At 62.5% G+C, this 57671-nt stretch carries 45 protein-coding genes, 2 tRNA genes and 1 pseudogene (2 of these 48 cut by a window edge); 17 read left to right on the top strand and 31 right to left on the bottom strand.

The features are described 5' to 3' along the window. From ASF04_RS00535 to ASF04_RS00575, 9 genes are all read right to left on the bottom strand, one after another. A protein-coding gene (locus ASF04_RS00535) for a TonB-dependent receptor (RefSeq protein WP_056137431.1) crosses the window boundary here: on the bottom strand, positions 1-508 show its 5' portion. Its footprint begins 2489 nt before the window's first position; the window shows 508 of its 2997 coding nt (coding positions 1-508); its start codon is at positions 506-508; its stop codon lies off the left edge, out of view. A gap of 418 nt (positions 509-926) precedes the next feature. Beyond that, positions 927-2069, bottom strand: coding sequence for a sugar ABC transporter permease (locus ASF04_RS00540; protein ID WP_056138348.1), 1143 nt, complete (start codon positions 2067-2069; stop codon positions 927-929). A 20-nt stretch (positions 2070-2089) separates the two neighbouring features. Continuing rightward, positions 2090-3610: a D-xylose ABC transporter ATP-binding protein gene (gene xylG, locus ASF04_RS00545; RefSeq protein WP_056137433.1), complete on the bottom strand. Its 1521-nt coding sequence runs from the start codon at positions 3608-3610 to the stop codon at positions 2090-2092. Between the two features lie 82 nt (positions 3611-3692). After that, positions 3693-4697 (bottom strand): D-xylose ABC transporter substrate-binding protein, encoded by a 1005-nt coding sequence (gene xylF, locus ASF04_RS00550; protein ID WP_056137435.1) that lies wholly within the window; start codon positions 4695-4697, stop codon positions 3693-3695. Between the two features lie 57 nt (positions 4698-4754). After that, a complete protein-coding gene (locus ASF04_RS00555; protein ID WP_056138349.1) occupies positions 4755-6545 on the bottom strand; it encodes an IlvD/Edd family dehydratase in 1791 nt (596 codons plus the stop codon). A gap of 49 nt (positions 6546-6594) precedes the next feature. Then, positions 6595-8550, bottom strand: coding sequence for an SDR family oxidoreductase (locus ASF04_RS28645; protein WP_156368498.1), 1956 nt, complete (start codon positions 8548-8550; stop codon positions 6595-6597). 98 nt (positions 8551-8648) lie between these two features. After that, a complete protein-coding gene (locus ASF04_RS00565; protein ID WP_056137439.1) occupies positions 8649-9863 on the bottom strand; it encodes a DNA-binding transcriptional regulator in 1215 nt (404 codons plus the stop codon). A 143-nt stretch (positions 9864-10006) separates the two neighbouring features. Next, on the bottom strand, positions 10007-13558 hold the full coding sequence (locus tag ASF04_RS00570; protein ID WP_056137441.1) for a GDSL-type esterase/lipase family protein: 3552 nt from the start codon (positions 13556-13558) through the stop codon (positions 10007-10009). Between the two features lie 130 nt (positions 13559-13688). Next, a complete protein-coding gene (locus tag ASF04_RS00575; RefSeq protein ID WP_019921643.1) occupies positions 13689-14126 on the bottom strand; it encodes a hypothetical protein in 438 nt (145 codons plus the stop codon). 118 nt (positions 14127-14244) lie between these two features. Between ASF04_RS00575 and ASF04_RS00580 the strand changes: the two are divergent. The 6 genes and pseudogenes from ASF04_RS00580 to soxR form a co-directional block, all read left to right on the top strand. Continuing rightward, positions 14245-14646: pseudogene (locus ASF04_RS00580) on the top strand (nitric oxide dioxygenase); the annotation flags it as partial. A 113-nt stretch (positions 14647-14759) separates the two neighbouring features. Continuing rightward, entirely contained in the window at positions 14760-16334 is a 1575-nt protein-coding gene (locus ASF04_RS00585; RefSeq protein ID WP_056137444.1) for a glycoside hydrolase, read from the top strand. 213 nt (positions 16335-16547) lie between these two features. Then, positions 16548-18263, top strand: a complete 1716-nt coding sequence (locus ASF04_RS00590) for a methyl-accepting chemotaxis protein (protein ID WP_056137446.1) — start codon at positions 16548-16550, stop codon at positions 18261-18263. A gap of 124 nt (positions 18264-18387) precedes the next feature. After that, a complete protein-coding gene (locus tag ASF04_RS00595; protein WP_056137448.1) occupies positions 18388-18831 on the top strand; it encodes a YeeE/YedE family protein in 444 nt (147 codons plus the stop codon). Between the two features lie 9 nt (positions 18832-18840). Then, positions 18841-19257 (top strand): DUF6691 family protein, encoded by a 417-nt coding sequence (locus ASF04_RS00600; protein ID WP_056137452.1) that lies wholly within the window; start codon positions 18841-18843, stop codon positions 19255-19257. Further along, positions 19254-19718 (top strand): redox-sensitive transcriptional activator SoxR, encoded by a 465-nt coding sequence (soxR, locus tag ASF04_RS00605; protein WP_056138350.1) that lies wholly within the window; start codon positions 19254-19256, stop codon positions 19716-19718. Before ASF04_RS00600 ends, soxR begins: the two co-directional genes overlap by 4 nt. Before the next feature lie 11 nt (positions 19719-19729). Here the strand turns inward: soxR and ASF04_RS00610 are convergent, their stop codons facing one another. After that, positions 19730-20536, bottom strand: a complete 807-nt coding sequence (locus ASF04_RS00610; protein ID WP_056137455.1) for an oxidoreductase — start codon at positions 20534-20536, stop codon at positions 19730-19732. A 164-nt stretch (positions 20537-20700) separates the two neighbouring features. Next, a complete protein-coding gene (locus tag ASF04_RS00615; RefSeq protein WP_056137457.1) occupies positions 20701-22626 on the bottom strand; it encodes an ATP-binding protein in 1926 nt (641 codons plus the stop codon). Between the two features lie 247 nt (positions 22627-22873). Here ASF04_RS00615 and ASF04_RS00620 point away from each other — a divergent pair, with 247 nt between their 5' ends. Continuing rightward, positions 22874-24175: a PQQ-dependent sugar dehydrogenase gene (locus ASF04_RS00620; RefSeq protein ID WP_229204873.1), complete on the top strand. Its 1302-nt coding sequence runs from the start codon at positions 22874-22876 to the stop codon at positions 24173-24175. A 229-nt stretch (positions 24176-24404) separates the two neighbouring features. Here the strand turns inward: ASF04_RS00620 and ASF04_RS00625 are convergent. Next, a tRNA-Ser gene (locus ASF04_RS00625) sits at positions 24405-24494 on the bottom strand. Positions 24495-24800: 306 nt separating this feature from the next. Between ASF04_RS00625 and ASF04_RS00630 the strand changes: the two genes are divergently transcribed. Next, complete coding sequence (locus ASF04_RS00630) at positions 24801-26849, top strand: PAS domain-containing sensor histidine kinase (protein WP_056137459.1); 2049 nt, start codon at positions 24801-24803, stop codon at positions 26847-26849. Positions 26850-26914: 65 nt separating this feature from the next. On the opposite strand, the gene acs is transcribed toward ASF04_RS00630, so the two are convergent. Further along, the gene (gene acs, locus ASF04_RS00635; protein ID WP_056137461.1) at positions 26915-28903 is read right to left on the bottom strand and encodes an acetate--CoA ligase; all 1989 of its coding nucleotides are present in this window, start codon (positions 28901-28903) and stop codon (positions 26915-26917) included. 239 nt (positions 28904-29142) lie between these two features. Between acs and ASF04_RS00640 the strand changes: the two genes are divergently transcribed. The 6 genes from ASF04_RS00640 to ASF04_RS28435 all read left to right on the top strand — a co-directional run bounded on the left by ASF04_RS00640 (position 29143) and on the right by ASF04_RS28435 (position 33349). Then, entirely contained in the window at positions 29143-29742 is a 600-nt protein-coding gene (locus ASF04_RS00640; protein WP_056137462.1) for a YqhA family protein, read from the top strand. Between the two features lie 45 nt (positions 29743-29787). After that, a complete protein-coding gene (locus tag ASF04_RS00645; protein ID WP_056137463.1) occupies positions 29788-31317 on the top strand; it encodes a fumarate hydratase in 1530 nt (509 codons plus the stop codon). Beyond that, positions 31317-32156, top strand: a complete 840-nt coding sequence (murI, locus tag ASF04_RS00650) for a glutamate racemase (RefSeq protein WP_056137464.1) — start codon at positions 31317-31319, stop codon at positions 32154-32156. Before ASF04_RS00645 ends, murI begins: the two co-directional genes overlap by 1 nt. A 117-nt stretch (positions 32157-32273) precedes the next feature. Continuing rightward, a tRNA-His gene (locus ASF04_RS00655) sits at positions 32274-32349 on the top strand. A gap of 276 nt (positions 32350-32625) precedes the next feature. Next, a complete protein-coding gene (locus ASF04_RS00660) occupies positions 32626-33075 on the top strand; it encodes a hypothetical protein (RefSeq protein WP_056137465.1) in 450 nt (149 codons plus the stop codon). A 148-nt stretch (positions 33076-33223) separates the two neighbouring features. After that, positions 33224-33349, top strand: coding sequence for a hypothetical protein (locus tag ASF04_RS28435; protein WP_019921624.1), 126 nt, complete (start codon positions 33224-33226; stop codon positions 33347-33349). 79 nt (positions 33350-33428) lie between these two features. On the opposite strand, the gene ASF04_RS00665 is transcribed toward ASF04_RS28435, so the two are convergent. The 5 genes from ASF04_RS00665 to dusA form a co-directional block, all read right to left on the bottom strand. Beyond that, positions 33429-33845: a hypothetical protein gene (locus ASF04_RS00665; RefSeq protein ID WP_056137466.1), complete on the bottom strand. Its 417-nt coding sequence runs from the start codon at positions 33843-33845 to the stop codon at positions 33429-33431. A 141-nt stretch (positions 33846-33986) separates the two neighbouring features. After that, positions 33987-34316, bottom strand: a complete 330-nt coding sequence (locus ASF04_RS00670; protein ID WP_082488529.1) for an energy transducer TonB — start codon at positions 34314-34316, stop codon at positions 33987-33989. Between the two features lie 54 nt (positions 34317-34370). Next, positions 34371-34709: an energy transducer TonB gene (locus ASF04_RS00675; RefSeq protein ID WP_056137467.1), complete on the bottom strand. Its 339-nt coding sequence runs from the start codon at positions 34707-34709 to the stop codon at positions 34371-34373. Between the two features lie 112 nt (positions 34710-34821). Next, positions 34822-36588, bottom strand: coding sequence for a methyl-accepting chemotaxis protein (locus ASF04_RS00680; RefSeq protein WP_200931053.1), 1767 nt, complete (start codon positions 36586-36588; stop codon positions 34822-34824). A 439-nt stretch (positions 36589-37027) separates the two neighbouring features. Then, positions 37028-38059 carry a tRNA dihydrouridine(20/20a) synthase DusA gene (dusA, locus tag ASF04_RS00685; RefSeq protein ID WP_056137469.1) on the bottom strand — a complete coding sequence of 344 codons (1032 nt, stop codon included), beginning with the start codon at positions 38057-38059 and terminating at the stop codon, positions 37028-37030. A 194-nt stretch (positions 38060-38253) separates the two neighbouring features. Here dusA and ASF04_RS00690 point away from each other — a divergent pair, with 194 nt between their 5' ends. From ASF04_RS00690 to ASF04_RS00700, 3 genes are read left to right on the top strand one after another with little or no spacing between them, the layout of a single operon-like run. Next, entirely contained in the window at positions 38254-39012 is a 759-nt protein-coding gene (locus ASF04_RS00690) for a helix-turn-helix domain-containing protein (RefSeq protein ID WP_056137470.1), read from the top strand. Positions 39013-39034: 22 nt separating this feature from the next. Continuing rightward, on the top strand, positions 39035-39769 hold the full coding sequence (locus tag ASF04_RS00695; protein ID WP_056137471.1) for a hypothetical protein: 735 nt from the start codon (positions 39035-39037) through the stop codon (positions 39767-39769). Between the two features lie 49 nt (positions 39770-39818). Further along, positions 39819-40271 (top strand): GNAT family N-acetyltransferase, encoded by a 453-nt coding sequence (locus ASF04_RS00700; RefSeq protein WP_056137472.1) that lies wholly within the window; start codon positions 39819-39821, stop codon positions 40269-40271. Positions 40272-40423: 152 nt separating this feature from the next. On the opposite strand, the gene ASF04_RS00705 is transcribed toward ASF04_RS00700, so the two are convergent. The 13 genes from ASF04_RS00705 to ASF04_RS00765 form a co-directional block, all read right to left on the bottom strand. Beyond that, positions 40424-42673, bottom strand: a complete 2250-nt coding sequence (locus tag ASF04_RS00705) for a DUF3141 domain-containing protein (protein ID WP_056137473.1) — start codon at positions 42671-42673, stop codon at positions 40424-40426. 170 nt (positions 42674-42843) lie between these two features. Beyond that, positions 42844-44676, bottom strand: coding sequence for a translational GTPase TypA (gene typA, locus ASF04_RS00710; RefSeq protein WP_019921614.1), 1833 nt, complete (start codon positions 44674-44676; stop codon positions 42844-42846). Positions 44677-44805: 129 nt separating this feature from the next. Continuing rightward, complete coding sequence (locus ASF04_RS00715) at positions 44806-45336, bottom strand: DUF6036 family nucleotidyltransferase (protein WP_056137474.1); 531 nt, start codon at positions 45334-45336, stop codon at positions 44806-44808. Further along, on the bottom strand, positions 45317-45700 hold the full coding sequence (locus ASF04_RS00720; protein WP_056137475.1) for a hypothetical protein: 384 nt from the start codon (positions 45698-45700) through the stop codon (positions 45317-45319). The genes ASF04_RS00715 and ASF04_RS00720 overlap by 20 nt, the downstream gene beginning before the upstream one ends. A 52-nt stretch (positions 45701-45752) precedes the next feature. Continuing rightward, positions 45753-46676 carry a tRNA pseudouridine(55) synthase TruB gene (gene truB / locus ASF04_RS00725; protein ID WP_056137476.1) on the bottom strand — a complete coding sequence of 308 codons (924 nt, stop codon included), beginning with the start codon at positions 46674-46676 and terminating at the stop codon, positions 45753-45755. Then, positions 46673-47089, bottom strand: coding sequence for a 30S ribosome-binding factor RbfA (rbfA, locus tag ASF04_RS00730; protein WP_019921612.1), 417 nt, complete (start codon positions 47087-47089; stop codon positions 46673-46675). The genes truB and rbfA overlap by 4 nt, the downstream gene beginning before the upstream one ends. Before the next feature lie 85 nt (positions 47090-47174). Continuing rightward, on the bottom strand, positions 47175-50090 hold the full coding sequence (infB, locus tag ASF04_RS00735) for a translation initiation factor IF-2 (protein WP_056137477.1): 2916 nt from the start codon (positions 50088-50090) through the stop codon (positions 47175-47177). 46 nt (positions 50091-50136) lie between these two features. Continuing rightward, on the bottom strand, positions 50137-51702 hold the full coding sequence (gene nusA, locus ASF04_RS00740; RefSeq protein ID WP_019921610.1) for a transcription termination factor NusA: 1566 nt from the start codon (positions 51700-51702) through the stop codon (positions 50137-50139). Then, positions 51699-52187 carry a ribosome maturation factor RimP gene (gene rimP / locus ASF04_RS00745; protein WP_019921609.1) on the bottom strand — a complete coding sequence of 163 codons (489 nt, stop codon included), beginning with the start codon at positions 52185-52187 and terminating at the stop codon, positions 51699-51701. The genes nusA and rimP overlap by 4 nt, the downstream gene beginning before the upstream one ends. Before the next feature lie 259 nt (positions 52188-52446). Next, complete coding sequence (locus tag ASF04_RS00750; protein WP_056137478.1) at positions 52447-54888, bottom strand: pseudouridine synthase; 2442 nt, start codon at positions 54886-54888, stop codon at positions 52447-52449. Then, on the bottom strand, positions 54875-55654 hold the full coding sequence (gene scpB, locus ASF04_RS00755; RefSeq protein WP_019921607.1) for an SMC-Scp complex subunit ScpB: 780 nt from the start codon (positions 55652-55654) through the stop codon (positions 54875-54877). The genes ASF04_RS00750 and scpB overlap by 14 nt, the downstream gene beginning before the upstream one ends. 323 nt (positions 55655-55977) lie before the next feature. Next, positions 55978-57006 carry a glucokinase gene (locus ASF04_RS00760; protein ID WP_056137479.1) on the bottom strand — a complete coding sequence of 343 codons (1029 nt, stop codon included), beginning with the start codon at positions 57004-57006 and terminating at the stop codon, positions 55978-55980. 143 nt (positions 57007-57149) lie between these two features. Next, positions 57150-57671, bottom strand: the 3' portion of a protein-coding gene (locus ASF04_RS00765) for a VTT domain-containing protein (protein ID WP_056137480.1). Its footprint extends 435 nt past the window's final position; 522 of the gene's 957 nt are visible here — the last part of the coding sequence; its start codon lies off the right edge, out of view; the stop codon is at positions 57150-57152.

Raw genomic sequence — 57671 nt, forward strand, 5'->3', positions numbered from 1 at the left:
TCTTGTAGATGTCCACGCCGGCCATCAGCTCCGGCGGCACGTCTTCGAAGTTGAGCGACCGGCCGCCGTTGGCCGAGAACGAATCGCGGCCATTGAGTTCGGAGCGCACATAGCTCAGGCCACGCACGGACACGCCGGAGCCTTCGACCGAGAAGTGATCGGGATCGCTGCGCGCCATGGCGCGGTCGATGGTCACGCCCGAGACGCGCTGCAGTACCTCGGTCACCGAGCGGTCCGGCAGCTTGCCGATATCGTCGGCGGCGATCGAGTCGACCACCTCGTCGGCGTTCTGCTTGATTTTCTGTGCCGACTGCAGCGCCGCGCGCTGGCCGGTCACGATCACGGCCACCGGCGCGCCCGCCGGCGCGGCGGCCGTGTTGACGGTCGCCTCGTTGCCGGCAGGTTGGGCCTGGGTTTGGGCCTGCTCCTGGGCCTGTGCGGCGCCCAGCATCAGTGCCATCTGGGCCAGGCCCATGGCAATAGCGGTCTTTTTAAAATTGCGGTTCATCTGTGCTCTCCAAGGTTATACGGTTTGATCAAGGCTCTGCGGCCTCATTGGTGCTGCTGCAGCACTGTGGCAGTGCTGGACTACGACAGGTGGTATGCAGCAATGCTGCGCGTGAAATCGTTTGCAAAGCAGTGCACAAGGGCGCTGGCGCTCGATGGCGCAGCAGGCTTGATCGTCATTGGGTGTGTCTCGCTCGTCGTTATTTTTTATCGTCCGGTGACTCGGGCCGGGGATGCCGCGGACCTGACGAATCTATACAAAGATTTTGCAAGTTACCCAATCGTGCGGCAATTGCGAAAATCACCAAGCGGACGAATGATAATGAGCAAGCGTCGCATAGTTCCGACAACAACAACGCAAACGGCCCACTGTTGCGGGCCGTCTACTAAACAAGCGGCTTATTTACGCGACAAATGAACTATCTGCGCGCTGAACGTGTGGCCACGTCCACCCACACCGCCAGCGTCAGAATCGCGCCCTTGACGATCATCTGCCAGTAGCTGTCCACGTCCAGCATCGACATGCCGTTGTCCAGGCTGGCCATCACCAGCGCGCCGATCAGCGCCCCGTACACGGTGCCGGAGCCGCCGCGCATCGAGGTGCCGCCGATGAAGCAGGCGGCGATTGCATCGAGCTCGCCCGACGTGCCGGCCGACGGCGAGCCGGCGGCCAGGCGCGCGGTGTTGATCAGGCCCGCCAGCGCGCACATCAACCCCATCAAGCCGAAGATCCAGAGCTTGACCGCCTGCACGTTCACACCGGACAGCCGGGTCGCCTCCATGTTGCTGCCCACCGCGTAGATGCGGCGGCCGAACACGGTCTGGGTGGCCACGTAGCTGAAGATGCCCAGCAGCGCCAGCAACAGCAGCACCGGCAACGGAATGCCCTCGTAGCTGTTCAGGGTGCGTACGAACGCGAACAGCACGGCACCAATCGCGGCCAGGCGCAGCGCGTCCTGCCATACCGGGTGTACCGGCAAACCGTGGCGCGCCAGGCTGGCGCGCTGGCGCAGCGTGAGCACCGCCGCCAGCGCAAACAGCGCGACACCGAGCACCACGCCCATCTGCGGCGACAGGTAGCCCTGCCCCAGGTGTACCAGCGGTTCCGACACCGGCGCCACGGTCGAACCGCCGGTCACACCGAGCACGATGCCGCGATAGGCCAGCATGCCGCCCAGCCCCACGATGAACGACGGTATGCCCTTGTAGGCCGTGAGGTAGCCGTTGAACAGGCCCAGTACCAGGCCGCACGCCAGCACCACGGCGATGGTGGCCGGCAGCGGCATGCCGTGCGTGACATCGAGCACCGCCGCGATGCCGCCCAGCAGGCCAAGCAGCGAGCCGACCGACAGGTCGATCTCGCCGGCGATGATGACGAACGCCATGCCGCAGGCGACGATGCCGGTCACCGCCATCTGCCGCATCAGGTTCGAGAGATTGCGCGGCGAGGTAAAACCGCCCTCGGTCTTCCAGCTGAAGAAGGCCCAGATGATGGCGATCGCGATCAAGAGCGCCAGGATTTTATACTGCGTGAACAGTTGTTTGAGATTGGTGGTTTGCATGGGTTCTTTGTACTCGGGGTTCAATGCGTAAGTGCTGCCGCCAGCACGGTTTCCTGGCTCAGGTTGTCGTTGACGAAATCGCCGCGCAGCTTTCCTTCTCCCATCACCAGCACGCGGTCGGACACGCCGAGCACCTCGGCCAGTTCCGACGACACCATGATGATGGACATGCCCTGCGCGGCCAGTTCCAGCATCAGCTTGTAGATTTCGAACTTGGCGCCCACGTCCACGCCGCGCGTCGGTTCATCGAGGATCAGCACCTTCGGGCGGGTCAGCAGCATCTTGGACAGCACGGCCTTTTGCTGGTTGCCGCCCGAGAGCGACGTGATCGACAGGAACGGGCTGGCCGTCTTCAGTCCCAGGCGGGCGATTTCCTCGCTCACCACCGCCAGTTCGGCCTCGCGGTCGATGCGCGTGAAGCGCGCAAAGCGCCCCAGCACCGACAAGGTGATGTTCTGGCCCACGTCCATGTCGCGCACGATGCCGTGGTGCTTGCGGTCTTCGGGCACCAGCGCCAGCCCGCAGCGGATCGCCTTCAATGGCGTGCGGCTGTCGATGCGCCGGCCGTCGAGCCACACCTCGGCCTCGCAGCGGCCCGGGTAGGCGCCGAACAGCGCCGTCACCAGCTCGGTACGGCCCGCGCCCACCAGGCCGGCGATGCCGAGGATCTCGCCCCGGCGCAGCGAGAACGAGACGTTATCGACCTTCCGGCGCTCGGGACGATCGACGTCCCAGCAGGTGACGTTGCGCGCTTCGAACACCACCTCGCCCGGCGTGCGTTCGAGCGACGGATACATCTGGCTCATCTCGCGGCCCACCATCTGGGCGATGATCTGGTTGACGTCCATCTTGTCCATCGGCGTGGTGGCGATGTGCTTGCCGTCGCGGATCACCACGATGGTGTCGCAGATCGCTTCCACTTCGTCGAGCTTGTGCGAGATGTACACGCACGCCACGCCCTTGGCTTTCAGGCCGCGCACGATGTCGAGCAATACCGCGATTTCGTTGGCGGTGAGCGACGACGACGGCTCGTCGAGGATCAGCACGCGGGCGTTCTTGTTGAGCGCCTTGGCAATCTCGATCAGCTGCTGGTGGCCGCCGCCGTAGGTCGATACCGGCAGCACCACGTTGACGTCGTTCAGATTGAGTTCCTTGAGCAGCGCTTCGGCGCGCTGGTTCATGGCCGGATAATCCATGCGCCCGCCGGGCAGCGTGATCTCGTTGCCGAGGAAGAGATTTTCAGTGACCGACAGCTCGGGCACCAGCATCAGTTCCTGGTGGATGATGACGATGCCGGCCGCCTCGCTCTCGCGGATCGAGTGCGCTTCGAGCGGCTTGCCGTCCATTAAAATCTGGCCGTCCCAGGTGCCATGCGGGTACACGGCGGACAGCACTTTCATCAGCGTCGATTTGCCGGCGCCGTTCTCGCCGCACAAGCCGATGCACTCACCCGGCATCAGGGTCAGGTCAATGCCGTCGAGCGCGGGGACACCGCCAAATTTTTTGGCGATGCCCTTCATTTCTAGCAAATAGCCGGACATACAAAGTTCTCGCAGAGGTGGTGATGGGAGGGCATGCGGCGCATGCCCTCCGGGCGCAGGCAGCGCCCTGTCTTGATATGGCTTACTTGGCGGCCAGCTGGGCCTTGGTGTAGAAGCCGTCGGTGACGACGGTATCGACGTTGGCCTTGGTCAGCAAGGTCGGTTCCAGCAGGCGCGTATCGACCTGTTTGAAGCCGTTGTTGATCTTGGCGTTGAAGGCCGGCTTCTCGCCGCGCACCAGCTGGATCGACAGGTTGGCCGCCTCGGTGGCGATCAGCTTCAATGGCTTGTAGACCGTCATGGTCTGGGTGCCGGCGATCACGCGGCGCACGCCGGCCAGATCGGCATCCTGGCCCGACACGGCCACCTTGCCGTCGAGTTTTTGCGAGGCCAGCGCCTGCACTGCGCCACCGGCGGTGGCATCGTTGGACGCGACCACGGCATCGAGCTTGTTGCCATTGGCGGTCAGGGCGTTTTCGATGATCGACATCGCCTCGGACGGGCTCCAGTCCTTCACCCACTGCTTGCCGATGACCTTGATGTCGCCCTTGTCGATCAGCGGCTGCAGCACGGCCAGCTGGCCTTCGCGCAGCATCTTGGCGTTGTTGTCGGTAGGGGCACCGCCCAGCAGGTAGTAATTGCCCTTCGGTTTGACGGCCAGCACGCCCTTGGCCTGCAGCTCGCCCACCTTTTTATTATCGAAAGAGATGTAGGCATCGACATCGGCATTGAGAATCAGACGGTCGTACGACACCACCTTGATCTTGGCCTTTTTCGCTTCGCGGATGGCGTTGTTGAGCACCGTGGCGTTGTACGGCACGATGACCAGCACATCGACACCGCGCGAAATCAGGTTTTCGATCTGGGCGATCTGGCGCTGCTCGCTGGCGTCGGCCGATTGCACGAACACCTTGGCGCCCTGCTTCTCGGCGGCGGCGACAAAGTAGTCGCGGTCGCGCGCCCAGCGCTCGAGGCGCAGGTCGTCGATCGAGAAGCCGATTTTCGGGTTCTTGGCGTCCGCCATGGCGTTGCCGCCTGCGCACACCAGCATGACCGCGACGGCGGCGGAAGTAAGTAATTTTTTCATTTGCTTTGTCTCCTGTGAGTATTCGGTGAACGCCGGGTCTGCGCCCGGCTGTGGTTCCTAGTGGTTGTGGCGCGGCAGGGTGTCGGCCACTGCGCGGTATGGTACCGCCAGTTCCATCACCGCACCATGTTCCATCTGGCCTACCGTGCTGCGGTAAATTTCCTGCCACGGCGTCTGGCTGGCAGGGTAGGCAGGAATCTCGCCTTTCTTGCGTTCTTCCCATTCCGCTGCCGGCACCAGCGCATCGCACTGGCCGGCGTTCAGATCGACGCGGATACGGTCGCCGGTGCGCAGCCACGCCAGGCCGCCGCCCACGGCACTTTCGGGCGATGCATTGAGGATCGACGGGCTGTCGGACGTGCCGGACTGGCGGCCGTCGCCCAGCGTCGGCAGCCAGTTGATGCCGCGCTTGACCAGCGCATCGGGCGGCTGCATGTTGACCACCTCGGCCGAACCGGGCCAGCCCACCGGGCCGGCGCCACGGATGACCAAAATGCAGTCTTCATCGATTTCCAAAGCCGGATCGTTGATGCGGGCGTGGTAGTCGCCGGAACCGTCGAACACGATGGCGCGGCACTCGAAAACGTTTTCTCGACCAGGCTCGCTCAGATACCGCGCGCGGAAGGCTTCCGAAATCACCGACGTTTTCATGATGGCGAAATCGAACAGGTTGCCCTTCAAAACGAAGAAGCCGGCGTCGGCTTTCAGTGGTGCCGCAAACGGGTAGATCACTTCGCGGTCCACGGTCTCGCGCCCCGCCAGGTTTTCGCGCATGGTGCGGCCGGTGACGGTGGCGCGGTCCGAGCGCAGCATGCCCTGCTGCTCCAGTTCCCACATCACGGCCGGCACGCCGCCGGCGCGGTGGAAACGCTCGCCGAGGAATTTACCGGCCGGCTGCATATTGAGCAGCAGCGGCACGGCATGGCCGTATTCCATCCAGTCGCTCGATTTGAGTTCCACACCGGCGTGGCGCGCCATGGCGACGATGTGCTGCTGGGCGTTGGTGGAGCCGCCAATCGCTGCGTTGGTGACGATGGCGTCGAGGAAGGCGTCGCGCGTGAGGATGCTCGATGGCTTGATGTCGCGCTTGGCCATCTCCACGATGCGGCGACCGGTCTCGTAGGCCATCTGGCCCCGTTCACGATACGGCGCAGGAATCGCCGAGCAGCCTGTGAGCGACATGCCCAGCGCTTCGGCAATCGCGTTCATGGTCGATGCCGTGCCCATGGTGTTGCAGTGCCCTGCCGACGGCGCCGAAGCGGCCGCGATCTGCAGGAATTTTTCGTTGTCGATGGTGCCGGCGGCCAGTTGGCGGCGCCCCTTCCAGATCGCCGCGCCGGAACCGGCCAGCTCGCCCTCGAACCAGCCGTCGAGCATCGGTCCGCCGGACAGCACGATGGCGGGGATATCGACGGTCGATGCGGCCATCACCTGCGCTGGCGTGGTCTTGTCGCAGCCGGTGGTGAGCACCACCGCGTCGATCGGGTAGCCGTGCAAAATTTCGACCAGGCCCAGGTAGGCCAGGTTGCGGTCGATGGCGGCGGTGGGCCGGCGGCAGTTCTCGAAAATCGGGTGCAGCGGGAACTCCATGGCGATGCCGCCCGCGTCGCGGATGCCGTCGCGCACGCGCTTGGCCAGCTCCAGGTGGATGCGGTTGCACGGGCTGATGTCGCTGCCGCTCTGGGCGATGCCGATGATCGGGCGGCCCGAGCGCAGCTCTTCCGGCGTGATCCCGTAGTTCATGAAGCGCTCGAGGTACAGCGCGGTCATGTCGATGTGGTCGGGATTGTCGAACCAGTCCTGCGAGCGGTAGCGGCGCGGCGCTTCGCCGACGACGCGCTTGCTCATGTCGTTCACCTCGCTGAGGTCATTGCTCATTTTGTCTTGGCTCATCGCGTTACGCTCCGTACCAGCCGGCATCGACATAGTAATCTCGGCCGCTGCAACGGCGAGCGCTGTCGGATGCGAGGAACAGCGCCAGCGCCGCCACGTCGTCGACCTCCACGCGTGCTTTGAGGCATTGACCGGCCAGGATACGCTGTTCCTCTTCCGGCGTGTGCCACAGCGCTTCCTGGCGCGGCGTGCGCACGCCGCCGGGCACGATGCAGTTGACGCGCACATTGTGCGGTCCCAGGTCGCGGGCCAGGCCGCGCGTCATGCCTTCGATGGCTGCCTTGGCGGTCATGTACAGGGTCAGGTCCGGCAGCGCCAGGTGCCACGAGATCGAACCGAAGTTCAGGATCACGCCATCGCCTTGCGCCTGCATGGCGGGCGCCACGGCCTGGGCGCAGAAGTACTGGTGGCGCAGGTTGACGGCCATGCGGTTTTCCCAGTACTGCGGGGTGACCTCGGCCAGCGAGTGGCGGTCGTCGTTGGCGGCGTTGTTGATCAGGACATCGACCGGGCCGATGGCGGCAAACACTTTCGCCACCGTCTCCAGGTTGGTCAGGTCGCATGGCAGGTACACCGGCGGCACGGCCAGGCCGGCCAGATTGGCTTCCAGTGCGCGCGAATCGGCATCGGCGATGTCGAGGAAGTGCACGCGCGCCCCCTGGCGGGCAAACGCTTCCACCATGCCGGCGCCGATACCGCTGCCGCCACCGGTGACGACCACGCGCTTGCCGGCCAGGCTAGGGTAAACCGGCTGCTCGAACGTGGTGCCCGATTTCGGTTGCGCGGCGCTCGGCGCGGCAACAGCCGTGCCGCGAGCCTGGTTGAGCAGCGCGCGGGTGCCGTATGTCCACGGCGTGATCTGGTCGCTGCGCTGCACGGTGTTGACCAGCGCGCCCAGCGACGGCGTGGCGATAGTGACGCGGTCGCCCAGGTGGTGCGTAAAGCCGCCGCCGGCCGCATCGCGGTCCTTGATCGGCGAGAACATCGTCCCCAGGAACAGCATGAAGCCGTCCGGGTACTGGTGGTGCGGGCCGCAGGTCTGGGCGACCAGGTCGAGCGGATCGCGGCTGATTTCGCGCATGCGGCTGCTGCCTTCCAGGCGGAAGTCGTCGTCATGGCCTTCGATCAGCATGCGCACTTCGGCGTTGCGCACGGTGTCGATGGTGAAGTGTTCGTCGAACAGGCGGATGAACGGGCCGATCGCGCACGAGCCGTTGTTGTCCTTGGCCTTGCCCAGCAACAGGGCGCTGCGGCCTTCGATGTCGCGCAGGTTGACGTCGTTGCCCAGCGTGGCGCCGCGCACCTGGGCGCGGCTGTTGACGGCCAGGACGATTTCCGGCTCGGGGTTGTTCCATTTCGAATCCGGGTGCAGACCGACGTCGGCGCCGCTGGCGACGGACGCCATCGGCTGCGACTTGGAAAAGACTTCGGCGTCCTTGCCGATGCCTACTTCCATGTACTGCGACCAGATGCCGCGCGCGATCAGGCTTTCCTTGAGCTTTTGCGCTTCGTCCGAACCGGGGCGGATCGCCGACAGGTCGGAGCCGATGATGGTCTGGATCTCGGCGCGCAGTTCGGCGGCGCGGGCAGGAACGCCCTTGGCCTGCTCTTCGATCACGCGTTCCAGCAGGCTGACGGCAAACGTCACGCCGCAGGCTTTCACGGCCTGCAGGTCGCAGGGCGCCAGCAGTTGCGGGCCGTTGTTACCGGCGTTGCGGTCGATTGCACGAGCGAGCAGTTGCTGCACCGGGCCGAGCGACGGGCCGGGCGCGCTGCGCGCGATGTCGAGGGCGTCGTCGCGCTCGAGCAGGTCCGACATGGTATGGGCATGGCCGGAGATGTCGAACACCTCGCCATTGCGTACCGCGACCACGCAGGGGCCATCATGACACCACACACGGCCTACCATCACTGCGCGGCTCAAGTCGTCCGGCAGCATTGCATTGATATTATTTTCCAAGGTCTCTCTCTCTCCAGGCATGCAGGCAAACTGCGAGAGGATTTTGACCCGATTCCCCGGGGGCGGCAATTATGAAACTCACCAAGCGCGGTCATGATTTACGCGCAGGCCTGCTCCTGGCCTGCCTTGGCCCGATCTCTGGCCTGATCTTTGGCTTGATCCTGGTATGCGCGCGGCGTGCACCCGAGCTCCCGCTTGAATACCGCGTGCATATACTGCACCGACGTGAAGCCGCAACTGAGCGCCACGTCCGAGATCGACCGGTCGCCCCGGGCCAGCATCTCGGTCGCCGCGTCGAGCTTGAAGCGCAGGATCACGTCGTGCACGCTGCAATCGAGCTCCTGGCGGAAGTACGATTCCAGCGACGAGCGCGAAATGCCGACGTACTCGGCCACCTGGTGGGTCTTGATGCCCTGGCACGCATACTGGCGGATGAAGTGCCGCGCGCGCATCACGTGCGGGTGCTTGGGCGCTTCGTGGCGGGTGGACGTCTGGATATTGATGCCGATCGGCGGCACCAGCACGCGCGTGCCCTGCAGGCGCGCCCCGTGCAGCATCTGGTCGAGCAGCTGGGCGGCGGTGCGGCCCATCTCCTGCGCGCCCTGGATCACGGAGCTGAGCGGAATACGGGTGAGCATGCGCGCCAGCGGGTCGTTGTCGATGCCGATCAGCGCCACCTGCTCCGGCACCTCGATGCCGGCGATGATACAGGCCTGCATCAGCTGGCGCGCGCGGGCGTCGGTCACGGCGATGATGCCGACCGGCTTGGGCAGGCTGTGCAGCCACTGGATCTGCTGTTCCACCGCTTCGTCCCAGGCGGCGGCGCTGGTGCCCAGGCCGCGATAGACCTGTGCTTCCATCTTGTCTTCGGCCATCAGGGTGCGGAACCCCTTTTCGCGCTCCTGGGCCCAGCGGTTTTCCTGCGCCTCCGGCAGGCTGAACATGGCGAAATTGCGCAGGCCCGCTTCGATCAGGTGGTCGCGCGCCAGTTTGATCAGTTTGAAGTTATCGGTGGCCACGTAGGGTACGCGGCTGTCGGGATAGCTGCTGTCGTCGGCGTACGAGCCGCCCACGGCCACGACCGGGATGCGGCTGCGCGACAGGGCCGCCGCCACGGCGGGGTCGTCGAAATCGGCGATGATGCCGTCGCCATGCCAGCTCTCGAGGCCGGACAGGCGCAGGCGAAAATCCTCTTCCAGGAACAAATCCCAGGCGGCACGGGTGCTGCCCAGGTATGCGGCCACGCCGGCGATGATTTCGCGGTCGAAAATCTTGTTTGCGTTAAATAACAGTGCGATACGATGAGACTTCATCTGCATCTTCAACCACCTCTATCGGGACGACACAATCCAGCACGCCAGATTTTTGGCGCGACGGGTATTGTGACATGGTTCCGTCACGAACTGAGGAATTCAGGCGAAATCTTGTTACTTTGTACAAACGCCTGTTGCAGGATTCAGTTGACTGGCGGTTTTTCTCCCTTGCTGTCGGCAGGCCGGCCAAAAACGATGCCACGGCCGGCGGTGCTCATGTACACCACGCCGAAGGTATTTGCGTCGCCCACGACGAACTGGGCGTCGCCCGGGCCGCCGTATTGGTGCTGGTCGTCGTTGATGCGCAGCCATGTCGTGGCGGTATCACTCGCGCCGGCATCGGTCGAGCGGAACACGCCGCGCACGCCACCTACCGTGCCCCAGATGTACACGGCGGGATAGCCGGCGCCCGGCGCCGCCTTGCCGAAGCCGACGGCGGCCGCGTAAGTGACGCCCGGCAGGCTGGCGAACGTGGCGCCGGCATCGACCGAGCGCACCAGGCCGCCGTCGTACAGCGGCACCCACACGTCACCCAACCGTCCCGGCGCCGCGCGCACCACGGCCCGCGCTTGCGTGGCCGACGCCAGCGTGGCGGCCGGCGCAAACGAGGCGCCGCCGTCGCGGCTGACCAGGAACGTGGCACCCTGCACCGCGTAGTAGCGTTTCGCGTCCATGGGATCGGCCACCGGCCGCGCGCCGTTCAATCCTGCTACCTGCGACCAGCTGTCGCCACCATCGCGGCTGTAGTAGCTGGTGGCGGATTTTTCCGGGCTGTGGACGATGGTGGCGCCATCGGCGCTCAGCGCCAGTTGCCCTTTCTCGCCATGCAGTTTGGCGGTCTTTTTCCAGGTCACGCCCATGTCGCGCGAGACGTACATGGCGCTGCCCACGCGCGCCACCACGTTCGGATTTTGCGCCGCAAAGTCCAGTCCCCAGGTGGTGCCCATGCTGGGCGTGTGGATCGGCGAGTACTGCGTGACATCGCTGTGACGGAAGCCGTCGTAATCGCCGATGGCCGAAATCACCGGCCCACCAGGGATGCTGACCAGGTTGAGCGGTACGGATTCCTCGATACCATCGTCATCGAACTGCCAGACCGCCGGTTTGGCGTGAACATCGGTGGACTTGAACAGGCCATTGCCGGAGACGACCATCACCGAGCGGGCATCGAACGGATCGAACTCGATGCTGGCGGCCCAGTGCATGAAGCTGCCGCCGATCCAGCTGACGCCGTTCGGATCTATTTTCACGCCCTGATCGACGATGCTGCTCCAGCTTTTGCCGCCGTCGATCGTCTCGAAGAACTGGTCGCCCATGCGGCCCTTGGAGTAGCGGTAGTAATTGATGGTGGAGACGATCATGCGCTGCGGGTTGGCCGGATCGACGGTAATGCCGGCGTAGGCGCGGTTGAGCGGCGGCGAGATGTCGCGCCATTTGCCGGCCGCGATATCGTAGCGCCACACGCCACCCTCCTCCAGGCCTTCGCCGTTGGCGACGTCGCCCCACGGACCGGCGCCCTTGGCAAACGTGACCACCAGGCCGCCGTCCGCCAGCACCGCGCGGTGCGGCATCAGGTGTGCCGGGCCACCGGCCATCGGCGTGAAGGTGCGGCCGGCGTCGTTGGACAAATACATGTTCGGACCGTTCTTGCCGAAGCGCGAGACGCCGGCGAACAGGCGCTGCGTTGCGCCGTCTTTTTTGCTGGACGGATCGAGCACCACGAAGCTCACGCCGTTCTTGTTGGGCGGCGTGGTGGTGACGTCCAGGCCCGCCAGGTGCTGCCACGTCAGGCCTTCATCGACGCTCTTGAACATGCCGTTGGCGCGCGTGCCGATATAAAGAATTTTGCCGTTGGCCGGATCGACTTGCAGCTTCTCGCCGTTACCGCGCCCCATGCCGTTGCCGTGGATTTTGAACTGGCTGGTGACGTCGATTCTTGTGAAGGTGTCGCCGTAGTCGTCGGACTTGAGGATGGCGCTGGCGCCGCCGTTCAGGTACTCGATGCCGGTGGACAGATAGAGCTTGTTCGGTGACGCCGGATCGGTGGCGATCGACTCCACGCCCATGATGCCGGTCTCCTTGTCGGACACCCAGTCCATCAACGCGACCCAGCGCCCGCTGGCGGCATTGCGGCGATAGGCGCCACCGACGTCGGTGCGCAGGTAGATCAGGTCTTTTTGTGTTTTGCTGGGGATGATGCCGGAGATGAAGCCGCTGCCGCCGATGGCGACCGGGCGCCAGGCGTAGCCGGCGCCAGAAGTGGCATTACCGCTGGCTGCCTGGGCTCTCGCTGCGCTGACAGTGGCAGCACCGGCACTTTGCCCGCCCAGCAATTTATCGAGCGTCGGCGCCATTTCCCGCGCCCAGATCTCGTAACCCTTCTGGTTCGGATGCAGCAGATCCGGCATGATGTCCTTCGACAGCGTGCCATCCGGCGCCAGGAACGATGCGCCGATATCGAGGTAGAACACGTGGCGATTGTCCGCGTAACCGGCAATGATGGCGTTGACCTGGTCATTAAGGCGCCGCTCCGCATCGTCGGCCGTGGCGCCGCGCGGGAAGATCGCCAGCAGCAGGATTTTGGTGTCCGGCAGGCGCTGGCGCAGTTCGTCGATATTGCGCTTGATGCCGGCTGCCGTGGTCACCGGATTTTCCTTGCGATGGCCGGTGTTGTTGGTGCCGAACATGAGCACCGCTACCTTCGGCGCGAGGCCATCGACCTCGCCGTGCTGCAGCCGCCACAGGACGTTTTCGGTGCGGTCGCCGCCGAAGCCCAGCGCCAGCGCATCGAGCGGCTTGTAATACTGCCGGAAGACTGGCGCACCGCTCTTTTCCCAACCCTCGGTGATCGAGTCGCCGATGAATACCACCTGCGCCTTTTTGCCCAAGGCAGCGGCCTCCTTGAGCTTTTGTTCGTGGCGGCCGGTCCACCAGCCGATGGACCACGATTCGTTGAGTTTATCGGGCGTGACCGACGCGGTGCGGTAGTCGGGACATGCCATGGTCGGCCTGGCCTGCCGGATGAAACGCACATTGGCGATGGACACCTTGCCGGCGCCGGTGGCCTCCAGCGCGAACGGCAGCTTGACGGCGGAAAAATCGGCGCCATCGCGCACGAAGCAGCTCATTGCATACGACAGTTTTTGCCAGCCCTTGCCCTGCGCCGCGCGCGCCGGCACCACGTACGAGACGGCGCGATGGCACTGATCGCCGCAGCCAACCTTGAAGGCCAGGCCGCCATTGGCCAGTTCATCGACCTTGACATCCAGCGCCAGCACGCCGCGTTCCACGTATGGCCGCAAGTCGAGCGGCTGGCCGCCATCGACGCGCAACGCGGCGTACCAGGCGTCCTTCCATTGCAGGGCGATTTCCTTGCCGGTGCGGGTGGCGATGACCTGGCGCGTGGGCGTGCCGGGCGGCGGCGTGACCGCGGCGGTGGCGCCGGCCAGCACGCTGCTCGATTCGGAATCGGCGACGGTGAGGTGGAAGCCGGCAGGCGGCGCGCCGTTATAGATCGTCAGTTGCCTGGGCGCGGCTGGCAGCGCTGCGGACTGAGTTGCGGCCAGCGCAGTGCTGAAGCCGGTACCGGATCCGGCGCAGACGAAAGCACATGCCAGTGCGCTCGCAAACACAGCGCGCGCGCTGGCGTGCGCGTTCGCAAACAAGGCGCGCGCGCGGCGGGAGAAATACGTCATCGATTGTCTCGCTTGGGTTTTATTTTGCGTTCATTCTGCAAGCAGCTACCGGCTGCCGCAATTGCGAAATTCACCAAGCGGACGAATGATATTGGCCGCACCGCCCATAACGCGCAGCGGCCAGGAGGATTCAGGGATTAATGGAGGCGATGACCAGCACGTCGGACGGATCGTTCCTGCCATTGGTGGCCAGGGTGAACGCGGCCACGCCGGCCGGCCCTTCGCCGTTGCTGCCGGAGAGCAGGTTGAAGTCGCCGGCGCCGCCTTGCGCATCGGGCGTGCCATAAGCGAGGCCGCCACTGCCGCCGGTCTGGCCGATCAGCGGCTGCGAGAAGTCGAGCGGGAAGCCGGCGTAGAACTGCACCGCGTTGAAATCGTCCTTGCCGAAGGTGCCATTGCCGGCGCGCGCGCCCTGCACGGTCACAGTCAGGTCCTGGACCTGGGCGATGGGAATGGAGCCGCCCGGGGTGGTGGTCACCAGGTCGGTATCGAGCGTGATGACGGCGGTGGCGCTGCCAAGGCTGCCGGGGGCAGCGGTCCAGGTGGCGGTGAGCGTGCGGATGGCCATGGTATTCCTCTCTTGAGACGCGCCGGGCTGGCGAAGACTTATGAATATAGTATTTCCATCCGCCGTTGTAAATGACAATTCAACCGGACACGCCCGACACATTCGCCCCATCTTTAAGCGGCCGGTAGTCTTAATCAGCGGCGGCGTGGGCATCACGCCCACCCTGGCCATGCTGACCGCCGCGCTGCGCGCCAACCGCACCGTGCACTTCATCCACGCCGCCCGCAACGGCCAGGTGTACGCGTTCCGCGAGCATATCGAAACACTGGCCGGCCAGTACCCCAAACTGCACCATCATTTCTGCTATGCGGCGCACGACGGCACCGGTGCGGCGCCGCACGCCACCGGTTACCTCGATCAAGAGCTGCTGGCGCAATGGCTGCCGTCCAACGATGTCGATGCCTACTTCCTCGGGCCCACTGCCTTCATGCACAGCGTGAAAGCCAGCCTGCGTGCGCTGGGCGTGCCGGATGCGCAGGCGCGGTACGAATTCTTCGGTCCCGCCGAAGCGATGCTGTAACCGTTTGGCGAATTTCGTAACCGCGAAAACGCATTTTCAGTGTTGCGGCGACCAGGCGTCTCTCTCAGAATGGTGCACCCCATGGACATGGTGCTACCAATGGAGAGAGACAAATGCAAACCAAAAAAATCGCGCAACTGACATTATTGGCCGCCGCCGTCCTGGCGCCGGCATACACCCTCGCGCAGGACCGCGTCATCGACGTCAACGTCAAACAGGTAGCCGGCCCGCTGCCGGCCACCTTCAATTTTGCCGTGGGCGCCGGCCGTGCCAACGAAGGCCTGCGCGCCGACTGGCAGCAGCAGCTTGCCGAGATCAAGCGCGACGCCGGCTTCAAATACATCCGCATGCACGGCCTGCTCACCGACGACATGGGCGTGTATCGTATCGATGCGCAGGGCAAGGAACATTACAACTTCCAGTACATCGACGCGCTGTACGACTATCTGCTGAGCATCAAGGTCAAACCGTTCGTGGAACTGGGCTTCATGCCGTCGCAAATGGCCAGCGGCGACAAGACCATTTTCTGGTGGCGCGGGAACGTCACGCCGCCCAAGAGCTACGAAGCGTGGGAGCGGCTGGTGAAGGCGCTCACCGCGCACTGGACCGAGCGCTATGGCGCCGACGAAGTGGCCAGCTGGTACTTCGAGGTGTGGAACGAGCCTAACCTGGATGGCTTCTGGGCCGGCACCCAGGATGAATACTTCAAACTGTATGCGCACGCCGCGCGCGCCATCAAGAGCGTGGATGCACGCTACCGCGTGGGCGGTCCCGCCACCGCCGGCGCCGCGTGGATCCCCGAGACCATCGCCTACGCCGACAAGAACAAGGTGCCGCTCGATTTCGTCAGCACCCACACCTACGGCGTGGGCCAAGGCTTCCTCGACGAATACGGCACCACCGGCACGGTTCTGCTCAAGGACGATGGGGGGATCAGCAACGACGTGCTGCGCAACCGCCAGGAGATCGGCGCGTCCGCCATGCCCAAGCTGGAGCTGCACTATACCGAGTGGAGTTCGTCGTACACGCCGTCCGATCCTTCGCACGACAGCTATCACCAGGCCGCGTACATCCTGCAAAAGCTCAAGCAGGTAGGTACGGCCGCACAGTCGATGTCGTACTGGGTCTTCACCGATATTTTCGAGGAAGCGGGACCGCGCATCGAAGCGTTCCACGGTGGCTTCGGCTTGATGAACACGCAGGGCATCAAGAAGCCCGCTTATTTTGCGTACCAGTTCCTCAATCAGCTGGCGCCGAACGAATTGAAAAACACCGACGCCCGCTCGTACGCCACCGCCGACGCCAGAGGCAACGCGCAAGTGCTGCTGTGGGATTACACCTATACCCTGCCGGAGAAGATCAACAACCAGCAGTACTTCGTCCAGGACTTGCCAGCGAGGGACAAGGGCAAGGTGGCGGTGAACGTGGGCGGGCTGAAACCGGGCGCCTACACGCTGACCGTTTCGCAAGTGGGCTACCAGCGCAACGACGCCTATACCGGCTACATTAAAATGGGTTCGCCCAAACAGCTGACCCGCCCGCAAGTGACGACACTGAAGGCCATGGCCACCGGCAAACCATCGGAGCAAAAGACCGTGCGGGTGGGCGCCGACGGACGCTTTTCCACCAGCCTGCCGCTGCGCGAGAACGATGTCTATCTGCTCGATTTGCAGCAGGCGAAACGCTAGCGGGCTGGGCACTAGCGTAATAACAACGCCTGACTACCAATAATCAGCATTCATCAACAATATCTTGCCCTGGGACAATTAGTTAAATAAACTCGTCTGCAACCGTTTAACTGATGTTCCAGGCGCCCCGCCCCGCTCCTGGTCTGCGCGCTTACAGTCGTCCCCTCGCCCTCGGGATTCCGTCCCACCTTGCACTACCTACGGCGAAAAGACATGAATATCTCGAATTTAAAAATCGGCACCCGGCTTGCTGCCGGCTTCGGCATCGTACTGTTGTTGCTGGTGATGGTCGCCGCGATGGCGATCAGCCGCATCCAGAGCATCAACGCCGCCACCGACACCATGCTGGAAGACCGCTATGTGAAGGTCATGCTGACCAAGTCGATCCAGGATGAAGTCAACGCCCAGGCCAGGTTCATCCGCAATGCAACCATCGGCGCCAATGACCCGGCCGAGGTGACGTCATCACTTGCCAAGCTGGAAGATTCGGTTCAAAAGAACACCAGGGCGCTGGAGCAATTCAAGGGCATGATCAATAGCGACGAAGGCAGGCGCCTGTTCGACGTACTGACTGAAACACGCGGCGGCTATGCCCAGGCGCGTGAGGCCGCGGTCAAACTGCTGCGCGACGGCCAGGCCGAAGCGGCAGGCCAGTACGTGCTGAAAAATTTGCGCCCACCGCAAAACAAATTCTTCGACGCGCTGAAGACGATGGTGGCGTTCCAGGAAAAACTGATGCAGGATTCGGCCGATGAGGCCCGCAACCACGGCAGCGTCGCCATCAAGTCCACGCTGATTCTCTCTGCCATCGCGGCGCTCGCTGCAATCGTCATCGGCGTGATCATCACGCGCTCGATCACCATTCCCGTCAACCGCGCGGTGGACGTGGCGCGCACCGTGGCGGCGGGCGACCTGACCAGCCGCATCACGGTCACGTCCAAAGACGAGATCGGCATGTTGCTGGCCTCGCTGGCGGAAATGAACGACAACCTCAAGAAAATCGTCGGCGAAGTGCGCAACGGTACCGAGGAAATCGCCACGGCCACCACTGAAGTCGCTACCGGAAATATGGACCTGTCCTCGCGCACCGAAGAACAGGCCAGCGCGCTGGAAGAAACCGCGTCGTCGATGGAAGAACTGACCTCCACCGTCAAGCAGAACAGCGAGAACGCGCGTCAGGCCAACCAGCTGGCGCAGTCCGCTGCGGCAGTTGCCGTGCGTGGTGGTGACGTGGTGTCGCAGGTCGTCGCCACCATGGAGTCGATCAACACGTCCGCCAGCAAGATCGTCGATATCATCTCGGTGATCGACGGTATTGCCTTCCAGACCAACATCCTGGCGCTGAATGCAGCGGTGGAAGCGGCGCGCGCCGGTGAACAGGGCCGCGGCTTCGCGGTCGTGGCGTCGGAAGTGCGCAACCTGGCGCAGCGTTCGGCCAGCGCGGCCAAGGAAATCAAGGTGCTGATCGGCGACTCGGTGGAAAAAGTGGAAGCCGGTAACAAGCTGGTGAGCACCGCCGGCACGACCATGGACGAAGTGGTGGCCAGCGTGCACAAGCTCACCAGCATCGTCGGCGAAATCACGACCGCCAGCCGCGAACAGGAAATGGGCATCGAACAGATCAACGAAGCGATCACGTCGATGGACACCGTGACCCAGCAGAACGCCGCGCTGGTGGAAGAAGCAGCAGCGGCCACGTCGGCCCTGCAGGAACAGGCCGGCAAGCTGGCGCAGGCAGTGAGCGTGTTCAAGCTGGACGAGATGGCCTCACCCGCCACGGCGGCGCCGGTGCGCAAGATGACGCGGCCGGTGGCTGCGCTCAAACCGGCTGTCAAAGCGCCGGTGCGGCAACTGGCCAGCGCACCGAAACCCGCCCCGGCAACCAAATTCTCCAGCCAGGTCAAGGAAGCCGAGTGGGAAGAGTTTTGAGGTAATTGTTCGAGCTGATCGTCGCTTTCGGAAATGCCGCACGGTGCCAGCCGTCGCGGCATTTTTCTTGCCCGGTGCACCTTGCAGGAACCCGCTACAATTTGATCCCTTCGAAAGGTTTCTCATGACGATAGACTGGATCAACTTCGCACCGTGGAGCGCGCTGGCCGGCGGCCTGCTGATCGGCGCCGCCTGCGCCGCACTGATTTTATTCAACGGCAAAATCGCCGGCATCAGCGGCGTGCTGGGCGGCTTGCTCGGTGGCCTCTTCAAGCCGGCGCGCGGCGACATCGGCTGGCGCGCGGCCCTTATTGGCGGGCTGGTCGTCGCACCCGTAATCTATGCATTGACGGCGCCCCTGCCGGCCGTCACGATAGCCGCAGATAACGTCGTGCTGATCGCAGCCGGCCTGCTGGTGGGCCTGGGCACGCGCTACGGCGCCGGCTGCACCAGCGGCCACGGCGTGTGCGGCCTCTCGCGCCGCTCGCCGCGTTCGATGGTGGCCACGGCCATCTTCATGCTGGCCGGCTTCGTTACCGTGTACCTCGTGCGCCACGTGCTGGCCTAGGAGCGCACCATGCAAATATTAATCTCCTTGTTGGTGGGCCTGGTGTTCGGCCTGGGCCTGATCGTCTCCGGCATGACCGACCCGGCGCGGGTACTCGGTTTTCTCGACCTGGCCGGACTGTGGAACCCGTCGCTGGCATTCGTGATGGGCGGCGCCATCGCGGTCGCGTTGCCGGCGTTCGTGGTGGCGGCCAGGCGCCAGCGCACCTTGACCGGCGCGCCACTGCAACTGCCCACCGCCACCCGCATCGACCGCCGCCTGGTACTGGGCGCGCTGGCCTTCGGCGCCGGCTGGGGATTGGCCGGCCTGTGCCCCGGCCCGGCCCTGGCGCTGATTGCCACCGGCAATGGCAAGGTGCTGGTGTTTGTGGCGAGCATGCTGGTGGGGATGGGGATTTTCGAGGTGGTGGAGCGATGGCGCCGATGAACAGGATCGATCCGGAGAAAACCCAGCTGACCGTGGGCGACGTGGCCAGCCGCAGCGGCGTGGCGGTATCGACCGTGCACTTTTACGAATCCAAGGGCTTGATCAAGGGCTGGCGCACCGAGGGCAACCAGCGCCGCTACGGGCGCAGCGTGCTGCGGCAGATCGCCGTGATCAAGGTGGCGCAACGCACCGGCATCCCGCTCGAGACCATCAGCGCGTACCTCAAAAAACTGCCGCAAGACCGCATCATCAGCGCCAGGGAGTGGCGCAAGCTGGGCGAGGATTTCCGCGCCGAACTCGACGACCGAATCGCCCGCCTGACGCGGCTGCGCGATGAACTCGATGGTTGCATCGGGTGCGGGTGCCTGTCCACTACCGAGTGCCCGCTGCGCAACGGCGACGATGCACTGGGCGCGACTGGGCTGGGGGCGGTACTGCTCGAGCGCCCGTTCGGGCCATGACCGCGCGGCGCCTAGCCAAGCCCGAACTGTTTCCTCAAGCTCGCATCCACCGGGCCTGCCGGCATAAACCGGCGTAACTTGCTCAACAGCGATGCCGAACCTGGCGGCGTTTTGCGCATCTGCCATTTACCCAGCGCAGCCTCGACGATGGTCGCCGCCACGCTGTCGGGCGCGGGCGCCTTGTTGATTTCCCGCGCCACCGCAGCAGCAGACGCAGTGCGCTCGCGATCGTACGCGGCGATGGTAGAGTTGGCGGTGGGCGAATTGGCCTCCAGGCTGGTCTTGGCGTACGCCGGTTCGACCAGCGTGACGCGAATGCCGAACTGGCGCACCTCGTGGTCGAGCGACTCGGACAGCCCCTCGAGCGCATGTTTCGATGCCGAGTACAGCCCCATGTACGGCGACGGCAGAAACCCTAGAACCGAGCTGATGTTAACGATCCGCCCCGCGCCCAGCGCCCGCATCTGCGGCAGCACGGCGTGGATGGTGCGCATGGCGCCGAAGACATTGGTCTCGAACATGACGTGCGCTTCGGCGATGCTGGTCTCCTCCACGGCGCCGGTCATATTCACACCGGCGTTGTTGACCAACACATCGATGCGGCTGGCGCGGCCGATGATGTCGGCAACGGCGCGCTGCACTGAGTCGGTGTCGCGCACGTCCATCGCCACCAGCGTCACGCCTGGCAATGGCACTGCCGTGGCGAGGTTGCGCACGGTGCCGAACACCTGGCAGCCGTGCCGGGCAAACTGCATGGCGGCCGTGCGGCCGATGCCGGACGAAACGCCGGTCACCAGTACTACCTTGGGGGTCGTCATGATATTTCCTTTCAAATCGAATGAAGTGCAGTTCGCGCAAAATATGACGATCATCATATTTTTACGAAAAAAGTAGGGGTGCTGCGACCCACCCACTTTTATGACGACCATCATATATTAGTTTGTGTTTCCGTGTATACCTAAATCTGGCGCGCCCCGCCGCGTCAGGCGCTGGCACCCCCAGCAACTTTCAAGGTCAGCGTAAATGTACTGCCCTGGCCTGCGCCAGCGCTGTGTGCGGCTACCTGGCCGCCGTGCAACGCGACGACTTCCCGCACCAGCGCCAGGCCGATACCAAGTCCGCCCTCGGACCGGTCCGTCGAGCGCTCGGCCTGGACGAACAGATCGAAGATCCGGGGCAGCAGCTGCGCGTCGATGCCGATGCCGTTGTCGCGCACCGCGATCGAGACGACCTGCCCGTGCCGCGCAATGTTGACGTCAATGCGGCCGCCGGGCGGCGTATATTTCGCAGCGTTGTTGAGCAAATTGACCAGCACCTGCGTCAGCCGTACCGGGTCGCCGACGATGGCCGCGCCACCGGCGTGACCGCTCGTCGTCAACACGTGCCGGTGGGCCGCGACCAGCGGTTGCGACTGTTCCATGGCAGCAGCAACAATCCCCATCGGGTCGATCACTGCCGTTTCGAGCTCGATCAGTCCGTGGGTCACGCGCGAGACGTCGAGCAGGCTGTCCACCAGCGCGGTCAGGTGGCGCACCTGCCGGCCGATCATCTGGCCCGACCTGCGCACCAGCGCTTCATCGGACGGCTTCAATTGCAGCAGGTGCGCTGCGGAAGTGATCGGCGCCAGCGGGTTGCGCAGCTCGTGGGCCAGCATGGCGAGGAATTCGTCCTTGCGACCATCCTGCTCCTGCAATGAACAGTAGAGCCTGGCGTTCTCGAACCCGGTGGCAGCGATCGACGCCAGCTGCATCAGGATGGCTTCGTCCTCGACCGTGAAATCGCCATCGATCTTGTCCACCGCTTCGATCAGGCCGAGATGTTTGCCGGCACGGTCGATCAGGGGCACCGCCAGGCGGCCAGATGCAGGCACAGGCGCGGCGGGTGCGTAGTGCTCCGATTGCGACACGGCATTGACCGTCACCACGCCGGTTCCGGCATCGGCCAGCGAGATGATGGCCTGGTGCGCCCCCAGGGTTGCGCGCACTTCCGTCACCAGCGTCTTTGCGATCTCATCGGTCGAAAGTATCTTATGCAAGGTGCGCGCCGCCTGCGCAACCTTGCCGAGCAGCGCGCTGGTGTGCTGCTCGCGATCGAGCCGCTGTGCCAGCACCAGTTTGGCCATGACCATCTCGTGGATATCGGTGTTGGCCCCGATCCATTCGCGTACCGAGCCGTCGGCCGCCAGGATGGGCACGCCCTTGACGGCGGTCCAGCGGTAGTTGCCGTCCGTGCGCCGTATCCGGTAACTGGTTTCAAACACGGAGCGCGCCGCCACGCAGGTGTGCCACAGCGCCTCGGTGGGCGCGCGGTCATCGGGATGCAGGGCGTCGAGCCAGCCGAATTCCTTCCACTGCTCGTAGGTCTGCCCGGTGAATGCGCGCCACGACGGCGAATCTTCGAGCACGCGGCCATCGGCCGTGTTGGTCCACACGATTTGCGAGGTAGCCATCACGAGCGAGCGGAACCGTTCTTCGCGCAGGCGCAGCGCATTCTCGCTCTCTACCCGCTCGGTAATGTCTTCATGCATCAGCATCACTTCGACGATATTGCCCTCGCCATCCTTGATCGGATGCGCGCGCGCGGTCACCCAGCGCGCCGGCCCCTCGCCGCCAAGCGCACTGACGTCATAGCGGGCCGCCGGGATCTTCACCGACTCCCCCCCGACAGCACTGCGAAGCAGCACCGCGATACCGCTCTCGACCAGTTGCGGATCGGTCAGCACGTTGTAATCAGCGCTGAAAACGAAGTCGCGCAAGGCCGTGCCCTCATGAATTTGCCACAGGTTTTCCCAGGCCTTGTTTACCCGGATCGTGCGCCCGTCCGGTGCCAGGATCTGGATGCTGACCGGCGCCTGTTCGAAGAGCTCCTGGTAACGGCGCAGGGAGAATTGGGGCGTAGCGGTCGGCATGGGGGTGACTTTCAGGGCGGGGGATGCATGATGGCACAGATTGGCCGAGTCAGTGTACGGCCTCCGCCAAATAAGGCTCGCTATCGGGCACCATCGTGCCCAGCGTCTTCTGCGAAAGTTTTACGCGGGCCTGGGCGCGGTTTGTATCGATTTTCTGCCAGAGCGTATCGCCCTTTGCTGCATCCACCGGCCGCGACCAGTGGCGCGTCTGCAATGGGAGTTTTGCTCTACACTTCCCGAAGTTTCTATGGACCAGCAGGGCCGCGAAGCTCAAGCCGGCGCGCGGCCGATCCGAACGCTCGGTGAAGCCGGAATCGCTGTGCTGGCAAAGCCGCACCTGAACGGGCGCGAGGCGGCATACGTTTCGTCCCAACAAGCTGGCATCAATTCCACCGATGGAGATCTGGAAAACATGAATTTGAAAAAGCTCGGCGTTGCCACCACTTTCTCGCTCACCCTGCTCGCGCTCGCTGCTGTCCCGATGGTCGCGAACGCGCAGGCCGGTGCATCCGCGACCGGCGGCCTGCCTTTCGAGGTCAAGCCGGTCGGCACCTTCAAGAACCCCTGGGCCCTGGCGTTCCTGCCCAACGGCAATGTGCTGGTGACGCAAAAAGAGGGAACGCTGATCCTGTTCGATCCCGCCACCGGCACCAGGCGCACAGTGTCCGGCACACCCGCCGTCAGCAGCAAGGGCCAGGGCGCGCTCATGGACATCGTGCCCGCGCCCGATTTCGCAACCAGCAAGCTGGTCTACTTCAGCTACTCCGAAGCGAGTACCGGTGCCAACAGCCGGGTCGTGCTCGCCACCGCGACACTGGATCTGGCAGGCGGCACGCTCAAGGATACAAAAGCCATTTTCCGCGGCCAGGAAGCTTCGACTGGCGGGCACTATTCGGGCCGTATCGGCTTCTCGCCAGATGGCAAGTATCTGTTCTTCACCAGTGGCGACCGCCAGCTTCTCGAGCCGGCGCAGGATCCCAAGTCGACGCTCGGCAAGGTGCTGCGCCTGAACCTCGACGGCACGCCGGCCACCGGCAACCCGCTCGCGGCCAAGGGCTTCGATGCAGCCATCTGGTCGTATGGTCACCGCAACCTGCTGGGCATCGCCTTCGACAAGCAGGGGCGCCTGTGGGAAATGGAAATGGGACCGCGTCACGGCGACGAGATCAACCTGATCAAGCCAGGCCTCAACTACGGCTGGCCGAAGGTGTCGAATGGCAACCACTATGACGGCCGGGACATCCCCGACCATGCGCCCGGCGACGGCTTCGAGGCCCCGAAAGTGTCCTGGAATCCGGCCATCTCACCAGGCGGCCTCGCCTACTACGATGCGGACCTGTTCCCGAAGTGGAAAAATTCGCTCTTTATCACCGGTCTCTCGGGCAAATCGCTGGACCGTATCGCCCTCGACGGCGAGAACGCAACTAAAAAGGATCATTGGGACATGGGCGAACGCATCCGCGCCGTACGCACCGGGCCGGATGGCGCGCTGTGGCTGCTGGAAGACGGTTCGAGCGGCCGGCTGCTGATGCTCACACCGAAGAAGTAAGACAACGATTGCTCCAAATCGAAAAGCTTGATCAGGTGTAAACCGCGCGCCCTCCGCGCGCGAAGCCACCGATCGCGCGGCGGCAAATGGGCGATTCGAAGCGGCACGCCCCTGCAGGGGCGAGGCCTTCGAATTCCCCTCGCAGAGCGCGCAGGCGCTCTGCCTCTCTCCGGCACGAAAGAAATGCAAAAAGGCCACCCGAGGGTGGCCTTTTTTACATTTCTATTCCTGGCGGAGAGAGGGGGATTCGAACCCCCGATAGGTTTGACCCTATACACGCTTTCCAGGCGTGCGACTTCAACCGCTCATCCACCTCTCCTGCAACTCTTCCCCTCTCGGAGAAGCCGCAGATTATAGCAAGAAATCCACACAGCACCAACTTTATTTGGCAACTTCCTCAGTGATAGCGAATTCATAAGCTACAATATCGAGGTCTCTGCCCGATGCCGCTTTGCGGCCCACACCTGCGTGGCTGCGACCCCGACCTCTGCCTGGTCCCTGATCCCGCCCTGGCTACCGCTTTTCCGCGTGTAAACGCGCGAGCGTGTTGCATGCAACAACTCCTAACAACGTTACCGTGCGCCCTACCCGGGCGCCGGCAAGCATCGGGTTTCAGAGATCAGTCATGACCAGTTCGCTCTCCTTTCTTGATAATGGTGGTGCAGTCGGCGCCTTGATGCGCGCCCATGACTGGACCGCCACGGCGCTGGGCGATCCTCACGCCTGGCCGCAATCGCTGCGCACTTCCATCTCGACCTGCCTCAACTCCCCCATTCTTGGCACCGTGCTGTGGGGTCCCGAACTGCGCATGTTCTACAACGATGCCTATGCCGAATCGCTGGCCGACCGCCATCCGGCCGCACTGGGCCAGCCGGTTGCCAGCGTGTGGGGCAGCGCCTGGGATAAAGTGGCGCCCGATTTTCATCGGGCCATGGCGACCGGCCTGGGCTTCTCGCACAATTATGTCGAGCTGATGATTTACCGCCACGGCCGGCGCGAGAAAACCTTCTGGAACTTTGCCGCCGCGCCCATCGTTGGCGAGGACGGCTCGGTCGTCGGCCTGCTCAACCAGGGGCAGGAGATTACCGAACAGGTCCGCAAGGACCGCGAGATTCACACCGCCCAGGCCACCCTGGTGCGTACCGTCGATGAGCGCACGCGCGATCGCAATCGCCTGTGGGAACTGTCGGCGGACATCATGCTGCGCTGCGGTTTCGATGGCCGCATCAATACCGTCAATCCGGCGTGGCACGACGTGCTGGGCCTGGACGAAAGCGAGCTGGTTGGCGCCAACCTGCTTGACCATATCCATCCCGACGATATCAACCGCACCGCCGATGCCGCGCGCATTCTGGCCGAGGGTGGCGCGCTCACGCGCTTCGATAACCGCTACCGCCACCAGGATGGCAGCTACCGCTGGATTTCGTGGTCGATCCGGCCCGATGCCGAGAACATCTATGCGGTCGGCCGCGATGTCACCGCCGAGAAGGAGCAAGCCGAATTGCTGCGCTCGGCCGAAGATGCGCTGCGCCAGGCGCAGAAGATGGAGGCGGTCGGCCAGCTGACCGGCGGGCTGGCGCATGATTTCAACAACCTGCTGGCCGGCATCCAGGGCAGCCTCGACATGATCGCCCAGCGCATCGGCCAGGGCCGCTATGGCGACATCAAGCGCTATGTCGATGTGGGCAGCGACGCGGCCAAGCGCGCGGCGTCGCTTACCCACCGGCTGCTGGCCTTCTCGCGCCAGCAAACGCTCGATCCCAAGCCCACCGATGTCAACCGCCTGGTGCGCGGCATGGAAGACCTGGTGCGGCGCACCGTGGGGCCCGCCGTGCAGGTGGAGGCGCATGGTCCCGACGATTTGTGGACCGCGCTGGTCGATCCGTCACAGCTGGAAAATTCTCTGCTCAACCTGTGCATCAACGCGCGCGACGCCATGCCCGAAGGCGGCCATATCCGCATTGCCACCGCCAACCACTGGCTCGACGGCGAAGCGGCCGAGGCCGACGATTTGCCGGCCGGCGAATACCTGTCGCTCAGCGTGCAGGATACCGGCACCGGCATCGCGCCGGAGGTGATCGCGCGCGTGTTCGAACCGTTCTTCACCACCAAGCAGGTCGGCGAAGGCACCGGGCTCGGCTTGTCGATGGTGTATGGCTTTGCCAAGCAGTCGGGCGGCCACGTGCGCATCTATTCGGAGCCGGGCGTGGGCACCACCGTCTGCATCTACCTGCCGCGCCACGACGGCGTGGCCGATGCTGGCGACACCGGCCAGAAAACCTCCACCGTGGCGCGCGATGTCCGCAGCGCCACCGTGCTGGTGGTCGATGACGAGCCGAGCGTACGCCTGCTGATCGCCGATATATTGGCCGACCTCGGTTGCACCGTCTTGCAGGCGGGTGACAGCGCCGCCGGCCTGGCGGTGCTCGAATCGGGCGCGCCGATCGATTTGCTGGTGAGCGATATCGGCCTGCCCGGGGGCATGAACGGGCGCCAAATGGCGGAGCGGGGAATGCGGATCAAGCCGCGCTTGCGCGTGCTGTTCCTGACCGGGTATGCGGAAGCTGCCGTGCTGGGCAACGGCAAGCTGGCCGAAGGCATGGCCGTGATGACCAAGCCGTTCGATATCGATGTGCTGTCGGAGCGGGTGGCCGAAATGCTGGCCGGCGCCTGAACCATCTTCGTCGGCCGGCATGGCGAAGATGGCGGCGGCGCTGCCGCCACCACCGCCCACTGCTGTTACGACGCTTCTTTCAGTTGCTCCAGGATGGCCGGGTTTTCCAGCGTGGAGACGTCCTGGGTAATGGTCTCGCCCTTGGCCAGCACGCGCAGCAGGCGGCGCATGATCTTGCCGGAGCGGGTTTTTGGCAGGTTGTCGCCAAAGCGGATTTCCTTCGGCTTGGCGATCGGGCCGATCTCCTTGCCCACCCAGTTGCGCAGCTCCAGCGCCAGCTTTTTCGCATCATCGCCGGTCGGGCGCGCCTGCTTGAGCACCACGAACGCGCAAATCGATTCGCCGGTGGTGTCGTCGGGACGGCCTACCACGGCAGCCTCGGCCACCAGCGGATTGGCTACCAGCGCCGATTCGATTTCCATCGTGCCCATGCGGTGACCGGACACGTTCAATACGTCGTCGATGCGACCGGTAATGGTGAAGTAGCCGGTGTCCTTGTTGCGGATGGCGCCGTCGCCAGCGAGGTACATCTTGCCGCCCAGTTCATCCGGGAAGTAGCTGGTTTTAAAACGGTCCGGGTTGTTCCAGATGGTGCGGATCATCGACGGCCATGGACGCTTGACGACCAGGATACCGCCCTGCCCGTTCGGCACATCGACACCGGCTTCATCGACGATGGCCGCCATGATGCCCGGCAGCGGCAAGGTGCACGAACCCGGCACCATCGGCGTGGCGCCCGGCAGCGGAGTGATCATGTGGCCGCCGGTTTCGGTTTGCCAGAACGTGTCCACGATCGGGCAACGCTCGCCGCCCACTTGGGTGTAGTACCACATCCAGGCTTCCGGATTGATCGGCTCGCCCACCGTGCCCAGCAGGCGCAGCGACGACAGGTCGTAGTTTTTAGGGTGCACTTTCGGATCCACGTCCGACGCCTTGATCAGCGAACGGATCGCAGTCGGTGCGGTGTAGAAAATGCTGACCTTGTGCTTGGCGACGGTGTCCCAGAAGCGGCCGGCGTTCGGGTAAGTCGGCACGCCTTCGAAGATCACTTGCGTGGCGCCCACGGCGGTGGGGCCGTAGGCGATATAGCTGTGACCGGTTACCCAGCCGATGTCGGCGGTGCACCAGTACACGTCGGCCGGCTTGATGTCGAACGACCATTTCATCGTGAGCGCGGCCCACAGCAGGTAGCCGCCGCTCGAATGCTGCACGCCTTTCGGGGTGCCGGTGGAGCCGGACGTGTAGAGGATGAACAGCGGATGCTCGGCATCCACCCATTCCGGTTCGCAGTCCGCCGACTGGTCGGCCACCAGGTCGTGCAGCCAGATGTCGCGGCCTTCGTTGAAGCCGACATTGCCGCCCGTGCGCTGATAGACGATGACGTCCTTGATGGTATCGCAACCGCCCAGCGCCAGCGCTTCGTCAACGATGGCCTTCAATGGCAGCTGCTTGCCGCCGCGCAGTTGTTCGTCGGCGGTGATCACGGCCACGGCGCCGGCGTCGATGATGCGCTCCTGCAGCGACTTGGCAGAGAAGCCGCCGAACACCACCGAGTGGGTGGCGCCGATACGGGCGCACGCCTGCATGGCCGCCACGCCCTCCACCGACATCGACATGTAGATGATGACGCGGTCGCCCTTCTTGATGCCGCGCGACTTGAGGCCGTTGGCGAACTTGCAGACTTTTTCGTGCAGCTCTTTGTAGCTGACGTTGACCGACTTGCCGTCGTCCGCCTCGAAGATGATGGCGGTCTTGTCGGCGTTGCCGTTGGTCAGATTGCGGTCGAGGCAGTTGTACGACACATTGAGCTTGCCGCTTTCGAACCATTTGTAGAACGGCGCGTCGTCTTCGTTCAGGGTGCGGGTAAATGGCGTTTGCCAGGACAGGTGTTCGTTGGCCAGGCGCGCCCAGAAGCCTTCGTAGTCGGCTTCGGCTTCTGCGCACAGCGCGTTGTAACCGTCCATGCCCGACACGGTGGCCTGGGCCACGAAGGCTTCTGGCGGCGTGAAGACGCGGGTTTCCTGTGGGCCTTGCTGGGTGGTAGTGCTGCTCATACTAGTCTCCGTTGTTGGAATCGTTTGCTACAAACATAAACTTGATCGCTTACTGAGCCCTTACATGGGGTTAGTACCGGCCGGCGCTCCGGATAGTGGAGGTGATTCTATCAATATTTCGCCTGTGGTAAGGGCACACAAGGAGCCCATACGGGGCCTACGCAGCGCTGCGGCAGGCGTGCTGCGCGTGTAGAATGTCGCCATCTTATAGTCTGCACCATTTCCTGGAGTATTGCGCAATGACCGAGCCGAACAAAAAACTGGCCCCGATTCCCGCCTTCATTTTCATGTCACGCTGGCTACAATTGCCGCTGTACGTGGGCCTGATCCTGGCCCAGTGCGTGTATGTTTTCCACTTCTGGGTGGAACTCAAAGACCTGATCGGCGCCGCCATGGGCAATGATGCCGCGCTCCAGCACATCATCCAGGCCGTGGCCGTACCCAATACCGTGGCCCCTACCCGCCTCAACGAAACCACCATCATGCTGGTGGTGCTGGGCCTGATCGACGTGGTCATGATTTCCAACCTGCTGGTGATGGTGATCATCGGCGGCTACGAAACCTTTGTCTCGCGCATGAACCTCGACGGCCACCCCGACCAGCCCGAATGGCTGTCGCACGTAAACGCCTCGGTGCTGAAAACCAAGCTGGCCATGGCCATCATCGGCATCTCGTCGATCCACCTGCTGAAAACCTTTATCAACGCCAATGCCTACGAACCCAAGGTGCTGATCGCGCAGACCGCGATCCACGTTGCGTTCCTGCTGTCGGCCATGGCGATCGCCTACACCGACCGCCTGACCACGCTGACCTACAGCGAAACCAAGTATCCGAAGTAACCGCTGGCTCACCACCGGCACTCCCATCCACCACGCGAGAACATCATGACCATCATAAAGCAAGAAGACCTGATCGAATCGGTTGCCGCCGCCCTCCAGTACATCAGCTATTACCATCCAGCCGATTACATCGAGCACCTGGCGCGCGCGTATGAATCCGAACAGAGCCCGGCCGCCAAGGACGCCATCGCGCAAATCCTGACCAACTCGCGCATGTGCGCGGAAGGCAAGCGTCCGATCTGCCAGGACACCGGCATCGTCAACGTCTTCCTGAAGATCGGCATGGGTGTGCGCTTCGAAGGCTTCAGTGGCACCGTCACCGACGCCGTCAACGAAGGCGTGCGCCGCGCGTATAACTTCGACGACAACAAGCTGCGCGCCTCGATCGTGGCCGACCCGCACTTCGACCGCAAGAACACCAAGGACAACACGCCAGCCGTGGTCCACATGGAACTGGTCGAAGGCAATACCGTGGACGTCAAGGTCGCAGCCAAGGGCGGCGGCTCGGAAAACAAGTCCAAGATGATCATGATGAACCCGTCCGATTCGCTGGTGGACTGGGTACTGAAAACCGTGCCGACCATGGGCGCCGGGTGGTGCCCGCCGGGCATGCTCGGTATCGGCATTGGCGGCACGGCCGAGAAAGCCATGCTGATGGCCAAGGAAGTGCTGATGGAAGACATCGACATGTTCGAGCTGAAACAGCGCGGCCCGCAGAACAAGCTGGAAGAACTGCGCATCGAACTGTGCGACAAGATCAATGCCCTGGGCATCGGCGCCCAGGGCCTGGGCGGCCTGACCACCGTGCTGGACGTGAAAATCATGATGCACCCGACCCACGCGGCCTCCAAGCCGGTCGCCATGATCCCGAACTGCGCCGCTACCCGCCACGGCCACTTCGTGCTCGACGGCTCCGGTCCTGCGTACATGACCCCGCCGCCGCTGTCCACCTGGCCTGATGTGTCGTGGGCGCCGGACACCGAGAAATCGAAACGCGTCGATCTCAACACGCTGACGAAAGAAGAAGTCGCCTCGTGGAAACCGGGCCAGACCCTGCTGCTCAACGGCAAAATGCTGACCGGCCGCGATGCTGCCCACAAGCGCATCCAGGACATGCTGGCCAAGGGCGAAGAACTGCCGGTGGACTTCAAGAACCGCGTGATCTACTACGTCGGCCCGGTCGATCCGGTGCGTGACGAAGTCGTCGGTCCGGCCGGCCCGACCACCGCCACCCGCATGGACAAGTTCACCGACATGATGCTCGAGAAAACCGGCCTGATCGCCATGATCGGCAAGGCCGAGCGCGGCCCGATCGCCATCGAATCGATCAAGAAACACCAGTCGGCGTACCTGATGGCCGTGGGCGGTTCCGCCTACCTGGTCTCCAAGGCGATCAAGGGCGCCAAGGTGCTGGGCTTTGCCGACATGGGCATGGAAGCGATCTACGAGTTCGACGTGGAAGACATGCCGGTGACGGTGGCCGTCGATGCGGCCGGCACCTCGGTGCACAACACCGGTCCGGCGGAATGGAAGGCCAAGATCGAGCAGCTGAACGTGCCCATCGTTACTGCCTGATGAACGCCCCGCGCCCACATCCAGCCGAGTGCCCGATCGGCGTGTTCGACTCGGGTGTGGGCGGGCTGTCGGTGCTGCGCCATATCCGCGCGCAGCTACCCGCCGAACACCTGCTGTATTTTGCCGATTCCGGCCACGCGCCGTACGGCGAAAAGACCGAGGAATTTGTTGTCGAGCGGGCGCTGGCCGTCACGGCCTTCCTGCTCGACCATGGCGCCAAGGCGCTGGTCGTGGCCTGCAACACGGCCACCGTGGCCGCCATCAAGGCGGTGCGCGCACGCTACCCGGAGCTGCCGGTCGTCGGCGTGGAACCGGGCCTGAAACCCGCCGCCGCCGCCAGCCGCAACGGCAAAGTGGGCGTCCTGGCCACGGCCCGCACGCTCAAGGGCGAAAAATTCCTGCAACTGCGCGAACACATCAGCGCCACCACCCATGCCGAATTCCTGCTGCAACCGGCCGTCGGCTTGGTGGACCAGATCGAACTGGGCGACCTGCAAGCACCAAAGATTGCCGCCATGCTCGAACAATACGTGGCCCCGCTGCTGGACCAGGGCGCCGACACCCTGGTGCTCGGCTGCACCCATTACCCGTTCGTGCGCAGCGGTATCGAACAGGTGCTGGCCGCGCATGACTGCGCCGACGTGGTACTGATCGACACCGGCGACGCCGTCGCACGCCAGCTGGGGCGCTTGCTGGAAACAGGTGCGCTGCTGCGTGCCCCCTCGCCCGCAGCCCCGGCCACGTTGCGCGGTTTCACGACAGCCCGGCCGGCAGCATTGTCGGCAGCCTTCCGCGCCCTGCTCGACCTCGATCCGCCGGTGGCAGCGGCCGACGTCTAGAAAAAACGGTGGTTGCGCAAAAAACCTCGCATTTAGATTTGCAGGTTTCCAAAGTGGCTTGTATAATGCGGCACCTGCCCAGCAAACCGCGAAGCAGGCGAAGTTAGTAAGACAGTGGTGGCTGTAGCTCAGTTGGTAGAGTCCAGGATTGTGATTCCTGTTGTCGTGGGTTCGAGCCCCATCAGCCACCCCAAAGAATTATGTGAAAAGCCCGGTTCAGCCTAATGCGAACCGGGCTTTTTGCTTTGGCTTTGCCAAATCGACGTCGCCGGTACCGGTCTCGATCCGCATTGAGAGCATGGTCGGTTGCCGGCCGCGGTGCTGCCGCCCTGCCAGAGCTGGTGGTCAAATCCGTGGGTGAGACACTGCGTTACAACATTCATTGAAAGTCTATTTCCATAGGGAACTAGAATAGCGCTACAATGAAGCTGTGTCGCCGAAAGAACGCGACGTAACACTCCCACCCATCATGTCCGAAGAAAAATCCATCTCTGAAGTTTCCACCTACAGCAAAGATACGCCTGTAGGACGTCCCGACACGGACGGTCGCGCCGGCGTGTTCGTGCCTTCCGCCCTGTTCGAGCCATCGACCAACGCGGCTATCCGCAGCGGTTCCGGCATTGTTGGCTTCGGCAATCCGGACGGGTCGCTGACCGTGTATTTCGAATCCAACCGTTTCGATGAAGGCGGCTTGCACAAGTGGGAGCACAAGGCGCGCAAGGCCTATGACCGCATGGTCATGGCCGCCCCTACCGTTTCCAAGGCCAAGATCGATGCGCGCTACCTGGACCAGGTCGGCATCATCGATGGCATGGGCATCACGCTCAAGCAGCCAGACCGCCTGACCCAGTGGCTGGAACTGTGCGACAAGCTCGATACCGCGCCGGCCTCGCCGGTCACGGTCTGGAAAAACCGCTAACCGCACCTCGAAAGTTGACCAGAAGATAGACTCAAGCTGTTGTCCTACAGAACGTCGGACGTTTGGCTGATCCCTCCTGCGCAACAGCTGGCTTATCCTTTAGTCATCCGATAACCCTGTCGGAAACTACTTTAAACAGGAGCCGGTCATGGCACGCTTTTTCCCCCACGCAGTCGGAACATTGCTTATCTCGTTGGCAGTTGCCTCGACCTTCGTGCTGGTCACGGAGAACGCGCTCATGAATCAGTCGGTGTCGGTTTACCACTTGCGCTAAAACCGAACCGTCAACTCCTGAAGCAAAAAATCCCGCGGCGCCTGCATGGCACTGCGGGATTTTTTACGTGTACCGACGCTTAACGACGCCAGCCGCCGCGATGGCCACCGTAGTAACCGCGACCGCCGCCGCCGCCCCAGTAGCGGCCAAAGCCGAAGTTCAGGCCGATCGACACGGGCGGATAGTAGTACGACGGCGCCGGCTGGTAATACACGGGGGCCGGCTGGTAGATCACCGTCGATGGCTGGGTGATGTACGTGGTGGTGGTGACGGGCTGCTCGGTATATACCACGCGCGAACTCGACTGCGGCGGCAGCTCTTCGGTGGTATAAACCGGTCCGGACGACTGCCCCGGCGCCCGGTCGGACGGCGTGACGGAGACCGTGCGCCACTGGTAGGGGTCGTGGACGACCCGGGTGCTGGTGTAATAAGGTTGCTGGGTAGCGCATCCTGTCAGCGCCGCCAGCACGCCGACCACTGCAAAGATCGATTTCATCGCCAATTCTCCTTGTTCAGAATCACACTATAAAAGGAAGTGTAGCGCTAAAGCAGCGCCATTACAGCTTGTTACACGGTTCGACCGTGAAATGAAAAAGGAGCCGCAAGCGGCTCCTTTTTCTACGCAACAACTATCCAATCAGTCGAGTTTCCACGCGTAATCGACTTTGGTCCAGGTTTCGGCTGGCGCGCCGTCCTTGGTGCCTGGTTTGAACTTACAGGCGGACAGGGCCTTGATGGCAGCCTTGTCCAGGTTCTTGAAACCGCTGGTCTTTTCGACCTTGGAGTCGGCTACCGAGCCGTCCGGCTTGACCAGGAACGACATCGACACCGTGCCCTGCTCTTCGTTCATCAGCGACGCTTTCGGATATTCGGCCTTGCAGTTCTTGGAGTCGAAGCTGGCTGGCACTTCGGCGGCAAACACGGCTGGTGCGCTCGATACGAGAACCGCTGCAACCAGACCCAACATACGCTTGTTCGTCATCATGATTTTTCCCCTATGGATAGTGTGGCGGTTCAGGTGTTACAGCTTCCAGCTATAGTCGACCTTGGCCCAGGTCTGCGCTACCGCGCCGTCCTTGGTGCCCGGCTTGAATTTGCAGGCCGACAGTGCTTTCAATGCGGCTTTGTCGAGGTTCTTGAAGCCGCTCGATTTTTCCAGTTTGGAATCAACAACGTTACCGTCCGCGCCAACCAGGAAGGCCATCTTGACGTCGCCCTGCTCTTCGTTGATCAGCGACGCTTTTGGATATTCAGCCTTGCAGTTCTTGGCATCGAGGGTTGCCGGAACTTCTGCAGCCATGGCGGCAGCGGAGGTGGCGGACAGCAGGAAGGCGGCGATTACGGTCGAAAACTTGGTCATTTAATTTCTCTCAATTATTCTTAACAACGTTAAAGGTTCGGGTTCCCGGCCCGCCTTGGCGTTCCCACCATCACGCAACAACGTGACAGCAGCCCGGGCAATACTTGAATCGTTAAAACTCTTCCCACTCGTCAGCGCTGGCGGTGCTGGTCGCGTTGACGACTTTCTTCGGCTTGGCTGCCGGTGCGGGCGCTGGCTTGGCGGCCAGTTTCTTTACCGGGGCACGGGTTGCGGCGGCGATCGGCTTCACTGCTGCCTTCGCTACTGCGACTTTCGGGGCTGGCGCATATACCGGAGCAGTTGCGCGCTCCTCGCCTTCCACCAGCTTGAAGATGCTGACGACGCGGGACAATTCGTCGGCCTGGTCTTGCAAGCTCTTAGCTGCGGCGGCGGATTCTTCCACCAGCGCGGCGTTTTGCTGGGTCATGCTGTCCATCTCGATGATCGACAGGTTGACTTGTTCGATACCGGCGCTCTGCTCCTGGCTGGCGTTGGCGATCTCGCTCATGATGTCGGTCACACGGCGCACCGACGATACGACCTCTTCCATCGTCACCCCGGCCTGGCCGACCAGCTTGGTGCCGGCGCCGACTTTTTCCACCGAATCATCGATGAGCATCTTGATTTCTTTGGCGGCGCCAGCGGAACGCTGCGCCAGGTTACGCACTTCGGACGCCACCACCGCAAAGCCACGGCCTTGTTCGCCGGCACGGGCCGCTTCCACGGCAGCGTTCAGCGCCAGGATGTTGGTCTGGAAAGCGATGCCGTCGATCACGCCGATGATGTCCACGATCTTCTTGGCCGACGCGTCGATCGAGCTCATGGTGTCGACCACTTCCGAGACCACCTTGCCGCCCTTGATCGCCACATCCGATGCAGCCGAGGCCAGCTGGTTGGCTTCCCGGGCGTTGTCGGCATTCTGTTTCACGGTCGAGGTCAGCTCTTCCATGGCAGTCGCGGTTTTTTCCAGCGAGCTGGCCTGCATTTCGGTACGGGCCGACAGGTCGGTGTTACCGGCAGCGATTTCGCGGGTGGCGGTGCCGATGGTTTCGGTGCCGGAGCGAACCTGGCCCACGATATCGACCAGGCTGTCGCGCATTTCACGCATTTCGTACAGCAGGCTGCTCTTGTCGGTGGTGCTGGTGTTGATCGCTATTGCCAGGTCGCCATTGGCGATGCTGCTGGCGATCGCCGAGGTGTAGGCCGGTTCGGCGCCCAGCTGTTTCAGCAGGCCACGGGTTATCACCACGGCTGCGCCCACCGAGATCGCCACGGCCAGCAGTCCCACGATGATCATGAAGGTACGACCGCTGGCGAAGCCCTTGGCGGCTTCCACTTGCATTTCGGCATTCAGCTTGTCTTCCAGGGCACCTAATTGGTCCAGTGCGGCCATCCACTTGACTTGGGCCGGACGGATTTCCTTGATCAGCACACGGGTGGCGGCTTCGGCCTGCCCGCTCACCCACAGGTCAGTTGCCTTGGCGATGGCCGGCATGGCAATCGCTTCCTGTTCCTTGATGGTGGCCAGCAGGGCCTTCTCTTCAGGCAGGGCTTCAACGGCGAACTTGGCGCTCAGTTTGTTTTGTGAATCGGCGTAGGCCGCAGCCAGGGCTTTGACATTGCTCAAGTCCTTGGCCATGTCGTCCGGATCGCTCAGCAGGGTGAGGATACGCAGCGTGCTGACGCGGGTAGCAACATTGGTGCGCATGTCGGTCACCAGGCGGGTGACAACGTTGTTGACGCTGATGACGTGGTCGAGGCGATCCTGGATTTGTGCCATGCGGAAGATGCCAACCGTGGTCACCGCGACCAGGAAGATCAGGACCAGGGCGAATCCGAGGCCCAGGCGCATGCCAACTTTCATTTTTGCTAAATTCATTTCGTCTCTTCGTAAGTGACACTGTTGATAAGAATTTGCCCTGAACGGCCTGTCGGGGGGGTAGGACACAGCCAATCCAAACATTGCAGCTAAGAAACAAAACATGACATTAGCAAACAATGACTGCGAATGCAAAATTTGGCGCCCCACCAGCGTCGCGTTGTCGTTTTTGCGTCGCAATACACACACGAAAGACGGTGGATAGAGGTGTATGGATTGGATTATAGAGGCAAATTTTTCCGCAGGGCAAGTAAAAAATATCTAGATGCACTGGAAACATAATTTCTGAGTGGAAATTCCAACACTTGAAAATTATGCTTGCTCGTCACCCAAATAGTTGGATGAAAGTATCATTGAAAACGCGGCGCCGGGAGGCGCCGGTGGTGGTGCGGAAATGTCGGGATATTGCGGCGAAAATCAGGCAGGAATCAGGCTGGAATCAGGCGTAACCAAGGCGGGCTGCGGCCTGGCGCACCAGGGTGGCGTCGCCGGTCGCAAGTTGCTTCGAGTCCGACAGGGTCTGGCGGAACGACTTGGCGCCCGGCAAACCCTGCATCAGGCCCAGCATGTGACGTGTAATCGAATTCATCTTCAGGCCGAGCGGGCCGTACTGCGCAAGCTGCGCCTCGATGTACGGGATCATCGCCTCGAGCACTTCGGCGCGCGATTTCGGCTCGGTGGTGGCGCCGTAGTAGCGCTGGTCGAACGTAGCCATCAGGAACGGGTTGTGATAGGCCTCGCGGCCCAGCATCACGCCATCGACATGGCGCAGGTGCTCGTCGATTTCCACTTCGGTCTTGATGCCGCCGTTGATGATGATTTCAAACTGCGGGAAATCACGCTTGAGGCGGTAGGCGAAGTCGTACTTGAGCGGCGGGATTTCGCGGTTTTCCTTGGGCGACAGGCCTTTCAGGATGGCGTTACGCGCGTGAACGATGAACGTGGTGCAGCCGGCGTCGGCCACGGCACCGACGAAATCGCGCACGAAATCGTAACTTTCGGTTTTATCGATGCCGATGCGGTGCTTGACGGTGACGTCGATATCGACCGCGTCGCGCATGGCTTTCACGCAATCGGCCACCAGTTGCGGCTCCGCCATCAGGCAGGCGCCGAACGCGCCCTTTTGCACGCGCTCGGACGGGCAACCGCAATTGAGGTTGATCTCGTCGTAGCCCCACTGCTCGCCCAGCCTGGCGCTGGTGGCCAGGTCGGCCGGGTCGCTGCCGCCCAGTTGCAGCGCGACCGGGTGTTCTTCGTCGTTGAAGCGCAGGTGACGTTCGACGTCGCCATAGACCAGCGCGCCGGTCGTGACCATCTCGGTGTACAGCCAGGTGTGCTGGCTGATATGGCGGTGGAACACGCGGCAGTGGCGGTCGGTCCAGTCCATCATCGGCGCCACGGACAGGCGGCGGCCCGGCACGGGGGCGGCGTCGGCGGCAATGTCGGTGGTGTGCGGAGCGGGAGTGGTCATGGCGGCAACTGCTGGTGGGGTATGGGGGTCGTCATTATACCGCCAAACGCCACCCCGCCGCCCCGGCCGTATTTTCCGCACAGCTGGTAAAAATAACAAAATTCATCGTTATTCCCGCATATTCACCTTCTCATTCCAGCATGAATCCCGAAGAATATGCCTCAGACAACAATCATTCATCACCAGGGACAACCATGAATTTCGGCGCCAGGCTCAAGCAGATCAGAACCGACAAGAACCTCACCCAACCGCAGCTTGCCGAGTTGATCGGCATCGAGCAGTCTTACCTCTCCAAGCTCGAAAACGACAAGTCGCAGCCGTCGGCCGAGATGTTCGGCAACATCATCAAGGCGCTGGGCATGGCGCCCGAGTCCTTTCTTGCCGAACTCGACCCAGCAACCCAGGCCGCGCTCGGACACATTCCCGAAGTGAGCCAGTTTCGCGAGGGCATCAAAGCGCGCCGCGTGCACCATGCGCGCCGCTATATCTTCGGCGCCGCTGCGGCTGCCGCACTGGGCTTTGCGCTGATGCTGGCCGCGAACGATGGCATTTTCTTTCCCAAGTATCAATATAAATACGTGTCCAAGGGCGTGATACTGGCCGGCGAAGGCGAAAACATTTTTGAACAGTACCGCATGATCCAGGGCATGCGCATGGCCGCCAGGAGCATCAGCCCGGAAGAGATGTCACGGCTGACGGCCGAATTCGAATCGAACCGGGTGCGGCACCTGACCGTCGAATCCTGGCGCGATCGCGGCAGCGTGTATTTCGAAAACGCCGAGGGCGGGCGCCGCATGTTCGAGCTGGTCGACAAGCGTTACGTCCAGTCGGACTACAACAGGCTCCTGCAATACCTGGGCGCCCTGCTGGCGTTTTGCGGTCCACTGGCGCTGGTCGTGGAATGGCGGCTGCGGGTAGCCGCCCAGCACATCACGCGCAATCCGCATCCATAAACCTGCTCATACAGGAAACACCATGTCGCAACTCAGCACCTTTTTGGCCGGCGCCACCACCATGGCCAGCGCCCTGGCCGCCGTCTTCATGCTCACCGGCGCGCGCGATCCCGGCCGGCAGGCGAATTTTGACGAGATCACCGTCGGCCGCATCAATATCGTCGAACCCGATGGCACCAGGCGCCTGATTATTTCGAATCGCGCCCAGTTCCCCGGCGCCTTCCATGAGGGCAAAGAAATCGAGCGCCCCAACCGCCGCACGTTTGCCGGCATGTTGTTTATCAATGAAGAAGGTACGGAAAACGGCGGCTTTCTCCAGAAAGGCAGTATTGACGGCACCGGCAAGGTCAACTCGGGACTGTCGCTGACGTTCGACCGCTTCCGCCAGGACCAGGCGCTGCAACTGCTGAACACCGACAGCGAAAAATCGCAGCAGACCGCACTGATCATCAACGATGTGCCGAACTTCAAGGTCACGTCGATGGACGATCACCCGCGCTTCCGTGAAGAAGCAGGCAAGCTCGATGCAGCGGGGCGCAAAGCCTACTGGAACAAGCTGACCGAGCAAGGCAGGCTCTCCGTCAACCGCATCTGGCTCGGCAATACTGCGGCGCAGGGCTCATCGCTGCAACTCAAGGATGCGCAGGGACGCGTGCGCATGATGTTGCTGGTCGGTGCAGACGGCAAGGCCGAGATCCAGATGCTCGACGAAACCGGCAAGGTCGTCCGCAGCATCACTCCCGACTTGCAGCAATAGCCGGCGGGCGCGATACTTGGCGTTTTACCTGCCACGGAAAACCGCGACAATGCTGCACATCGCTTTTGAATCGCCGAACCAGCCGGAAATCATTGCCCTGATTGCCGATCTCGATGCTTACCAACTGACCCTGTATCCGCCCGAGAGCGTGTATGCGCTCGACTTGCCATCGTTGATGCAGCCCGAAGTGAAGTTTGCAGTGGCGCGCGATGCGGCGGGCGCCATCGTCGGTTGCGCGGCGGTGGTGCTGTCCGGCGAATACGGCGAAATCAAGCGCATGTATGTGAAGCCCGAGGCGCGCGGCATGGGTGCGGCCAAGCGCTTGATGACGGCGCTGGAACAAGCCACGCGCAATGCCGGTTGTTCGTCCATGGTGCTGGAGACCGGGCCATCTCAGCCGGAGGCGATTGCGCTGTATGCGCGGCACGGCTTCGAACAATGCGGACCGTACGGCGATTACCGCGACGATCCGCTCAGCGTGTTCATGCGCAAGGCGCTATAGAAATTGCTGACTTAAAAAACGTCATCCCCGTGCCGGCGGGGATCCAATGTCAGGCGATCAGTGTTGACTGCGCTTTACGCCCAGGCGGCGCTGCGGAATTGGATTCCCGCCTGCGCGGGAATGACGGAGCCGAGGTCTCGGGCTGGCGGTAACTACGCCGCATCACTCCCCTGCTTTTTCTTGCGCACCACGGCCAGCTTTGGCCCGAACATCGCGGCAACACGTTCGAGGCGCTGGGCGGCGTCGCCGGTAACGGTGCCGGTGGCGCCTACTACCTGGCGCACGATGCCCAGTGCGGTCGCGCGCGCGTCGGGGTCATCCGGCAGCAGCAGCGGCAAATCGCGCATCGCTGCTTCTTCGGCCACCTGCAACATCAAATACTGCTCGCGCACGATGGTCTTGAAGTGCGTAACGCTCAACTCTTCATCGGTGGATGTGCGCAGACGCAACTGGCGGATAGTGGCAAATGCGCGTTCGTCGGCCGCGCTCATCTCCGGGCTGCGGTAGATATACAGCAGTCCTCGAATGATCGCTTCGGTCGTGCCGCCCTCGGCGGTCTTGCCGGCGGCGGCGGTGCGGTAGGCGTCGAGTGCTGCTTCGCGCGCCAAGTCACGGCCGATGCGGCGCGGTGCGCCGTTCTCGGCACGCAAGCCCACCATTGCCTGCAACACGGGCGAGCCGTACACATCGAGGAAGAATTTCTCGGTGGCCTGGTCGCGCACGTCGCGGTACGCGTCGAGCGAGGCGACGATCTGTTTCGACATGGCATCCTGCATCTGCAGGAAGATATTGTCCTTGGCGACCGGGCGGCGTTGCGCGCGCACCCTGTCGGCCAGCGCCGGGATGCCATCGAGCAGCTTGTTCTTGTTCGAGAACGCCGTGTAGCGCAAGCGCATCGGGTGCGCTTCGCGCAACTGCTTGGCGCTGTGCTCGGTCACAAGGCTCTTGACGACCGGGCTGACAAAGGTGCGGTACAGTCCCTGGTTGATTTCCGACACGCGCGCCACGGTGGCAAAGCGGCGCTCGTCTTCGGCATCGTTGCCACCCAGAGCGCGCAGCGAGTCGAGCGTGCGGCGCTCGAAGCGCATCACGTATTCGCCGCCCATCATGTCGCCGGCAGCCAGCTCTTCCTGCAGCATCTCCTCGTCTTTTTCCAGGAACACCGCTTCGTACAGGCCCGGCGGCATGATGTCGATCATGTCCATCGCGGCAGTAAACTCTTCGTGCTCCTTGTTGGCCACCGAGGCGGAAACGAAAATGCCGAGGTGGCCGATACTCTGGTGCATCGAGTAAATGATGGTCTGGCCGCCGGCGACCAGCGCCTCGTCGTTCTCGTACAGGTCCAGCACCCAGCCCAGCGCCTGCTGCGGTGGGGTGATATCGTCGCCCCACGAGCAGAACACCACGATCGGCGACTTGATGTTGCGCAGGTCGATGCGGTGGCCGTCGCTGTCGAGCAGCGCCGCTTCGCTCAGGCGGTTGCCGACGAACAGCGAGTCAGCGATATACTGCATTTCGCCGGCGTTGAGCAGAACCGGGTTGCCCCACCACTTTTCAAATTCGAGGAAGCGCGGTGCCTCGGTATCGATTTTCGAATAGACGTTGTAGTTCTTGCTCCACAGCGTATTCGACGGATTCATCTTCTCGAAGTTGGCCACCAGTTGGGCGCCGTCGAAAATACCGTTGCCGAGGTCGCCCGCAAGCGATGTCATCCAGGTGCCACCCAGCGCGCCGCCCAAATAGCGCAGCGGATTCTTGCCGCGCACGCCAGCCCAGTACGACAGCGGTGCGCCAGCCAGGACTAGCGGGCCGACCAGGTCGGGTTTTAACGCTGCGGTCATCATGATTTGCCAGCCGGCCTGGCAGTTGCCGATCAGGGCCGGTTTGCCATCGGCTTGCGGGTGGCGCTCGGCCACGTGGGCGATGAACGCCGCTTCGGCGCGGCACACGTCCTCGATGGTCTGGCCGGGCACCGGCACTGGCGTAAAGCCAACGAAGTAGCACGGGTGGCCGGCCTTGAGCACGACGCCGATTTCGCTGTCGTGCTTCATGCCGCCGATGCCGGGGCCGTGGCCCGCGCGCGGGTCGAACACGATGAACGGGCGCTTGGTGGGGTCGGGCACGACGCCGTCCGGCGGCGCGATGTAGCACAGGCCGTAATTCACGGGCCGCTCGAACGTGCGGCCATCCATGATGATTTCGAACGGGAAACTCAGTACGTGCGGCGCCGTCTTGGCGGCACGGGCGATGGTATCGGTGCCGCGCTGGCGCAGCACATCGAGGAACAGGATCGACCGCTGGCAAGCGTCCACCCAGTAATCGAGTCCTTGCTGGGCGACGTTGAACGGGCTGCCGGGCCAGTTCAACAGGCCGGCCCAGGGGTTATTCTTCTCTTCACTCACAGAAATCCTCCAGTCATGTTGCCATGCACCAAAGTACTCCAGCACCGCAGAAAAGGCAAACGAATCCGGATCATGGAAATCTTGCCGAGGCCAGCATTGATTCATCTGGCAGTGATACGCATCAATAAAAAAAGCCGCCCGAAGGCGGCTTTCTGGTCTGGCAGAAGCGATTACGCTTCGCGCGATGCTTTCTTGCGCTCGTGCTCTTTCAGGAAGCGCTTGCGCAGACGGATCGATTTCGGGGTGATTTCCACCAGTTCGTCGTCGTCGATGAATTCAACAGCGTATTCCAGCGACATCTGGATCGGCGGCACCAGGCGCACGGCTTCGTCGGTACCCGACGAACGTACGTTGGTCAGCTGCTTGCCCTTGATCGGGTTCACAACCAGATCGTTGTCGCGCGAGTGGATACCGATGATCATGCCTTCGTACACTGGGTCGTTGTGGACCACGAACATGCGGCCGCGATCTTGCAGTTTCCAGATAGCGTAGGCAACAGCGGCGCCGTCGTCCTGCGAGATCAGCACGCCGTTGCGACGGCCGCCCAGTTCACCTTTCGAGGTGTCGACTGGTGCGTACGCATCGAACACGTGGCTCATCAGGCCGGTACCACGGGTCAGGGTCATGAATTCGCCCTGGAAACCGATCAGGCCACGTGCTGGAATACGGTATTCCAGGCGCACACGGCCTTTGCCGTCCGATTCCATGTTTTGCAGGTCGCCACGACGACGGCCCAGCTCTTCCATGACGCCGCCCTGGTTGGCTTCTTCCACGTCAACCGACAGTTGCTCGTACGGCTCATGGCGCACGCCATCAACCATTTTGAACACCACGCGTGGACGCGATACAGCCATCTCGAAACCTTCGCGACGCATGTTTTCGATCAGGATGGTCAGGTGCAGCTCGCCACGGCCCGATACTTCGAACGTGGTGTCGTCGTCGGTAGGCGCTACGCGCAGAGCAACGTTGGCTTTCAGTTCTTTGTCCAGACGGTCGCGCAGTTGACGCGAGGTCACGAACTTGCCTTCGCGGCCGGCCAGCGGCGAGTTGTTGACCATGAAGTTCATGGTCAGGGTAGGCTCGTCAACGGTCAGCATTGGCAGCGCTTCCGGGGTGTCCGGTGCGCACACGGTCGAACCGATGCCGATTTCTTCGATACCGTTGATCAGCACGATGTCGCCGGCAACAGCGTCGTCCACCAGCACGCGCTCGAGGCCCTTGAAGTTCAGCACCTGGTTGATGCGGCCTTTGATCGGCGTGGCGCCTGGACCGTTCAGAACGATCACGTCCTGGCCGGTTTTAACGCGACCGCGGTTGATACGGCCGATACCGATTTTACCCACGTACGACGAGTAGTCGAGCGAGGTGATTTGCATCTGCAGCGGACCATCCGGATTGTCGTCACGCACTGGTACGTGTTGCAAGATGGCGTCGAACAGTGGCTTCATGTCGCCGCCGCGTACGTCTTCGGTCAGGCCGGCGTAGCCGTTCAGGCCCGAAGCGTAAACAATCGGGAAGTCCAGTTGTTCGTCGGTGGCGCCCAGCTTGTCGAACAGTTCGAAGGTCTGGTTGATCGCCCATTCAGGACGTGCACCTGGACGGTCGACCTTGTTGACCACGACGATAGGCTTCAGGCCCAGGGCCAGCGCCTTGCGGGTCACAAAGCGGGTCTGTGGCATCGGGCCTTCTTGTGCATCGATCAGCAGCAGGACCGAGTCAACCATCGACAGAACACGTTCCACTTCGCCGCCGAAGTCGGCGTGGCCTGGGGTGTCAACGATGTTGATGTGGGTGCCTTCGTACTCGACTGCGCAATTCTTGGACAGAATCGTGATGCCGCGCTCTTTTTCGAGATCGTTCGAGTCCATGACACGGGTATCGACCGCTTGGTTTTCGCGGAAGGTGCCGGACTGGCGGAGCAGTTGGTCAACCAGAGTGGTTTTACCGTGGTCAACGTGGGCGATGATTGCAATGTTGCGAATTGCGCGTTTAGTAGTGGACATAGTCGTATATTTGCGGAGAAACTGCGGGTGCGCACAAAAAGCTGTACGGAAAGCCGGCTAGTATAGCATGTTGCGTTGCAACTCTATCGCCGGAAGGGTGGTTATTTTCAATGAGTTGCTTTAACGGCCTTACTGCATGGCCTCGATCATCTTCAGCAAGGCTGTCATGGAGGCCCGTTGGGACGGCGGTACTGGTGTTTGCGCCAGCCGCTTGCTGATGACATCGAGCTTCACCAGATTGTGTCGCAAAAGTTCGCGAATAAAAATCTTGTCCTTGTCACGCCCGGCTGCCAGCTTGGCAACGACCAGATCGTGTGGTTCAAGGCAGTATGCTTTGAGGCCTGTATCTGCACCGTCGAGTTTAAGGTGCACCAGCCGTTCCTTCCACTTACGCGGCAAAACGGCCGTCTTCTCGTCAACCGGATCTGCATAATATCCAAATTCTTCGTGGAATCTTGAATCCATGCCGATGGTGTTCAAAAAGTCGGTATCACCGGGGCGATTCTTGGCAATCAGGTCTACTTCAAACGACATCATCATATCATCGGCCATGTCGGGATACTTACCGTGCAATGACTGGCTGCCAATGATGACGAACTCATTGTCATCGCATATCCGGCTGGCGGCACGCAGAACGTGTTCAACCTGAGACTTCTTCATTGATTTTCCGCACCAGCTCTTTATCGAGCATACCCACGAATGGCGGTGACTGACGCAACTGGTTGCTATAGTCGCTCGTTCCTTCCATGACAGCAATCATCTTGCCGTCATCAGGATCCATAGCAAGGCGCTCCCAGGCATCATAGGCTTGTCCGCTCGTGCCGTTGGCTCGCCAACGCCGAATATTGGACAGCGACCGCTCCTTGATTTCGGCAATCGTAAATCGCGCCAGCACTTCGCAGGCGATCTTGTGCTTGATGGCGTCGAGCACCAGGTGGGGATTGACTTTCTCGGCAGATGTTTTCATTGCGTCCTCCGCAATCGCACTTTGAGAATAGCCAAGGTACATGCGTTGGTCAAGCATTCACGCTCTAATGAAAAGCGTGAATGCGCACCATCCCGGCTGGACGAGCCGGTTAATTGCCGGTGAAGGCAATCAGCCGTTCGGGCGCCAGGATGCTGTATTCACCGAGTGTGGCGGTGCCCAGCAACTTGTCGTTCAGGTACACGCGGACCCTGCCCTCTGCGCTCGGTACCGTTACCGCTTCCTTGCCCAGCGCCAGGCGCTGGCCGTTGAGGAAACGCTTGGCCAGCTCGGCGTTCAACTGCACGGCCGGGAAGCTGGCCAGCAGTGCATCGACCGGCGCCAGCAAGCTCAATGGCTCGGGATGGGCGATCAAGGCGTCGAGCGTGATCATGTTTTCCATGGTCAACGGCCCCACCTGGGTACGGCGCAAGGCGTTCAGATGCGCGCCGCAGCCCAGTGCCTCGCCGATGTCCTGGCCCAGCACGCGGATGTAGGTGCCCTTGCTGCACGTGACCGACAAGGTCAGCATCGGCGCCTCGTAGGCCACCAATTCCAGCTGGTGGATGACGACGTTGCGCGCTTCGCGCTCGAGCGTGATGCCGGCGCGCGCGTACTCGTACAGCGGCTTGCCGTCGCGCTTCAGCGCCGAGTACATCGGCGGCACCTGCGCGATCGGGCCGCGGAACTTTGCCAGCACGGCGTGGATCTGCTCGAGCGTGACGCTGACGTCGCGGGTATCGATGACTTCGCCTTCGGTGTCGCCGGTATCGGTGGTCTGGCCCAGGTGCACCACGGTTTCGTAGGTTTTATCGGCTTCCAATAAATCCTGGGAAAACTTGGTGGCTTCCCCAAAGCACAGCGGCAGCAGGCCGGTGGCAAACGGGTCGAGCGTACCGGTGTGGCCGGCCTTCTTGGCGTTCAGCACGCGCTTGGCCTTGATCAGTGCATCGTTGCTGGAAAAGCCGACCGGCTTGTCGAGCAGCAGCACGCCATCGACCAGGTCGCGCACGCGTTTGACTTTGGCCTGATTCATTCTTCCTTGCCGTCTTTCGCACCTTCGTCGACATCATCATCGAGCGAACGGGTGGCGTTGGCCTGGTCGATCAGTGCCGACATGGCCATGCCGCGCGCCACCGACGTGTCGTGCACGAAGTGCAGTGCCGGCAGCGTGTGGATGTGCAGGCGCTTGCCCAGCATATTGCGCAGGTAGCCCGATGCGGCCTGCAGGCCGGCCAGCGTGTTCTTCACGGTCTCGGGATCGTCCTTGAGCATGGTGAAGTAGATCTTGGCGTGGGCGTAATCGGGGGTGATCTGCACTTCGGCCAGCGTGATCATGCCCACGCGCGGATCCTTGAGTTCGAACGCGATCAGTTCCGACAAGTCTTTCTGGATTTGATCGGCAACGCGCAAGCCGCGCTGCGGGATGGTTTTACTATGTTTTGCCATGATGATATTCCATAAACGGCAAAGTGGACGGGAGCGCTTTTTGGCTCCCGTCCACTTCACCAGGTCCTACATTGGTCGCCTGTAATTACAGGGTACGGGCGATTTCCTGCACTTCGAACACTTCCAGGGAGTCGCCCACCTGGATGTCGTTGTAGTTCTTCAGCGACAGGCCGCATTCCAGACCGGCGCGTACTTCTTTCGCATCGTCCTTGAAGCGCTTGAGCGAGTCGATTTCGCCAGTCCACACCACGATGTTGTTGCGCAGCAAGCGCACCGACGACGAACGCTTGACCACACCATCGGTGACCAGGCAACCGGCAACGGCGCCGACTTTCGAGACCAGGATAACCTGGCGAATCTCGACCTGGCCGGTAACGGTTTCGCGTTTTTCCGGTGCCAGCATGCCCGACAGCGCCGATTTGATCTCGTCGATCGCATCGTAAATGATGTTGTAGTAGCGAATGTCCACACCATTGGACTCGGCCAGCTTGCGGGCCTGGGCGTCGGCACGGGCGTTGAAGCCAATGATGACGGCCTTCGAAGCCACTGCCAGGTTGACGTCCGATTCCGTGATACCGCCGACGGCTGCGTGCACAACTTGTACGCGCACTTCGGAGGTGGACAGTTTCTGCAACGACGACACCAGCGCTTCTTGCGAACCTTGCACGTCGGTCTTGATGATCAACGGCAGGTTTTTGACTTCGCCTTCGGCCATCTGGTCGAACATGTTTTCCAGCTTCGCGGCTTGCTGCTTGGCCAGTTTCACGTCACGGAACTTACCTTGACGGAACAGACCAATTTCACGTGCCTTGCGCTCGTCGGCCATGACCATGACTTCTTCACCGGCTTGCGGCACTTCGGTCAGGCCCTGGATTTCGACCGGAATCGATGGACCGGCTTCGGTGATCGGCTTGCCGTTTTCGTCCAGCATGGCGCGCACGCGGCCAAACGAGGAGCCTGCCAGGATCACGTCGCCGCGCTTCAGGGTACCGGACTGCACCAGGATGGTGGCGACCGGGCCCTTGCCCTTGTCCAGGCGGCCTTCGACCACCAGGCCACGGGCCGGCGCATCGATCGGGGCTTTCAGTTCCAGTACCTCGGCCTGCAGCAGCACTTGCTCGAGCAGGTTGTCGATACCTTCACCGGTCTTGGCCGATACCGGCACGAATGGCGAATCGCCACCGTATTCTTCCGGCACCACGCTCTCGGCAACCAGCTCTTGCGTAACACGGTCAACGTTGCCGCCTGGTTTGTCGATCTTGTTGATCGCCACCACCAGTGGGACGCCAGCCGCTTTCGCGTGAGCGATAGCTTCCTTGGTTTGCGGCATCACGCCGTCGTCCGCCGCCACCACCAGGATGACGATGTCGGTGGCTTTCGCACCGCGGGCACGCATGGCCGTAAAGGCTTCGTGACCCGGCGTATCGAGGAAGGTGATCATGCCGCGTGGCGTATCGACGTGGTACGCGCCGATGTGCTGGGTAATCCCGCCGGCTTCGCCCGAGGCGACTTTGGCGCGACGGATATAGTCCAGCAGCGAGGTTTTACCGTGATCGACGTGACCCATGACGGTCACGACCGGCGCGCGTGGCTTGGACTCGAAGTGAGCATGCTCACCCTGGTCGGCCAGGATCGCTTCCGGATCGTCTTCCTCGGCGGCGTGGGCTTTGTGGCCCATTTCTTCGACGACGATCATCGCGGTTTCCTGGTCCAGCACCTGGTTGATGGTGCACATCTGGCCCAGTTTCATCAGTTGCTTGATGACCTCGGACGCCTTGACCGACATCTTGTGGGCCAGTTCGGCCACGGTGATGGTTTCCGGTACGTGCACGTCCTTGACCACGGCTTCGGTCGGGGCCTGGAAGTTGGTTTCGCGGTCATCCGATTGCGAATGACGACGACCACCCTTGCCACCGCGCCAGCTGTCGCGGCCGGTCGATGGGCCCGATGGGGCGCCACGGCCTTTGCCGCCGCCTGGGGCGCCGCGCTTCTTGTCGTCGGACCAGGTCGAGGCCACATTGGCCGACTTGATCGATTTTTTGTCGCCTGGCTTTTTGTCGCCTGGCTTGTCGCCCGGCTTGGCAGCGGTAGCGGCCGTGGTCGCTGGCTTGTGCAGCGTGCCTTCGGCAACCTTCGGCTTGACCGGAACCGGTACTGGCTCCGGTGCCTTGATGGCGCGACGCGGCGCGTTCATCATGGCCTTGATCTGGGCGACTTCATCGGCCACAGCCTTGCGTGCGCGGTCGGTGGCAGCAGCTTTTTCAGCAGCTTCCTTGGCGGCAGCATCGGCTTTCTTCTTGGCTTCTTCGGCAGCAGCTTTCTTTTGCGCGTCCGCAGCAGCAGCGGCAGCGGCCGCAGCGGCGCTGGCAGCAGCATCGGTTGCAGTCGCGCTGGCATTGGCGTTGCTGTTGGCGGCGTTCAGGGCCGACGCGGCAGCCTTGGCAGCAGCTTGCTCGGCATCGCGCTTGGCTTCGGCGTCGGCTTCCTTCTTGGCGCGGGCTTCGGCGTCGGCGGTTGCTTTCGCTTGCGCTTCCTTCTCGGCGTCGAGCTTGGCCAGATGCTCCTGTTTCTCGCGCAGGTCGGCTTCCTGACGTGCGATCAGTTCGGCTTGCTTGCGCACTTCTTCTTCGCGACGAGCGACTTCAGCCGGATCGATCACCGGTGCCGCAGGTGCGGCAGGGGCGGTCGTGACCGGTTCGTCGCGCTGTACGAAGGTACGCGTTTTCTTGACGGCGACCTGGATCGTGCGGGCCTTGCCATTGGCATCGGCCTGCTTGATTTCAGTCGTTTCCTTGCGCGTCAGCGTGATTTTTTTCTTTTCCACTTCGGCTGCAGCGCCGTGGGTGCGACGCAGGTGATCGAGCAGCTTATCCTTATCATCTTTCGACAATGGATCTGACGTCGAACTTTTTTCGACGCCGGCAGAACGCAGCTGCGTCAGCAGCAAGTCTGCAGGCATCTTCAGTTCGGTGGCAAATTGGGCTACGTTGTTACTCGCCATTCAGTCCTCTTTTCTATGTGTCGCGGAGATGATAAAGATACTCAAATTAAGCCTTTGCCGATTCTGCCAGGGTCCAGGCCTTGGCTTGCAGGCCCTTCGCTCGGTCGTCGTACTTCGAATCGACCAGTTTCATCTCATCGTCGGTCACATCTTCAAATTCATTCGAAATCAGCGCGCGGGCGCGGTCGGACGAGAAGGCCAGAATGGCGCCAAATTCGTCGTAGGCCAGGCCTGCAAATGCTTCAACAGTCTTGATACCTGCCAGGCCCAGCTTACCGGCGGTGATGCGGTCCATGCCTTCCAGACCGACCAGTGCCTCTTCCATGCCTTCCAGGCCTTCTTCCGAAGCAATCGCTTCGGTCACCAGGGCGTCACGGGCACGGGTACGCAGTTCGTTGACGGTATCTTCGTCAAACGATTCGATTTCCAGCATTTCGGAGATCGGCACGTAAGCGATTTCTTCCAGGCTGGCAAAGCCCTCTTCCACCAGGATGTCGGCGACTTCCTGGTCAACGTCCAGTTTTTCCATGAACAGTGCACGCACTGCCGCGGTTTCCTGGGCTGCCTTGTCGGCCGATTCCTCGGCCGTCATGATGTTGATCTTCCAGCCGGTCAGATCGGACGCCAGGCGTACGTTCTGGCCCGAACGGCCGATGGCGATGGCGAGGTTTTCCTCGTCCACGACCACGTCCATGGCGTGTTTTTCTTCATCGACCATGATCGACGAGACGTTGGCCGGGGCCAGCGCGCCAATCACGAACTGGGCCGGATCTTCGGACCAGAGCACGATGTCGACGCGCTCGCCACCGAGCTCGCCGGTGACGGCCTGCACGCGCGAACCGCGCATGCCGACGCAGGTACCGATCGGGTCGATGCGCTTGTCGGCCGTGTACACGGCGATTTTTGCGCGGACGCCGGCGTCGCGGGCAGCCGATTTAATTTCCAGCATGCCCTGTTCGATTTCCGGCACTTCCAGTTCGAACAGCTTGGCAATGAATTCCGGCGCGGTGCGCGACAGGATTACTTGCGGGCCGCGCATATTGCGGTCCACGCGCAGGATGTAAGCACGGACGCGGTCGCCGATACGCAGATTTTCTTTCGGGATCATCTGGTCGCGCGGCAGGCGGGCTTCGATCTTGCCGGACTCGACGATTGCATCGCCGCGTTCCATGCGCTTGATGGTGCCGGTCACGAGCGAGTCGCCACGTTCGAGGAAGTCGGCCAGGATCTGTTCGCGCTCGGCATCGCGCACGCGTTGCAGCACGACCTGCTTGGTGTCTTGCGCAAAACGGCGGCCGAATTCCACGGATTCGATCGGCTCTTCGATGTGGTCGTCCACTTCGATGTCGGCGATTTGTTCCTTGGCTTCGAAGTGCAGGATTTCCTGGTCCGGCAGTTGCAGACCGGCTTCATCTGGTACCACGTGCCAGCGGCGGAACGATTCGAATTCACCCGATTCGCGGTCGATCGAAACGCGGATGTCTACTTCACCCTCATACCGTTTCTTCGTGGCTTGCGCCAATGCGAATTCGAGGGCGCCAAATACGACATCCTTATCGACGTTCTTTTCACGCGCCAGCGCGTCTACCAATAACAAAACTTCGCGACTCATGCTTTGCGTCCCTTAAAAACCACCTGCGGCACCAAGCGTGCCTTATCCATATCGGCGAGCGTAAACTCCAACAGCGCCGGACCATCATTGCTTTCAAATTCCAACGACAAATTCTCGCCCTGGGGTTCTTGCAGAATCCCCTGGAACGATTTACGGTTGTTCGTACCCGGCATTGCGGTGCGCAGTTTGACGATTGCTTCGCAACCGGCAAAGCGCACGAAGTCTTCCAGCTTGCGCACCGGGCGATCGAGCCCTGGCGACGAAATCTCGAGACGTTCGTAACTTACGTTCTCGACCGTCAGCACGTGCGACAGCTGGTGACTGACCGTGGCGCAATCTTCCACGGTAATCGGACCTTTTTCCTCAGCGTCGGCCGCGGTGAAATCGATAAACACGCGCAGCACTCCGCGCTCGGCCCGTTCGACATCAACCAGCTCGTAGCCCAGACCAGTGACGGTCGTTTCAATTAACTGCGGCAGCTGCAAGAAATTCTCCAGATTAAGGCTTGTTGTCAAACCCGTTCAACAAAAAAAAAATGGGCAAGTGCCCATCTTCCAGTAATACCAACCAGAGCAAAGGATTCCTGCGGTTTTATCCGGACAAGAACTTTTACCAGGCTGGTTATTATAACCTTATTCGGTCGTCGCTGCAATCCGCACACGGCGGAAAACAGCCCTACAGTGGCACTACAACCGCCAAAATAGGGCTTTTGCGGGTAAAAACAACCCTGCAACGGGCGCGGGATTAACCCTTGCGACGACGCGGCATGCCGTGGTCGCTGGCGCCGCCACGTGGCTGCTGCTGACCGCGACGCGGTGCGCCGCTGCTGTTGCCGAAACCAAACGTGGTTTGCAAGGGATCGGGCTGGCGCGGGCCTTTGTTGGCCGGCTTGGCCTGCTGGCCACGTCCCTGGCCACCCTGGCCGCCCTGCCCTTGCGGACGCGGACCGCTGGCACGCGCCGGCGCGGCATCGCCGAGCGGACGACCGCCAGCGTAAGCACCGATACCCTGCGGACGGCCGCCGGGACGGCCCGAACCCTGGGCACCGCCGGTACGACCATTGCCGCCGCCTGCGCGGCCACCCTGACCACCACCACCCTGACCGCCGAAGCCGCCCTGGCCGCCGGCTGCGCCACGACCCTGACCACCGCCGTTCGGACGGCCCTGGCCGCCACCGAAGCCGCCCTGACCACGGCCCTGGCCGCGTGGCGGCTTGGCGAATGGCAGCGCGTTGTCATTGCTGACATCGGCGCGGTTGAAGTTCGGTTCGTCGATGTCGTCCTCGTCGTCGTCATCACGGTCGTCGTATTCTGCCCGGCCACGTTGCGGACGCTTTTCCGGTCCCTTGTTCTGGGCCGGCTTGGCTTGCGGGCCCTTGCCGGCGCGCGCAGGCGCGGCAGCAGCCACACCGTCGGCGCCGCCTTTTTTCTCGACGCCGTACACGGCCAGCATGTCGCGCACCTGGTTTTCTTCCAGCTCTTCCCAGCGGCCGCGTTTCAGGCTGCTTGGCAGGGTCATGGCGCCGTAGCGGGTACGGATCAGGCGCGACACGGTCAGACCGATCGCTTCGAACATGCGGCGCACTTCGCGGTTACGGCCTTCGCCGATGATCACGCGGTACCACTTGTTGATGCCCTCGCCGCCACCGTCGGCGATTTTCGAGAACTGCGCCAGGCCGTCTTCGAGCTCGACACCGGCCAGCAGCTTTTGACGCATGCCTTCTTCCAGCACGCCCAGGGTGCGCACCGCGTATTCGCGGTCGATACCGTAGCGCGGGTGCATCAGGCGGTTGGCCAGGTCACCGGACGTGGTAAACAGCAGCAAGCCTTCGGTGTTGAAGTCGAGGCGGCCGACGGCCAGCCATTTGCCGGCCTTCATGGTCGGCAGGCGCGAGAACACTGATGGGCGGCCTTCCGGATCGTCGGTCGAGACGATCTCGCCGGCCGGCTTGTGGTACACCAGCACGCGCGGCGGTTTCTTGCTCACGCGGCGCTGGATCAGCTTGCCGTTGATGCGGACTGCGTCGGTCGGCAGGATGCGCTGGCCAATGTGGGCCGGCTCGCCGTTGACCGACACGCGGCCGGCAACGATCAGGTCTTCCATGTCGCGGCGCGAGCCGAGACCGGCTTCGGCCAGCACCTTGTGCAGCTTCGGTGCGTCGTCGTCGGCGGTCAGATCGCGGCGCGCCGCTTTTTGCGGCTGGCGGCCACGGCCACCCTCTTCGCTGTCAAAGGCGTCGGACGTGACGAACGAGAACACGGCATCGGCGTCGCTCGGCTTGTCGCCGGGCTGACCACGGCCTTTGGCATTCTTGCCTTTGCCGTTTTTGCCATTGCGTGGCTGGCCGGCTTGAGCGCCGCCCTGGCCACCCTGGCGGCCGTTGCGCTGGCCGCGCTCGTTCGGCTGACGTGCTTCCGCCGCGCCCTCGGCACCATCAGTACCCGCAGCACCTTCCACTGCCGCGACAGGAGCAGCTTCCACCGCTTCCACTTTCGGCATCAGTGCTTCGCGCACGGCGCGCTGCTCGCGCATCTGGCGCGGGCCGCGCGGACGCTGGCCACGGTCGATGCGCGGTACGCCATCGGCAGGCGCTGCGTCGCCGGCGGCAGCTTCGGCAGCTGGCGCCTCGGCCGGCTGGGCGGCGGCGGAAGCGGCGGCGTCGGCCACGGCTTTGCGGGCGCGCGGCGCACGGGCCGGCTTGGCTGGCGCGTCAGCAGCAGCACTGGCGGCGCGGTCGGAAGCAGGCGCAGCAGTGGCAGCAGCACCGGCGGCGCGGCCGGAAGCAGGCGCGGCAGCAGCTGGCGCAGCGGCGGCAGCAGGCGCGACGGCAGCGGCAGGCGCAGAAGTAGCAACGGCAGGTGCGGCTGCGGCGGCAGGAGCAGCAGTCGCCTCAACAGCAACCTTGGCAGCCGGCTTGGCGCGCGGCTTTTTCACGGCGACCGGCGCAGCATCGGCGACAACTGCCTCGACCACTGCCGGCGCGGCAGCTTCGGCGGGCGCATCAGCCTTAGGCTTGCGCTTCGGCTTGGCGGCCGGCGCGGCATCGCTCGCCACGGCAGCAACCGGGGCCGCATCGGCAACGCCGCCGCTTTCCGCTGCGATCTGGGCCTTGGTGCGGCGCTTGGGCTTGGCGACCGCTACTTCGGCGGCGTCGTTGACTGTCTCTGGGGATTTAGGATTGTTCATTATTCGTTTCTTGCTTGTGCTCATCGACCGTGACATCGGGACGATGCACAGGATCTTGATTAACTTCTTGGCCGGAGTCCGGGCTAGTCGCGGCTGCTATAGCCACCGGCACCTCCGTGCCATCGTCTGCTTGCGCGACACGGTCGCCGTGCGCGGCTTTTTCAAAATTCTGCTGCAGGGCCGCTTCCAGCGCCGCCATATCGGGACCACTACCCTGCGATTCACTGATTTGCTGCAACGGCGGTAACTGGGACAGGGAATTCAACCCCAGATCATCGAGAAACTGGCGCGTGGTGCCCAACAACGAAGGCCGGCCCACCACGTCGCGGTGGCCCACCACATCAACCCAACCACGGTCTTCCAGCATCTTGATCGTCTGCGAGTTCACGGCAACGCCGCGAATTTCCTCGATATCGCCGCGCGTGACAGGCTGGCGGTAGGCGATGATGGCCAGCGTTTCCAGCGTGGCCCGCGAGTAGCGCGGCGGCTTTTCAGGGCTGAGCCGGTCGAGATAATGTTTCATCTCGGGACGGCTCTGGAACCGCCAGCCACTCGACAGGCTGACCACTTCCACTCCCTTGCCGGCCCAGTCGCGGCCCAGCTCTTCCAGCAATTCCCTGATCTGTTCGGCGCCGACCACGGCGTCGTGTTCGCCCGGCGGTTGCTCCTCGTCGACAAACAGCTTTTTCAGACTGTGGATGGTCAACGGCTCACGGGCGCATAACAAGGCGGTTTCGAGGACTTTTTTGGCCTCAGCATTATCCATAGCAATCTTATGGCTGCATGCATACACATGCACAGAATGACATCAATTACATTCAGTGAGTCGTTGAGGTAGGCGCTGCATTCAAGATGCCGCCTGCCGGAGTAGTCGCTGAAGCTGTTTTTCCGGCCGAGGCGAGTCGCCTGGCGGGAGAGAGGGAATTGCCGCTACCGCCGAAGCGATCGCATTTCATGAAACACCAGAATCGCGGCACCGTTTTCGAGCGAAAACAAGCATGACCTATCCAGGACGTTTCATCCAACTAAGTGAATTGTACCTGATAAAAGCATAAAACGCGCATTCGCTGCAGCGAAATGTAACGTGACTTACACGGAGGCAAGTCTTTCTGACAAGATTGCGGATACACCAACGAAGGCCGGATACTCTGCCGTAATCACCCAGGTAGGCACTTGCGCCAGGTACTGGAAGAACCTGCCCTTGTGCTCGAAACGGTTGCGGAAACCGGAGCGGTTGAAGCGGTCACCGAGTTTCGGCACGATGCCGCCGCCGATATAAATACCGCCCTGCGCCCCCAGCGTGACCACCAGGTTGCTGGCGATGGTACCCAGCATGCAGCAAAACACTTCGATCACTTCGTCGCACAAGGCGCACTCACCGGACAGGGCGCGGCGCGAAATGTCGGCGGCGACCAGCGGTTCGGCCTTCACGCCATGCCGTTTTGCCAGAGCGCGGTAAATCAGTTCGATACCGGCGCCCGACATCAGGCGCTCGGCCGAAACATGCTCGAATTCGGTCCAGGCATATTGCAGGATTGCCACTTCAACCGGATTGGCAGGCGCAAAGGTGACATGACCGCCTTCGCTCAGCAGTGCGGTCCAGCCATCCTTGCCGGGAATCAGGCCCGACACCCCAAGGCCGGTACCGGCGCCGATCAGGCCCAGCGGCGTGCCCGCCACGGCAGTCCCGCCGCCCACCTGGCGCTTTTGCTCGGCTGACAGGAATGGCAGCGCACTGGCCAGCGCCGTGAAGTCATTTACTACCAGCAAAGTGTCGAAATCGACTTCGCGGCGCAGCGCTTCGATCGAAAACGCCCAGTGATGGTTGGTCATGCGCACCATGTCGCCGGTGACCGGGTTGGCAATCGCGATGGCGCCGTGGCGGATGCCGCCAGCGCCTGCCCCACCGGCCTCGGCCACCACGGGCGAACCGAGGTAGGACAACAGGGCAGCCGCCAGGGTCGGGTATTCGGCACATGGCAACACGTCGATCGCCACGATCTTGCCCGGGGCGGTTTCCAGCGCGAAGCGCGCATTGGTGCCGCCGACATCCGCCAGCAGACGCGGTCCGCCTGGGAAGTCGTTGATCGGGGAGGATGGCGATGGAGTAGCTGTCATGGTCGATGAAAAATAGTTGAAGCCTAAGCTTAAGGTATTTTTACCAAGACTGGCAAGCGGTTTGTAGTTTTAGTACAAGCAACTGTGCACTTCCCGCACTTGCGCTGTTTTTCCTCGTAGTATGACTACCAGAGCAATGCGGCTTATGCCGATGCCGTGGTGGTCTCGTCATCGACCACGGGCCGCACGCCAAAGGCGGCATTCCAGGCATCGAGCCCGCCATGCAGGGGACGGGCCATGGTGAAGCCGTGCTGCTTGAGCTCCTTGGCCACCTGGGCGGCCGTAACGTCGTTGGGGCAGCTGCAATAGACGATCACGTGGCGGTCGCGGCCCACTGCGATCAGGTCCGGCGCCGGCTGGCCGCCATTGAACAGCAACGCGCCCGGCACGGCCGGCTCCAGCAGTTGCGCCGTCACGCTGCGGGCATCGACCAGGACCGGCGCCGCGCCCTGTTCGAGCAACTGCTTGATTTCGTCGATGGTCACGCGGTCGATCTGCACCGACTGGCGGAAGCGCTTGCGCTCGATGTACTTGTAGCCGATGAACAGCGCCAGCAAGATCAGCAGCACGGCCAGCGCGGTACTGCCCATGGTGCTCAGGGCGGTCAGCACGGAATCAATGCTGGCGTGGAAGAAGGCGCCAATGGCGATGCCGGTACCAGCCCA

It is taken from the genome of Duganella sp. Leaf61 (genome assembly GCF_001421905.1).
GTDB classification, from domain to species: domain Bacteria; phylum Pseudomonadota; class Gammaproteobacteria; order Burkholderiales; family Burkholderiaceae_D; genus Rugamonas; species Rugamonas zoogloeoides.

What these genes read in the sequence shown, in the direction of transcription:
- ASF04_RS00540 (WP_056138348.1), bottom strand. Translation starts at nt 2,069, where the DNA reads ATGCAAACCACCAATCTCAAACAACTGTTCACGCAGTATAAAATCCTG.
- xylG (WP_056137433.1), bottom strand. Translation starts at nt 3,610, where the DNA reads ATGTCCGGCTATTTGCTAGAAATGAAGGGCATCGCCAAAAAATTTGGC.
- xylF (WP_056137435.1), bottom strand. Translation starts at nt 4,697, where the DNA reads ATGAAAAAATTACTTACTTCCGCCGCCGTCGCGGTCATGCTGGTGTGC.
- ASF04_RS00555 (WP_056138349.1), bottom strand. Translation starts at nt 6,545, where the DNA reads ATGAGCAAGCGCGTCGTCGGCGAAGCGCCGCGCCGCTACCGCTCGCAG.
- ASF04_RS00565 (WP_056137439.1), bottom strand. Translation starts at nt 9,863, where the DNA reads ATGAAGTCTCATCGTATCGCACTGTTATTTAACGCAAACAAGATTTTC.
- ASF04_RS00570 (WP_056137441.1), bottom strand. Translation starts at nt 13,558, where the DNA reads ATGACGTATTTCTCCCGCCGCGCGCGCGCCTTGTTTGCGAACGCGCAC.
- ASF04_RS00575 (WP_019921643.1), bottom strand. Translation starts at nt 14,126, where the DNA reads ATGGCCATCCGCACGCTCACCGCCACCTGGACCGCTGCCCCCGGCAGC.
- ASF04_RS00585 (WP_056137444.1), top strand. Translation starts at nt 14,760, where the DNA reads ATGCAAACCAAAAAAATCGCGCAACTGACATTATTGGCCGCCGCCGTC.
- ASF04_RS00590 (WP_056137446.1), top strand. Translation starts at nt 16,548, where the DNA reads ATGAATATCTCGAATTTAAAAATCGGCACCCGGCTTGCTGCCGGCTTC.
- ASF04_RS00595 (WP_056137448.1), top strand. Translation starts at nt 18,388, where the DNA reads ATGACGATAGACTGGATCAACTTCGCACCGTGGAGCGCGCTGGCCGGC.
- ASF04_RS00600 (WP_056137452.1), top strand. Translation starts at nt 18,841, where the DNA reads ATGCAAATATTAATCTCCTTGTTGGTGGGCCTGGTGTTCGGCCTGGGC.
- soxR (WP_056138350.1), top strand. Translation starts at nt 19,254, where the DNA reads ATGAACAGGATCGATCCGGAGAAAACCCAGCTGACCGTGGGCGACGTG.
- ASF04_RS00610 (WP_056137455.1), bottom strand. Translation starts at nt 20,536, where the DNA reads ATGACGACCCCCAAGGTAGTACTGGTGACCGGCGTTTCGTCCGGCATC.
- ASF04_RS00615 (WP_056137457.1), bottom strand. Translation starts at nt 22,626, where the DNA reads ATGCCGACCGCTACGCCCCAATTCTCCCTGCGCCGTTACCAGGAGCTC.
- ASF04_RS00620 (WP_229204873.1), top strand. Translation starts at nt 22,874, where the DNA reads ATGGACCAGCAGGGCCGCGAAGCTCAAGCCGGCGCGCGGCCGATCCGA.
- ASF04_RS00630 (WP_056137459.1), top strand. Translation starts at nt 24,801, where the DNA reads ATGACCAGTTCGCTCTCCTTTCTTGATAATGGTGGTGCAGTCGGCGCC.
- acs (WP_056137461.1), bottom strand. Translation starts at nt 28,903, where the DNA reads ATGAGCAGCACTACCACCCAGCAAGGCCCACAGGAAACCCGCGTCTTC.
- ASF04_RS00640 (WP_056137462.1), top strand. Translation starts at nt 29,143, where the DNA reads ATGACCGAGCCGAACAAAAAACTGGCCCCGATTCCCGCCTTCATTTTC.
- ASF04_RS00645 (WP_056137463.1), top strand. Translation starts at nt 29,788, where the DNA reads ATGACCATCATAAAGCAAGAAGACCTGATCGAATCGGTTGCCGCCGCC.
- murI (WP_056137464.1), top strand. Translation starts at nt 31,317, where the DNA reads ATGAACGCCCCGCGCCCACATCCAGCCGAGTGCCCGATCGGCGTGTTC.
- ASF04_RS00660 (WP_056137465.1), top strand. Translation starts at nt 32,626, where the DNA reads ATGTCCGAAGAAAAATCCATCTCTGAAGTTTCCACCTACAGCAAAGAT.
- ASF04_RS28435 (WP_019921624.1), top strand. Translation starts at nt 33,224, where the DNA reads ATGGCACGCTTTTTCCCCCACGCAGTCGGAACATTGCTTATCTCGTTG.
- ASF04_RS00665 (WP_056137466.1), bottom strand. Translation starts at nt 33,845, where the DNA reads ATGAAATCGATCTTTGCAGTGGTCGGCGTGCTGGCGGCGCTGACAGGA.
- ASF04_RS00670 (WP_082488529.1), bottom strand. Translation starts at nt 34,316, where the DNA reads ATGTTGGGTCTGGTTGCAGCGGTTCTCGTATCGAGCGCACCAGCCGTG.
- ASF04_RS00675 (WP_056137467.1), bottom strand. Translation starts at nt 34,709, where the DNA reads ATGACCAAGTTTTCGACCGTAATCGCCGCCTTCCTGCTGTCCGCCACC.
- ASF04_RS00680 (WP_200931053.1), bottom strand. Translation starts at nt 36,588, where the DNA reads ATGAATTTAGCAAAAATGAAAGTTGGCATGCGCCTGGGCCTCGGATTC.
- dusA (WP_056137469.1), bottom strand. Translation starts at nt 38,059, where the DNA reads ATGACCACTCCCGCTCCGCACACCACCGACATTGCCGCCGACGCCGCC.
- ASF04_RS00690 (WP_056137470.1), top strand. Translation starts at nt 38,254, where the DNA reads ATGAATTTCGGCGCCAGGCTCAAGCAGATCAGAACCGACAAGAACCTC.
- ASF04_RS00695 (WP_056137471.1), top strand. Translation starts at nt 39,035, where the DNA reads ATGTCGCAACTCAGCACCTTTTTGGCCGGCGCCACCACCATGGCCAGC.
- ASF04_RS00700 (WP_056137472.1), top strand. Translation starts at nt 39,819, where the DNA reads ATGCTGCACATCGCTTTTGAATCGCCGAACCAGCCGGAAATCATTGCC.
- typA (WP_019921614.1), bottom strand. Translation starts at nt 44,676, where the DNA reads ATGTCCACTACTAAACGCGCAATTCGCAACATTGCAATCATCGCCCAC.
- ASF04_RS00715 (WP_056137474.1), bottom strand. Translation starts at nt 45,336, where the DNA reads ATGAAGAAGTCTCAGGTTGAACACGTTCTGCGTGCCGCCAGCCGGATA.
- ASF04_RS00720 (WP_056137475.1), bottom strand. Translation starts at nt 45,700, where the DNA reads ATGCTTGACCAACGCATGTACCTTGGCTATTCTCAAAGTGCGATTGCG.
- truB (WP_056137476.1), bottom strand. Translation starts at nt 46,676, where the DNA reads ATGAATCAGGCCAAAGTCAAACGCGTGCGCGACCTGGTCGATGGCGTG.
- rbfA (WP_019921612.1), bottom strand. Translation starts at nt 47,089, where the DNA reads ATGGCAAAACATAGTAAAACCATCCCGCAGCGCGGCTTGCGCGTTGCC.
- infB (WP_056137477.1), bottom strand. Translation starts at nt 50,090, where the DNA reads ATGGCGAGTAACAACGTAGCCCAATTTGCCACCGAACTGAAGATGCCT.
- nusA (WP_019921610.1), bottom strand. Translation starts at nt 51,702, where the DNA reads ATGAGTCGCGAAGTTTTGTTATTGGTAGACGCGCTGGCGCGTGAAAAG.
- ASF04_RS00750 (WP_056137478.1), bottom strand. Translation starts at nt 54,888, where the DNA reads ATGAACAATCCTAAATCCCCAGAGACAGTCAACGACGCCGCCGAAGTA.
- scpB (WP_019921607.1), bottom strand. Translation starts at nt 55,654, where the DNA reads ATGGATAATGCTGAGGCCAAAAAAGTCCTCGAAACCGCCTTGTTATGC.
- ASF04_RS00760 (WP_056137479.1), bottom strand. Translation starts at nt 57,006, where the DNA reads ATGACAGCTACTCCATCGCCATCCTCCCCGATCAACGACTTCCCAGGC.